Source organism: Mycobacterium paraintracellulare (assembly GCF_000276825.1).
Taxonomy (GTDB): domain Bacteria; phylum Actinomycetota; class Actinomycetes; order Mycobacteriales; family Mycobacteriaceae; genus Mycobacterium; species Mycobacterium intracellulare.
Genome location: NC_016948.1, coordinates 1,707,815 through 1,765,485, shown reverse-complemented (window position 1 = coordinate 1,765,485; position 57,671 = coordinate 1,707,815). Strand labels below are relative to the sequence as shown.

The 57,671-nt window shown below is 64.4% G+C and carries 55 protein-coding genes and 1 pseudogene (2 of these 56 running past the window's edge); 20 read left to right on the top strand and 36 right to left on the bottom strand.

The features are described from left to right. From OCQ_RS08310 to OCQ_RS25620, 8 genes are all read left to right on the top strand, one after another. Nucleotides 1-654 carry the 3' portion of a DUF7065 domain-containing protein gene (locus tag OCQ_RS08310; RefSeq protein WP_041784868.1) on the top strand. The gene continues 264 nt to the left of window position 1, outside the view, so 654 of the gene's 918 nt are visible here — the last part of the coding sequence; the start codon falls outside the window, past its left edge; the stop codon is at nucleotides 652-654. A gap of 52 nt (nucleotides 655-706) precedes the next feature. After that, entirely contained in the window at nucleotides 707-1,324 is a 618-nt protein-coding gene (locus OCQ_RS08305) for a hypothetical protein (RefSeq protein ID WP_014384264.1), read from the top strand. Next, nucleotides 1,321-2,835, top strand: coding sequence for a pyruvate, phosphate dikinase (locus tag OCQ_RS08300; RefSeq protein WP_014384263.1), 1,515 nt, complete (start codon nucleotides 1,321-1,323; stop codon nucleotides 2,833-2,835). Before OCQ_RS08305 ends, OCQ_RS08300 begins: the two co-directional genes overlap by 4 nt. A gap of 113 nt (nucleotides 2,836-2,948) precedes the next feature. Further along, entirely contained in the window at nucleotides 2,949-4,466 is a 1,518-nt protein-coding gene (locus OCQ_RS08295; RefSeq protein ID WP_237718803.1) for a PEP-utilizing enzyme, read from the top strand. Between the two features lie 222 nt (nucleotides 4,467-4,688). Further along, nucleotides 4,689-5,750 (top strand): TIGR03857 family LLM class F420-dependent oxidoreductase, encoded by a 1,062-nt coding sequence (locus OCQ_RS08290; RefSeq protein WP_232065575.1) that lies wholly within the window; start codon nucleotides 4,689-4,691, stop codon nucleotides 5,748-5,750. After that, complete coding sequence (locus OCQ_RS08285) at nucleotides 5,717-7,348, top strand: PEP-utilizing enzyme (protein WP_232065574.1); 1,632 nt, start codon at nucleotides 5,717-5,719, stop codon at nucleotides 7,346-7,348. The genes OCQ_RS08290 and OCQ_RS08285 overlap by 34 nt, the downstream gene beginning before the upstream one ends. Next, nucleotides 7,345-8,376, top strand: coding sequence for a DUF7064 domain-containing protein (locus OCQ_RS08280; RefSeq protein ID WP_014384259.1), 1,032 nt, complete (start codon nucleotides 7,345-7,347; stop codon nucleotides 8,374-8,376). Before OCQ_RS08285 ends, OCQ_RS08280 begins: the two co-directional genes overlap by 4 nt. Continuing rightward, a complete protein-coding gene (locus OCQ_RS25620; protein ID WP_014384258.1) occupies nucleotides 8,373-9,032 on the top strand; it encodes a TetR/AcrR family transcriptional regulator in 660 nt (219 codons plus the stop codon). Before OCQ_RS08280 ends, OCQ_RS25620 begins: the two co-directional genes overlap by 4 nt. Nucleotides 9,033-9,085: 53 nt before the next feature. Here OCQ_RS25620 and OCQ_RS08270 read toward each other — a convergent pair whose 3' ends face one another. From OCQ_RS08270 to OCQ_RS08245, 6 genes are all read right to left on the bottom strand, one after another. Beyond that, nucleotides 9,086-10,270, bottom strand: coding sequence for a DUF1214 domain-containing protein (locus tag OCQ_RS08270; protein ID WP_014384257.1), 1,185 nt, complete (start codon nucleotides 10,268-10,270; stop codon nucleotides 9,086-9,088). Between the two features lie 3 nt (nucleotides 10,271-10,273). Then, a complete protein-coding gene (locus OCQ_RS08265) occupies nucleotides 10,274-11,449 on the bottom strand; it encodes a sulfotransferase family protein (protein ID WP_014384256.1) in 1,176 nt (391 codons plus the stop codon). Next, complete coding sequence (locus tag OCQ_RS08260; protein ID WP_051019716.1) at nucleotides 11,446-11,832, bottom strand: DUF4286 family protein; 387 nt, start codon at nucleotides 11,830-11,832, stop codon at nucleotides 11,446-11,448. The genes OCQ_RS08265 and OCQ_RS08260 overlap by 4 nt, the downstream gene beginning before the upstream one ends. A 32-nt stretch (nucleotides 11,833-11,864) precedes the next feature. Next, entirely contained in the window at nucleotides 11,865-12,995 is a 1,131-nt protein-coding gene (locus OCQ_RS08255) for an LLM class flavin-dependent oxidoreductase (RefSeq protein WP_014384254.1), read from the bottom strand. 43 nt (nucleotides 12,996-13,038) lie between these two features. After that, nucleotides 13,039-13,665 (bottom strand): TetR/AcrR family transcriptional regulator, encoded by a 627-nt coding sequence (locus OCQ_RS08250; RefSeq protein ID WP_080587996.1) that lies wholly within the window; start codon nucleotides 13,663-13,665, stop codon nucleotides 13,039-13,041. Nucleotides 13,666-13,979: 314 nt separating this feature from the next. Then, a complete protein-coding gene (locus OCQ_RS08245) occupies nucleotides 13,980-14,987 on the bottom strand; it encodes a spirocyclase AveC family protein (RefSeq protein WP_014384252.1) in 1,008 nt (335 codons plus the stop codon). A gap of 105 nt (nucleotides 14,988-15,092) precedes the next feature. Here OCQ_RS08245 and OCQ_RS08240 point away from each other — a divergent pair, with 105 nt between their 5' ends. Continuing rightward, a complete protein-coding gene (locus tag OCQ_RS08240) occupies nucleotides 15,093-15,728 on the top strand; it encodes a TetR/AcrR family transcriptional regulator (RefSeq protein WP_232065573.1) in 636 nt (211 codons plus the stop codon). A gap of 45 nt (nucleotides 15,729-15,773) precedes the next feature. Here OCQ_RS08240 and OCQ_RS26725 read toward each other — a convergent pair whose 3' ends face one another. Further along, nucleotides 15,774-15,926, bottom strand: a complete 153-nt coding sequence (locus tag OCQ_RS26725) for a hypothetical protein (protein WP_162130196.1) — start codon at nucleotides 15,924-15,926, stop codon at nucleotides 15,774-15,776. A 163-nt stretch (nucleotides 15,927-16,089) separates the two neighbouring features. Between OCQ_RS26725 and OCQ_RS08235 the strand changes: the two genes are divergently transcribed. From OCQ_RS08235 to OCQ_RS08225, 3 genes are all read left to right on the top strand, one after another. Then, nucleotides 16,090-16,680, top strand: coding sequence for a TetR/AcrR family transcriptional regulator (locus tag OCQ_RS08235; RefSeq protein ID WP_014384249.1), 591 nt, complete (start codon nucleotides 16,090-16,092; stop codon nucleotides 16,678-16,680). 68 nt (nucleotides 16,681-16,748) lie between these two features. Next, nucleotides 16,749-17,900, top strand: coding sequence for an acetyl-CoA C-acetyltransferase (locus OCQ_RS08230; RefSeq protein WP_014384248.1), 1,152 nt, complete (start codon nucleotides 16,749-16,751; stop codon nucleotides 17,898-17,900). A 1-nt stretch (nucleotide 17,901) separates the two neighbouring features. Beyond that, a complete protein-coding gene (locus tag OCQ_RS08225) occupies nucleotides 17,902-19,038 on the top strand; it encodes an acyl-CoA dehydrogenase family protein (protein WP_014384247.1) in 1,137 nt (378 codons plus the stop codon). Between the two features lie 41 nt (nucleotides 19,039-19,079). Here the strand turns inward: OCQ_RS08225 and OCQ_RS08220 are convergent, their stop codons facing one another. The 23 genes from OCQ_RS08220 to fabG form a co-directional block, all read right to left on the bottom strand. Beyond that, entirely contained in the window at nucleotides 19,080-20,216 is a 1,137-nt protein-coding gene (locus OCQ_RS08220) for an acetyl-CoA hydrolase/transferase C-terminal domain-containing protein (RefSeq protein WP_014384246.1), read from the bottom strand. Nucleotides 20,217-20,275: 59 nt separating this feature from the next. After that, nucleotides 20,276-21,880 (bottom strand): FAD-dependent oxidoreductase, encoded by a 1,605-nt coding sequence (locus OCQ_RS08215; protein WP_014384245.1) that lies wholly within the window; start codon nucleotides 21,878-21,880, stop codon nucleotides 20,276-20,278. Nucleotides 21,881-21,940: 60 nt separating this feature from the next. Next, entirely contained in the window at nucleotides 21,941-22,129 is a 189-nt protein-coding gene (locus OCQ_RS08210; RefSeq protein ID WP_014384244.1) for a ferredoxin, read from the bottom strand. After that, nucleotides 22,129-23,457, bottom strand: coding sequence for an aldehyde dehydrogenase family protein (locus OCQ_RS08205; protein ID WP_051019764.1), 1,329 nt, complete (start codon nucleotides 23,455-23,457; stop codon nucleotides 22,129-22,131). Before OCQ_RS08205 ends, OCQ_RS08210 begins: the two co-directional genes overlap by 1 nt. Before the next feature lie 59 nt (nucleotides 23,458-23,516). Continuing rightward, on the bottom strand, nucleotides 23,517-24,308 hold the full coding sequence (locus OCQ_RS08200) for a coniferyl-alcohol dehydrogenase (RefSeq protein ID WP_014384242.1): 792 nt from the start codon (nucleotides 24,306-24,308) through the stop codon (nucleotides 23,517-23,519). A gap of 7 nt (nucleotides 24,309-24,315) precedes the next feature. After that, on the bottom strand, nucleotides 24,316-25,581 hold the full coding sequence (locus OCQ_RS08195; RefSeq protein ID WP_014384241.1) for a cytochrome P450: 1,266 nt from the start codon (nucleotides 25,579-25,581) through the stop codon (nucleotides 24,316-24,318). After that, nucleotides 25,578-27,116, bottom strand: coding sequence for an acyl-CoA synthetase (locus OCQ_RS08190; RefSeq protein ID WP_014384240.1), 1,539 nt, complete (start codon nucleotides 27,114-27,116; stop codon nucleotides 25,578-25,580). Before OCQ_RS08190 ends, OCQ_RS08195 begins: the two co-directional genes overlap by 4 nt. Before the next feature lie 8 nt (nucleotides 27,117-27,124). Then, on the bottom strand, nucleotides 27,125-27,529 hold the full coding sequence (locus OCQ_RS08185) for an SCP2 sterol-binding domain-containing protein (RefSeq protein ID WP_041785461.1): 405 nt from the start codon (nucleotides 27,527-27,529) through the stop codon (nucleotides 27,125-27,127). A 90-nt stretch (nucleotides 27,530-27,619) separates the two neighbouring features. After that, entirely contained in the window at nucleotides 27,620-28,456 is an 837-nt protein-coding gene (locus OCQ_RS08180; RefSeq protein ID WP_014384238.1) for an HpcH/HpaI aldolase/citrate lyase family protein, read from the bottom strand. Next, on the bottom strand, nucleotides 28,446-28,910 hold the full coding sequence (locus OCQ_RS08175) for a MaoC family dehydratase (protein WP_014384237.1): 465 nt from the start codon (nucleotides 28,908-28,910) through the stop codon (nucleotides 28,446-28,448). The genes OCQ_RS08180 and OCQ_RS08175 overlap by 11 nt, the downstream gene beginning before the upstream one ends. Before the next feature lie 80 nt (nucleotides 28,911-28,990). Then, the gene (locus tag OCQ_RS08170) at nucleotides 28,991-30,712 is read right to left on the bottom strand and encodes a class I adenylate-forming enzyme family protein (protein WP_041784863.1); all 1,722 of its coding nucleotides are present in this window, start codon (nucleotides 30,710-30,712) and stop codon (nucleotides 28,991-28,993) included. Further along, entirely contained in the window at nucleotides 30,709-32,313 is a 1,605-nt protein-coding gene (locus OCQ_RS08165; RefSeq protein ID WP_014384235.1) for a class I adenylate-forming enzyme family protein, read from the bottom strand. Before OCQ_RS08165 ends, OCQ_RS08170 begins: the two co-directional genes overlap by 4 nt. A gap of 11 nt (nucleotides 32,314-32,324) precedes the next feature. Beyond that, on the bottom strand, nucleotides 32,325-33,185 hold the full coding sequence (locus OCQ_RS08160; RefSeq protein WP_041784861.1) for an SDR family oxidoreductase: 861 nt from the start codon (nucleotides 33,183-33,185) through the stop codon (nucleotides 32,325-32,327). Between the two features lie 9 nt (nucleotides 33,186-33,194). Beyond that, nucleotides 33,195-34,391, bottom strand: coding sequence for an acetyl-CoA acetyltransferase (locus tag OCQ_RS08155; protein ID WP_041784860.1), 1,197 nt, complete (start codon nucleotides 34,389-34,391; stop codon nucleotides 33,195-33,197). Then, complete coding sequence (locus tag OCQ_RS08150) at nucleotides 34,381-35,700, bottom strand: OB-fold domain-containing protein (protein WP_014384232.1); 1,320 nt, start codon at nucleotides 35,698-35,700, stop codon at nucleotides 34,381-34,383. Before OCQ_RS08150 ends, OCQ_RS08155 begins: the two co-directional genes overlap by 11 nt. Then, entirely contained in the window at nucleotides 35,697-36,905 is a 1,209-nt protein-coding gene (locus OCQ_RS08145) for an acetyl-CoA C-acetyltransferase (RefSeq protein WP_041784859.1), read from the bottom strand. Before OCQ_RS08145 ends, OCQ_RS08150 begins: the two co-directional genes overlap by 4 nt. Beyond that, entirely contained in the window at nucleotides 36,902-37,138 is a 237-nt protein-coding gene (locus OCQ_RS08140; protein ID WP_014384230.1) for a hypothetical protein, read from the bottom strand. Before OCQ_RS08140 ends, OCQ_RS08145 begins: the two co-directional genes overlap by 4 nt. Continuing rightward, nucleotides 37,138-37,677 (bottom strand): aromatic-ring-hydroxylating dioxygenase subunit beta, encoded by a 540-nt coding sequence (locus OCQ_RS08135; protein ID WP_014384229.1) that lies wholly within the window; start codon nucleotides 37,675-37,677, stop codon nucleotides 37,138-37,140. The genes OCQ_RS08140 and OCQ_RS08135 overlap by 1 nt, the downstream gene beginning before the upstream one ends. Then, a complete protein-coding gene (locus OCQ_RS08130; protein ID WP_014384228.1) occupies nucleotides 37,674-38,924 on the bottom strand; it encodes an aromatic ring-hydroxylating oxygenase subunit alpha in 1,251 nt (416 codons plus the stop codon). Before OCQ_RS08130 ends, OCQ_RS08135 begins: the two co-directional genes overlap by 4 nt. Beyond that, on the bottom strand, nucleotides 38,921-39,718 hold the full coding sequence (locus tag OCQ_RS08125) for an enoyl-CoA hydratase/isomerase family protein (RefSeq protein WP_014384227.1): 798 nt from the start codon (nucleotides 39,716-39,718) through the stop codon (nucleotides 38,921-38,923). The genes OCQ_RS08130 and OCQ_RS08125 overlap by 4 nt, the downstream gene beginning before the upstream one ends. Next, a complete protein-coding gene (locus tag OCQ_RS08120) occupies nucleotides 39,715-40,518 on the bottom strand; it encodes an enoyl-CoA hydratase/isomerase family protein (protein ID WP_014384226.1) in 804 nt (267 codons plus the stop codon). The genes OCQ_RS08125 and OCQ_RS08120 overlap by 4 nt, the downstream gene beginning before the upstream one ends. Beyond that, complete coding sequence (locus tag OCQ_RS08115) at nucleotides 40,515-41,285, bottom strand: enoyl-CoA hydratase/isomerase family protein (RefSeq protein ID WP_014384225.1); 771 nt, start codon at nucleotides 41,283-41,285, stop codon at nucleotides 40,515-40,517. Before OCQ_RS08115 ends, OCQ_RS08120 begins: the two co-directional genes overlap by 4 nt. Next, complete coding sequence (fabG, locus tag OCQ_RS08110) at nucleotides 41,282-42,016, bottom strand: 3-oxoacyl-ACP reductase FabG (protein WP_041784858.1); 735 nt, start codon at nucleotides 42,014-42,016, stop codon at nucleotides 41,282-41,284. The genes OCQ_RS08115 and fabG overlap by 4 nt, the downstream gene beginning before the upstream one ends. A gap of 108 nt (nucleotides 42,017-42,124) precedes the next feature. On the opposite strand from fabG, the gene OCQ_RS08105 reads away from it, so the two are divergent. Next, the gene (locus tag OCQ_RS08105; RefSeq protein ID WP_014384223.1) at nucleotides 42,125-42,922 is read left to right on the top strand and encodes an SDR family NAD(P)-dependent oxidoreductase; all 798 of its coding nucleotides are present in this window, start codon (nucleotides 42,125-42,127) and stop codon (nucleotides 42,920-42,922) included. Nucleotides 42,923-42,929: 7 nt separating this feature from the next. Here OCQ_RS08105 and OCQ_RS08100 read toward each other — a convergent pair whose 3' ends face one another. From OCQ_RS08100 to OCQ_RS08085, 4 genes are all read right to left on the bottom strand, one after another. Then, complete coding sequence (locus tag OCQ_RS08100; RefSeq protein WP_041785451.1) at nucleotides 42,930-43,193, bottom strand: cytochrome C oxidase subunit IV family protein; 264 nt, start codon at nucleotides 43,191-43,193, stop codon at nucleotides 42,930-42,932. Nucleotides 43,194-43,206: 13 nt separating this feature from the next. Then, on the bottom strand, nucleotides 43,207-43,806 hold the full coding sequence (locus OCQ_RS08095; protein ID WP_014384221.1) for a cytochrome c oxidase subunit 3: 600 nt from the start codon (nucleotides 43,804-43,806) through the stop codon (nucleotides 43,207-43,209). Next, complete coding sequence (locus OCQ_RS27010) at nucleotides 43,803-44,519, bottom strand: hypothetical protein (RefSeq protein WP_051019714.1); 717 nt, start codon at nucleotides 44,517-44,519, stop codon at nucleotides 43,803-43,805. Before OCQ_RS27010 ends, OCQ_RS08095 begins: the two co-directional genes overlap by 4 nt. A gap of 112 nt (nucleotides 44,520-44,631) precedes the next feature. Continuing rightward, nucleotides 44,632-45,267: a TetR/AcrR family transcriptional regulator gene (locus tag OCQ_RS08085; RefSeq protein WP_041784857.1), complete on the bottom strand. Its 636-nt coding sequence runs from the start codon at nucleotides 45,265-45,267 to the stop codon at nucleotides 44,632-44,634. A 209-nt stretch (nucleotides 45,268-45,476) separates the two neighbouring features. On the opposite strand from OCQ_RS08085, the gene OCQ_RS08080 reads away from it, so the two are divergent. Continuing rightward, nucleotides 45,477-46,526 carry a hypothetical protein gene (locus OCQ_RS08080; RefSeq protein ID WP_041784856.1) on the top strand — a complete coding sequence of 350 codons (1,050 nt, stop codon included), beginning with the start codon at nucleotides 45,477-45,479 and terminating at the stop codon, nucleotides 46,524-46,526. Nucleotides 46,527-46,954: 428 nt separating this feature from the next. Beyond that, entirely contained in the window at nucleotides 46,955-48,112 is a 1,158-nt protein-coding gene (locus OCQ_RS08075; protein WP_041785449.1) for an acyl-CoA dehydrogenase family protein, read from the top strand. Between the two features lie 602 nt (nucleotides 48,113-48,714). Here OCQ_RS08075 and OCQ_RS08070 read toward each other — a convergent pair. After that, nucleotides 48,715-50,163 (bottom strand): hypothetical protein, encoded by a 1,449-nt coding sequence (locus OCQ_RS08070; protein WP_014384216.1) that lies wholly within the window; start codon nucleotides 50,161-50,163, stop codon nucleotides 48,715-48,717. A gap of 709 nt (nucleotides 50,164-50,872) precedes the next feature. Between OCQ_RS08070 and OCQ_RS08065 the strand changes: the two genes are divergently transcribed. Next, on the top strand, nucleotides 50,873-51,166 hold the full coding sequence (locus tag OCQ_RS08065; protein WP_014384214.1) for a hypothetical protein: 294 nt from the start codon (nucleotides 50,873-50,875) through the stop codon (nucleotides 51,164-51,166). A gap of 1,004 nt (nucleotides 51,167-52,170) precedes the next feature. Continuing rightward, nucleotides 52,171-53,292: an ATP-binding protein gene (locus OCQ_RS08055; protein WP_232065572.1), complete on the top strand. Its 1,122-nt coding sequence runs from the start codon at nucleotides 52,171-52,173 to the stop codon at nucleotides 53,290-53,292. A gap of 920 nt (nucleotides 53,293-54,212) precedes the next feature. Here the strand turns inward: OCQ_RS08055 and OCQ_RS08050 are convergent. Beyond that, nucleotides 54,213-54,515 (bottom strand): helix-turn-helix domain-containing protein, encoded by a 303-nt coding sequence (locus tag OCQ_RS08050; protein ID WP_051019710.1) that lies wholly within the window; start codon nucleotides 54,513-54,515, stop codon nucleotides 54,213-54,215. Between the two features lie 120 nt (nucleotides 54,516-54,635). On the opposite strand from OCQ_RS08050, the pseudogene OCQ_RS27320 reads away from it, so the two are divergent. The 3 genes and pseudogenes from OCQ_RS27320 to OCQ_RS08040 all read left to right on the top strand — a co-directional run. Continuing rightward, nucleotides 54,636-55,097 (top strand): annotated as a pseudogene (locus OCQ_RS27320) (TniQ family protein); the annotation flags it as partial. A 156-nt stretch (nucleotides 55,098-55,253) separates the two neighbouring features. Then, on the top strand, nucleotides 55,254-56,585 hold the full coding sequence (locus OCQ_RS25900) for a hypothetical protein (RefSeq protein WP_232065571.1): 1,332 nt from the start codon (nucleotides 55,254-55,256) through the stop codon (nucleotides 56,583-56,585). Nucleotides 56,586-56,933: 348 nt separating this feature from the next. Further along, a protein-coding gene (locus OCQ_RS08040) for an IS3 family transposase (protein ID WP_085978335.1) occupies nucleotides 56,934-57,671 on the top strand; the annotation gives its coding sequence in 2 pieces (ribosomal slippage) (nucleotides 56,934-57,225 and nucleotides 57,225-57,671; 1,161 coding nt in all) (it continues 422 nt past the right edge of the window).

Sequence of the window (57,671 nt, the reverse complement as noted above, 5' to 3'; positions counted from 1 at the left end):
CCAGCGGGCTCATTCGCCAGCCAGTCCATGTCGTTCGGGCTCGACGGCACGATCACCGTCGACACTCGGGACCTGAAGGTCCGGCTCGGCAACGCACCACTGTGGACGCCCGCCGATTTCAGCATCAACGAGCTCATCCCACCCCTTGTGCCGGGCAAGCCGCTGCAGCACTTCCAACAGGCTTGCAGCCTGTCGGGAACCGTCCAAGCCGACGGAGACACGTGGACGGTCGAAGCGACTGGGATGCGGGATCGCACTTGGGGATTCCGTGACGAGGCGGCACAGTGGCTCGAATACGCCGGCCTGGTATGCGTCATCGACGCTGGTTTCGTGTCGGCGATGAAGTTCCTCGGGTCGGACGGCACGCTGCGTTCGGACGGATATTGGGTCGACGACGCGGGGGCGGTCCTGATCACCGACATTAAGTTCCGCCGCAACGCCGCTGCGCAATTCCTGGCAGCCACTCTCGAAATGGCCGACGGCCGAGTCAAGACGATCGAGGCGACGTCGCGGCGCGCGGGGTTCTTCGTTCCGATGGGGCGCGACACCGATGGTCCCGCATTCGGAACGTACGACGACTTCATGACCCTGCAGTGCCGTGAACGGCACGGAGCGGGCTTCGTCGAACAAGGCGTCGTACACCGGGTGTGCTGACCACAGTCGCATTCGGACACCCACACCACACATAAAGGAGGAAGTCACGACGATGGACACCGAACGCATTCGGGCACTCCAAGCGCTCCGATTGAAGGGACGCATCCCGGCCGCGGATCTCCCGGCTGCTGCCGGGCTCGACGGCGACCGAGCGGCCACGATCGTGGCGGACCTGATTGCGAGGGGCGACGCCGAAGAGATACGCGGGCGGCTCAAGTTGTCGGCCAGTGGACGGCAGGCGCTCGCCGACGGTCTTGCCGTCGAGCGGCAGACGATCGACCTGGAACGTGTGCTCGGCCTGTACGAGGAATTCGACGGGCCCAACGACGCACTGAAGGGTCTGATGACCCGCTGGCAACTCAAGGACGAAGACGTGCCCAACGATCACAACGACGCCGAGTACGACGGTGCTGTGATCGACGACCTCATTCGGCTCGACGCCGACTTTCGGCCACTGCTGTCCAAGATGGTCGCTGCCGCCCCGCGGATCGGGCACTACCCGGCCCGGTTCGATGCCGCTCTGACTCGCATTGGTGCAGGTGATCACTCGTGGTTCGCCAAGCCATTGGCCGACAGCTACCACACGGTGTGGTTCGAACTACACGAGGAGCTCATCGGGCTGGCCGGCCTGTCTCGCGCCGAGGAAGCGGCCGCTGGGAGGGCCGAATGACACCGCCCGCCGAGACGGCGACCTCGCGCGTTCAGTTCCTGGTCGAAGGCGGCGAGCTGACGCGAGAAGAGGTGGGAGGCAAGGCCTGGAGCGTGCAGCACATGCTGTCGCTGGGCATCCCGGTGCCACCGGCCTTCGTGCTGACGACCGCCGTTTGCCGCGAGTACCACCACGGCGGCCGGGTTCTTCCCCCCGGCGTGCTCGACGAGGTGAGGGCCGCCATGGAGGAGCTGGAGCGACGCACGGGACGCCGCTTCGCATCGGCCGAGCGGCCGCTGTTGGTGTCGGTGCGATCCGGCGCGGCGACCTCGATGCCGGGCATGATGGACACCATCCTGAACCTCGGGATGACCCTCGCCATCGAGCACGCCCTTGCCGCCGAGACCGGCGACGCCGAGTACGCCGCCGACACCCGGCGCAGATTCGACGAACAGTTCGACAAGGTCGTCGGCGTCCGCCCCCCCGAATCTCCCTGGCAGCAGCTTGAGTTGGCCATCCGTGCGGTTCTCGACTCCTGGCATTCGAAGCGCGCCAAGGCATACCGGCAAACCCGCGGCATCTCCGACGATGGCGGGACCGCGGTCACCATTCAAGCCATGGTGTTCGGCAATCTCGACAATCGTTCGGGAACTGGCGTGTTGTTCACCCGAGACCCGTTGAGCGGCAACCCAGAGCCATACGGCGAGTGGCTCACGCGCGGACAGGGCGAGGACGTCGTGTCCGGTCGTGCCGACGCGCAACACCTCGACGATCTGCTGGCGGCGATGCCTTCCGTGCATCGCGATCTCCTCGCCGCGGCGAGCGTGCTGGAGCGCCACGGACGCGACGTGCAAGATATCGAATTCACGGTCCAGTCGGGAACGTTGTGGCTCCTGCAATCCAGGTCGGCCAAGCGAACCCCGCAGGCAGCGTTGCGTTGTGTCGTGCAACTGGAGCGCGAGGGAGTGATCACCAGCGGCGAGGCTCTCGACCGCGTGACCGAGGATCAGGTGCGTGCCCTCCAGCGCCCCGTGCTGGATCCGGCGAGCATCGCGGCCGCTCCCCCGGTCGCGTCGGGCAAGCCGGCGTCCCCCGGCATCGCGACCGGTGTGGTGGTCATCGACGCGGACGAAGCAGAAAGGCTCGCCGACGACGGTCAGTCGGTCATCCTGGCCCGGCCCACCACCGATCCCGACGACGTCGCCGCCATGTCGGCGTCGGTTGCCGTCTTGACCGAACTGGGCGGCTCGACCTCTCATGCTGCAGTCGTCTGTCGCGAGATGGCAATCCCGTGCGTCGTCGGCTGCGGCATCGACACGGTCACCGCACTCGCAGGGAACGTCGTGACGGTGGACGCCGACACCGGCACCGTGCACGCCGGCGCCCTGCCCGTGCGTCCCGCAGTGGCGACCGACGACTCCGACATGCGCACGCTGGAGGGCTGGTTGCGCGAAGAAGTCGCCGATCGCGATCCGGCGGCCGACGTCATCACCTTGATGCGGCGGCGGCGCGAGCGGACGGAAACGCGATGACCACTGTGGAGTCGATGCTCGACACGTTGGACACTCTGTCGCCTCGGTCCGACCTCACCTGGACCACGGGCAATGTCGCCGAAGCGTTTCCGGGTGTCTTCACGACGTTGGGTTTGAGCTTCGTCTTCGCACCCATGGAGATGGCGTTCCGACGAATGTTCTATGACCTCGGGGTCTACTCCTCCGCCGAACTCCTAGTGCCAGACCGTGTCGAGGATTGCTTCTGGACGGTGTTCGACGGATGGGGAGCCGGCAACATCGACAAGTTTCGCGAGATCGCCAACCGGATGCCGGGAACCACCGCGAGCGCCGTGGAGCAGCAACTGTTCGGCTACGTCCGGCCCGAGACTGTCGATGCCAATACGGTGACGCGGTACCCGTTCATCTTCGCGAAAGCTCCGCGTTGGCTGTGGCGGACTCCCGAGCGGCACGACGCGATGTTCGCCGAGTTGCGGGCATGGCGGCAAAGGAAACTAGCAATCATCGGTGGTATCGACGAGAGTGACTGCCGATCCACGCTGGAAGATGCCCGACGTCGCTTCGAGGACGTCATGAGCATCCACATGGGTGTCGCAATGGTCAGTTCGTCGCTGGCCGAGAAGGTGGCCGACGTTGCCCGGGACGCGGGTCACCCCGGCCTCGAAGCGGCACTGCTGTCCGGCGTCGGCTCCGACGAGAACGAGGTCGCGCACGATCTGTGGGCGCTGGCGCACGAGCGAATCACCCAGCGCGAGTTCATGGATCGGCACGGCTATCACGGTCCGAACGAAGGTCAACTCTCCGGCGTCACCTGGCGTGAGGACCCCGCGCCGATCCTTGCACGCATGGCCGACTATCGCGCCGTGGCCGCCGACAGCCCACGCGCCCCCCGTGCGCGCAGCGCTGCACAGACGGCGCTTCGCGCACAAGCCCTCGACACACTGGTGGGCGAAATGCCCGCTCCCAAGCGCGCCGCCGTACGCACCCTGGTCAGGGTGGCCGCGCGCTATCTCGCCCTTCGGGAGCAGGGCAAGGCCGGATACCTCATCGCCTTTGACGTCGCGAGGGCGGCCTCGCGCAGGATCGGCCAGTTGCTCGCCGACCAGAACGCCCTTGACCATCCCGAAGACGTCTTCCACGTGCGCTATGACGCTCTGATGGGCGGAATCCGCAGTGGCCACAGGGAACTCGTCTCCGAGCGCGCTGCTCAGTACACGCGCCGTCAATCGCTGCGACTGCCGAAGTCGTGGACGGGGACGCCCACACTCGTGTCCATCGCCGACGGTCCCGGGACCCGCTTGGCGACGGGCGAGGCGATCTCCGGGGTCGCCGCCAGCGGCGGTGTGGTCGAGGGCCGCGCTCGCATCGTGCGGGATCCCGACGAGATCGAGCTCGATGACGGCGACGTCCTCGTCTGCGAGACCACCGATCCCGCCTGGGTGCCGCTGTTCCTGGTGGCCGGCGGCGTGGTCACCGACCATGGCGGATTGCTCAGCCATGGGCCCATCGTGGCGCGTGAACTCGGCATTCCCTGTGTATGCGGGACCGAGGACGGGAGTCGGCGCATCGGCGACGGGCAACTCATTCGGGTCGATGGCGACCTTGGCACGGTCACGGTACTCGAGGATCGTCCGTCCATCGTGAACGGCTGACCGCTTCAAGGACAGGACACCCGTCCGTTTCGCCTCGTTGCCGGCGTTCGCCGAAAACCGCCGACGTGTACGAAAACTATTTTGCGTCAACGCATTTCAAATTTTGTCCAGTCGCCGCTCTTGCTTGACGAATTGAAGTACACACCGTATACATAAAGGATGTTCAACGAAAACCACAGTCCGGTAAACGATCTCAGTGCATATCTCATCGCCGGGCGAGTTGTGTCCCAACTACCGGAGAACCCGGTCAACGAGACGGCGGCACGGACCGTCACCCAAGGCATTGACGACGGAGTGGATGCCGAACGTCTCGGCTTTGCCAACGTCTACTTCTCCGAACGGTGGAACCTCAAGGAGGCCGGAGTGGTCCTCGGCGCGATTGGCGCCCGCACCACTCGGGTCGGGTTGGGCACGGGCCTGGTCTCCCCCGCGCGGCGACACTTGCTGCACATGGCGGCGTTCGGCGCGACGATGCATGCCGCGGCGGGGCCCCGGTTCCTGCTGGGATTGGGCCGCGGCGATCACGCCTACCTCCGCCACGAGGGCTTGAAGACGGCAGGCTTCGAGGGGGTCGTCGACTACGTCAAGCTCCTGCGGAGGCTATGGGCCGGGGAGGTCGTCACCTACGACGGGCCGGCGGGCACTTACCGCGACATCAAGCTCGGCGACGTCTACCACGGACCCGCCCCGAAGGTGCTGTACGGGACCTTCGGGCTGCCGAAGGCCGCAAAGGCTGTCGCGGAGGCGTTCGACGGCGTCATCCTGCCGCCAACGATGACTCCGGCCGCCACCGCCGCGTCGGTGGCACGACTGCGACGAGCCTGCCAGGCCGCCGGCCGGGACCCCGCCTCCTTGCGCGTCGTCCAATGCGTAATCACCGCACCGGATCTCGCGGACGACGAGACACGCGCGCTGGCGCACGCCCGCGCCGTCACGTATCTGCAGGCGCCCGAGTACGGCAACGCGCTCGCGAAGGTCAATGGATGGAGTCTCGGACCGGTCGAACGACTTCGGGCCGCACTGGAGGTAGCGCGCAAGTCCAGCGGCGACGAGCTCGTGGACACGGCGTTCCATCGAGTTCAACTGATGGAGGCCGCAGCCTTGATACCCGACGAATGGATGACGGAGTCGTGCGCCCTCGGAAGCGTCGCTCAGTGCGCCGAGAAGCTACGGCAATTCAAGCATGCGGGTGCCGACGAGATCACCACGTACGGAAGCACGCCGGGCCAAAATGCCGGTCTGATCGCCGCGTGGCGCAACGCGAGTCACGAGACCAGCCGATGACCATCGACCTGCACGCGCCCAACCCGATGCACCGTACGTCGGGCCCAAACGACGCCTGGTCGACCATCAATACGCGGGAGAATTATCAAGGCGTCATGAGCCCCCTCGGCGCAACTCTGTGGCTGCCGGTCAGTGATCTGGCGGTCAACGGCACGTTCCACGATCTGGGCGTACTCCGGCGCAGCGAGATCAGGGTGGCCCGGACGGCGGCCGAATCGTCGTCCACCGTCTTCTATGGCCGATATACGGCCAGTATCAACTACTTTCGTCGCGTCAGCGATCTAATTCCCGGTCAATCGGGCACCGCATTCGAAGAGCAGATCTTTGGATCTTCGCGAACCGACGTGGCGGATACCGCCTCCAAGCGGCGGTATCCCGTCGTGGCCGTCAAGGCTCCGCTGGCAGTCGTCTCGCTGCCATCCCGTATCCGGAAGATGTGCGCCGACATGGATGCGTGGTGGCGCCACGCCGTCTCGCCGGCCGGCCTGGCTCGGCCGGTGGACGCTCAATTCGCGGAGGCGTTGCAGAAGCTCGAATACGCGATGCGTGTACACGTCACTGGAACGTTCGTGGCGCAGGGCGTCTTCGACGCGCTCCGGAAGATGGCGGAATCGATCGGACGCCCGGGGTTGCACCTCGAATTGTCGACAGGTTACGGCAAGATGGTCGAAACCGAGTTCGTGGTGGCGCTCAACGACGTCGCCCAGGGCCGCTCAACGATGGAGCACTTTCTCTCCGAGTTCGGGTTTCGGTGCGCCGGGGAGATCGAGGTATCCAATCCGTCGTGGCGCGAGCGCCCCGACCTGATCCAACGCATGGTCGACAAGTACAAGACGGCGCCCGAACGTCAGGACCTGACCGCGGCGGCCGCGGCGCGGACTCGGGCCAGGGAGAAGGCCGAAGGCGACCTCCTGAGCGCGATGCCGCGGTGGAAACGGCCCCTTGGCCGGCTGATGCTGAAGCTAGCCGCCACTTTCATCCCGCTGCGGGAGGAGGGAAAGGCCGCGCTTGCGCAGGCATTCGACGGTGCGCGCGCCGCCTGCGGGGTCCGGGGTCGCGAGTTGGTCGAGGCAGGCGTCCTCGATGAGCCGGACGACGTCTTCTACCTGACCATGGACGAGATTCGCGGCGCGCCACCGCCGAATGCGCGGGAACTAGTGATCGCACGACGACTGCTCCGCGCTGCGTACGAGCGGATCGACGTGCCGGACGCCTGGGTCGGGCCTCCGGTGCCGGTGGAGATCGAACGCAGCGACGAGGGCAGAGTGGATTCGGTAGCTGGGGTCGCGGCCGCCCACGGCGTCACCGAAGGCCTGGCGCGGGTGCTGTCGAGCGCCGACGACCTCGATGACCTGGAACCCGATGAGATCCTCGTGTGCCGAACAACCGACCCGTCGTGGGCGTCGGCGTTTCATCTGGCCGCTGGTGCTGTTATCGACATCGGCTCGACCTCCTCGCACGGTGCCATCGTCGCCAGGGAGATGGGCATGCCGTGCGTCATCGGGACCGGCAATGGAACGCAACTGTTACGGACGGGCGACCTCGTCCGCGTCGATGGCGGTACCGGCATAGTCACCATCCTCAAGGAGGCACCATGAGCAAGAACACGTCGTACTTCATGAATGCTCAGGTAGCCGACTCGTTCGGCACCGCCTACCCCAGCGACGAGAGCATGCATCGCGGCGAGGGCGCCCGGGTAAGCGACCCCGCACTCGTGGAGACGGTATTCAGTGGGTTCAGTATCCCCGAAGCAAACGTTCATTGTCTCAACTACATCTGGCTGCATCCGAATCTGCGGCTGATGAGTGGCGGCGTCTGGGCGTGGAAGGGCATCAAGCGCACTCAGCTCGAGGCCGAACTCTTCGACATGCGCGATTTCGTCCCCGACCGTTCGATCACCGACGACGGCGGCGACCTCCTCGACGTCACCTTGCCCAACGGCTACCGTTACCAGGTGCTCGAACCGCTCGAACGGATTCGGATGAGCTACGCCGATCCGCACCGCGGCAACGCGATGGACGTGACGGCGACAGCGGTGATGCCGCCGGCGATGCTTCCCTCCAACCGGCACTTCGATCAGGTGATGCGGACATCCGGCACGCTGACGCTGCGCGGTCAGGAGCTCCGCGTCGACGGCTATTCGGTGCGAGATCGGTCCTGGGGCGAGGCCCGCACTGAGGACCCGACGGGAATGTCCGGAATTCACTGGTTGATGGCGACGTTCGGCGACGACTACGCCGTGCACGTCACCGGCCTCGAGGACCCGTCGACCGCGCAGTGGCGGGACCGGTTCGGTGAGGATGTGGCGTTGTCGCAAAAGATGAATCGCGGCTGGGTCTGGAAAGACGGGCGATTGCTCACCGTGGCGTCGGTCCGCATCGAGACCGAGTGGAATGTCGCGGGCCGCCGCCAGGCCGGACACCGCGTCGTGGTGCTCGACGAGACGGGGGCCGAACACCGGTTGCACGGCCAGATCAGGGCCGCGGCCAATTGGCACACCTGGTCGAACGTCCACATGAGCATCGGGTTGACTCGCTGGGAATGCGACGGGCGCATCGGGCACGGTGACAGCCAGGTGGCGATGTGGACCGACTTCGTGCGCGCCGCCTTCGGGGACTCCGCTTGAGCGAAACCGCCGATCGTGGCTACCGCAATTTCCTGAGCTTGGACGCCATCATTGCCGAAGCTCGGACGATTGCGGACGCCGAAGGACTCGACGCCGTCTCGATGCGGGTGCTGGCAGACCGACTCGGCTGCACCCCCCGTGCGCTGTACCGGCACGTGTCGGATAAGGAGGAGGTACTCGAACTACTCGCGGACCGCGCCTTGGCCGATCTGCCCGTACCCCCGACTGACGAGGACTGGCAAACGGCGTTCCTGAAGTTCTTCACTGCCATGTACGAATTGTTGGTGGCGTCTCCGGCGGTGACGACGATCGTCGCCCAGCAGGCCGTTGCCGGGCCGCAATTCCGCTTCCACGCAGACCATTTGGTGAGGCGGCTATTGGCCGCGGGCTTCGCACCCGACGTCGCCGTCGAAGCCGTCGTGGCCCTGGCTCAATTCACCCTGGGCGCCGCGCTTCCGGGAACCTCGCAGCGGCTGCACGACATCTATCAGACCCGCACGCTCGACACTGTAGACGGGGATCTTCCTGCGCTGAGCCACGTCCGAGAGCACTTCGCCAAAGTAAACGCGCGTGGAAGATTCCGCACGGCTCTCGGCCGCCTGATCCATGCCTACGACGACGGCGGTTCAAGCGGTTCGAGCGCAGATCGTGGATGACGCCATCGCGAACGAATTCGATGATCGAACCGCCCGGAATCAGGACGCCGACGTCACACCCGGCGCCGCCAAACGCACCGGGCGCGGCGCCGGATCGACTCCTGACGTTCAGCGGCGGACACCGTCTTGGTACTCGCGGGCAGCTCCTCGGCGAGGGACGCCAGCGGCACCGTGCGGATGGTCGGCAACGGCACCGAGTCGGCCTTGTAGTAGCGCGCGGTGATCAATCCGACCGTGTGGCCGCCGGCGTCGAGCCAGTTCGCGTACCCGGGATCCTGGTGCGCGATCACCGCCCGAAACACCCCGTCGTCGTCGAGCACCGCCTGATGCCCGTTCAGCGACGTTTGACGAAGGTTCCAGTCGAGCGCCTCCCAGAAGTGCGACGTGAGCTGATACTGCCAGTAGGCTGCGTTCGGCGGTGTCACCTCGATGATGACGGCCTCGTCGGGCCGGCAACGATAGATTCCCTTGCCGTACACCAGGTCTGCCCAGGCGAATTCGATGCCCACGAACTTCAGCGTGTCCGCCGGAGCGGTGAAGTACTCGTCGACGGCCAGCTTGCAGGCGGCCGGTACATTGCGAATCCAGTCGATCAGCAGTTGTAGCCGATCGGCCGATTCCGCCGAGCGCAGCGGGGGCGGCGGGTAAGCGACCCCGTCCTTCTCGATGACGAGATCGGCGGGCTCCTCGGTGTCCCAGTCGTAGTAGTACTGGCGTAAGATGATCGAGCCGGGGCCCTCGGCGATCCTCACCCAGTTGCCGGGCTGTTCGGTTGCCGAGAGCACGATCTCGATGGTGCCGTCGTCGGCGACGTCGAACTCGCTCTTGCGGTCGACGACCGTCCACTGCGCGAGGTGAGCGGTGTGTCCGCTACGGGTCTCTACGTCGAACAACCGGGCACTGCCACGCGAGCCGTAGATGCGATAGACGCCATCACCGTGTACCGCGGCGGTGTGATAGCAGCAGTCGGTCGCCGGGATCCCGTACTGCATGTAGGGGCTGATGAACTTGATCAGCCACGGGTAGTCGAAGTCCCATCCCTCGACCGTCATCATGATCGCGGACTGCATCAGGCGGGTGAGGTAACGGATTCCCTCAGCGCGCAGGAGCGGGCCGTCGACCTTGTCGTTCTGGTAGACGAAGGTGCTCAGGTTGGCCACCGCCTCCGTGAAGGCCTGCCACAGCTCACCGTGCGCGATCCTCGGGTCGTCGGCGGTGTCGATCTCCGGAATCGTCACTGATTAAACTCCTTTCGCGGCCGGGCGGCCGACTTCGGGGAAGGCATCGAGGTAGTCACCGAAGTGCTCGGCGACAAGTTCCAAGGTGACGGCCCATCGGCTCGGGTCGTAGTCATGGCTTCCAAAGTGCCCCGACGGTCGATGCGCGTCGTACCGTTCGAAGGCAGCGCGAGCTGTCGGCGCAATGGTCAGGCCGGCCCGCGAGTAGATCTCCCCGATGACTCCGTGGATGTCGTCGCGGATGGACTCATAGCCGACGTCGTACAGGTTGAGATCCGGGATCGCGGTGCGTGCGGCCAGGTTGTTTGCCGTGTACCGGCCCCAGAACTCAGCGAAGTCCGGACCAAGGGAGGTCAGGTCGATGTGGTCAGAGTTCATCCCGCGAGCGACTTCGATCAGCGAACAGTACGAGCCGAGGACGGTATGGATGTCGCGGTGGCACTGAACGAACAGGGCCCCGGGAAAAAGTTCGTGCAGCAACGCCACCTGCCCGATGTGCATCGGTGACTTCAACACCCACCGGCGCCCCTGGGCGCCACCGTCCTGCCACTGCAAGTACTGCAGCATCGTGCGCATGTACGAGTACGCGATCGGTTGGCGGCCGGCGATCCACTCGCGGTGATTCGGCAGATGTAGCCGGTGCGAAGCCACGGGGGCATCGAACGTGAGCTCCATCAGCCACAGGTCCTCGTCGGGTTCGCGTGCCTCCATTGGGTGGCGAGCCATGAACTCGGGGACCTGGCGGAGGGCCTGTTCGAATTGCTCGCCGATGGCGATTCGGGTGGAGTCGTTGCCCATCACCGGAGAGGGGTTGAGCAATCGCCACACCTCGAGACGTTGCATCCCGGGGTCGGCGGCGATGGTGCGCTGCAACTTGGACGTGCCCGTGCGGGGCAATCCCAGGATGATGATGGGCGGCTCGAGCGGCTCATCGAGTATCTCCGGGTGCTCCACCAGGTCGCGCTCGAAGCCGAGTCGATTCACCAGAAGACGCAACAGATCTTGCACCTGGGCCGCCACGCCGGCTTCGTTGAGTTGGGCGGTCCGACGCATGTCGGAGACCAAGATGTCGAGGCTGTCGACGAAGTTGGTGTCGCGGCCCCAGTCGTCGAGGCCCGTGAAGGCGGACGCCGCGGCCATCAGGTCATCGCGCTGCAGCGGCGGCAGGGCAGTCGTCATGCGGGAGACGTCTCCGCCTGGGCGGTCCGCGCCAGCCGCTCGGTGAGGGGCAGACACAGCGACGCACCGAGTTTCGTCATGTCGAGATGCGTGGAAATGTCGGCGGTTCCGTCGGCCAAAGCGTTGCGCAGGGTCTCGGCGAATGCTTCGAGGTCTGCTTCGGTCTCGCCCTCGATCTCGTAGATCGCCAGGTACTTCTGCTCGGGTCCTCCTACGCCGGGCAGCGTTTCGACGTCGTGAGCGATGGCATAGCGAGTGGCAGCGATGACACCGGGAATGGTCACCAGATCGCGAATGTGCTTGTTGGAATACCAATCATTGAAGGCCTCGTCGCTCTCCGGCGAGGTTGGTTGGGTAAACGCCAACATGATTGCGTGCGGCACGGTGCTCTCCTAACTTAATCTCCATAGCGGGGTTACTGCGACTTCAGACGACGCGCGACGTCCAGCAGACGTGCGGTCGATGCGGGAAACTCTGCGGGTCCGGTGTGCAACGGCATGATGTCGAGCAGCCCCACGAACGTCGCGCCGGCGGCGATCCATTCCTGGCCGACCTTGGCGGCCTGCTCGGCCGTGCCCCAGGTGGCGGAGCGCTCGCACATCGACTGCGGCACGCGCGCAACGATGTCCTCGGCCTCGCGGGCCGTCATGGTGAACGGCATGTAGTCACGCGAGTAATGCCACGAGGGGGGAAAGGCGCTTTGCAACCCCTCGTGTTCCCATTCGGCTTGATTCATCCGCCCATAGCTGGCCGAATACCACTTGATCTGCGGGCTGTTCTGCGCCGCGTCGATGACGCCGGGGTCCTCGTGCAGTCCGCACGGAAGCCAGACGCCGAATCCGAAGGCATCCGGATCGCGGCCGTAACTCTCGACGCGTTCCCGGATGGACGTCACCCTGGTCGCGAAGACGTCGAGGTTTGGCACGGCGTTCGGAAACGACGCCTCGATGCCGTCGGCGTACTTGGCGCACAGGTCGGTGAACTTGGGGCCGCCGCCCAGGCCCCACATCTCCGGGCGCGAGGGTCGGTAGGTGCCGATGTAGCCGTTGTCGAACGTCCACCGCTTGCCCCGGTAGCTGAACGGACCGTCGGCGTCCAGAAGTTTGCGGGTCAAGACGAGGACGTCCTCCAAGCGCCCCACTGCCTGGCCGACAGGATGTCCGAACGGCGAAAGATGCCGTGCCTCACCGAGTCCGACGGCACAGGTCACCGCGCCCTCGGTGGCCGACGCGAGGGACAGCAGGGTCCGGGTGAGCTCCGCCGGGCGAGTACGCACCGCGTCGGTCGTCATCCGCACGCCGATGGTGGGACTCGCCGCCAACGCGAACGCGCATTCGACGAACGGGTCGTGGGTTGAGTGCGCATCCGGTGCGGGAAGCCCTTCCGGAACGCCGAAACCTTGTGGTGCCCAACCAGTCAACTCATCCCACACCCAGAACTGGTCGACGACCCCGGAGGCGTCGAGTGCGCCCACGAAGTCGCGGATCCCCGCGAGCGGAGCGGTGCGGTGATTGGGAAACGCTACGGCGATCCGCGGAGTCTGCATACGCCGGACGTTAAGGGACCAAGAGTCCCGTGTCAAGGGACTGCTAGTCCCTTGACAGTCGAGCGCCGTACAGAAAGAGTCGGGTGACGTGGTCGACCACGCCGTCCCGATCGGCTAGCGTCGCTTGGCTGAAGATGATTGGGCGGTCGAAGATTACGATGGCCGCGATGCTTCCGAAGAGCAAGCGCATCGTCTGCTCGAGGCCGGTTCGGGGCACCCAGCCGCGGCGCTCGGCCTGAATCGCGGTAGTCCGCATGATCTCGTCGAAGAACCGATCGAAGTGCTCTTCGAGCCGGGTCATCGTCGACGCATCGAGATCCTCACCGGCTACCGCGATTCGGGCGATGGCGTGCCGGTGCTCGACGCAACTGTCGTAGAACAGTTCCACGATCGTGCGGGTGATTTCGTAGTCGCCCCATTCGGGGTTGCTGGTGTCGTAGGCGACACGGTAGTTTTCGAGGAATTCGACGAATGGTTGCAGTACGGCGGCGCCGAACAAGTCGGCCTTATCGTCGAAGTGCCGCCAGATGGCCGATCGTGCAACCCCAGCCTCCTTGGCGATGTCATCGGCTGTGGCGGCGGCAAATCCCTTGGCACTGAAGACTCGCTCAGCTGCCTCGACGAGCAGTTGGCGCACTTCTGCAGTGTTTCGCCGGGAGCGCTCCGCCATGGCGGTTGATCTTAGCGAAGGCTCCGAACCCGATGCGTGGCCGCGCCCGCTGCGGACGAAATATTCGACTTTTACTCTAGACTAAAAAGTGGAACGCGGGCACCGCCTTCGCGATGCCGAGCAGACGTGTCGACGCCGAAGTACATGTAGCACGAAGGGGACAACTCGTGAAGCGTGTCCCGACGGTGGTAACGGCCTGTGCTGCCGTTTTCATCGCTGAGCCGTGCGATGCGTCTGGCGCGTCTTCGCGTTCCCAGGCACGCCATCACGTCGGCCCCGGGCAACGCCCGGGGCCGACGCCAGCGAGGATCGGATCAGCCGGGGAGTAGGTAACTCGGCAGGTTGGCGTGCGAAGTACCGATCAATCCCAACCAGTTGAACGGCAGGTGGTAGACGAAGCACAGCGTCACCATGCAGAATCCCAGCACCGCGAAGTCCCGCACCCACGGCTGCAGGGCCGGCCGCCACCGTTCCACGCCAACTTCGATCGGCGACTGTCCCACCGGCCGCTCGTCGGCCTCCATGCGCGCCCATGTGAACACGCACCCCACGAATGCGACCAGGACCGACTCGTAGATCGGGAACTGATACACCTCGCCTGGCCACAGGGTCAGCGGTTCGTAGGTCTTGGCGAACGCGTAGGCGTGCGTCGTGCGGATCACTGCGTTCTCGACGATGAAGTCGAAGAGGAACTCGAAGACGAATACGCATACGAACACGGTGAACTTGCTGTTCAACCCTGGAAACCTCCGTCGCAAACGATTCGCCTCGTAGCAGGCCACGATTGCGACCCCCGCGCAGAAATAGATGTACATCGGCGGACCCCAGATCAACGACTCCGCATAACGACTTGGGGCGTCAGGATTGTGAAATGGGAGGAACCGCACCCATACGCCGCGATTGACGTTCGCACTGTTCCACGCGAAGAGGTACTCGTGCACGTTGAGGAACGCGTCTGCCACGAAGCAGACGATGCCGCCGAGTACGAACTTGCCGTCCAGGCTCAGCCGTCCCGTCTTTCGTAGCGGTACGACCACGCAGTACCAGACGAAGGCCGCCATCACGGCCAAACTGATCGCCTCGAACACGCGCAACGAGACCATCCGCCATGGCTCCATCACATCGGGACCGATCCTCGGCGCCGGATCGAACTCCTTTCCCGACGCCACCCACCGCATGACCACCTCGACGCAGATGGCGAACCACACCACACCGATCAACGCCAGGAACGTCGCGGGACCCTGGCGCCCTAGCGGCGCCGGTACGTCCTTCGGGCGATCGGCGACCTCGCGCTCCGCCTTGGCGGTCATTGACATCGTCATACTCCTTAATTTACAAATTGGGTGTTTTGTATTTTCTAATGTGAGTTTGACAACGGAGTAGGCGACTTGTCAATGTCCGAGTCGCCACGGCGGTACCCTTCCACCGTGGCGCGATCATCTCGCAACGAGCTCCGGCACCGGATCGTGCTGTCGGCACGGATGCTGTTCCGCACCAAAGGATTGCGCGCCGTCACGATGACCGACGTGGCGGCCGCCGCCGGATGTACCAGGCAGACCGTCTACAAGGTGTTCTTCGATCGGCGCGAATTGGTGCTGGCCTCCTCAATCGAACGCATCATCGAGATCGCCGACGCCGCGGCCCTCGACGACGCCGTGTCGGGAAACCTCTTCGCCGAGTCGTTCGTCGAGCTGTCCGTTCGCGTCATCGAGTCACTTCGCAACGACCGGGAGTTGTCGGACCTTTGGGGGAAGGGCAGCCCCGTAACCGCACACGAGGCACTGTGGGCACCCGAACTGATCGAGCGGGCGTTGAGGTTCTGGCGTCCGTGGCTGGACTTCGGGCGCAGTCACCGGCTGCTCCGCGACGACCTGGCGAACCGTGATCTCGCCGACTGGCTGCACACCGTCTACGCCTCCATCATTCTGCGCCGCAACATCCCTCGGCGTGAGGAGCGCGCGATGATCGAGCGTTTTGTACTGACGTCGCTCACCATGGCGAGTGGTGCCACGGGCCTCGACACAATCGCCGGCAATGCCCAGCATGTTTTCAACGCGAAATAGGAAACGATCCGAAGGCGCTCCGGATGTCAGGGGTCCGCCAAGTATTCACGACAGCAGAATCGAGGACGCCGACCAATACGGCGTCGAGGCCTGCAAGTCGCCGTAGGCCCGCCCGGGCTGGCCGACATCGCGCAAGGGCTTCTGGCCCATCGACGCCCCGTTTACCACGCCGAACCCGCCACCAGCCGCTCCGCGCACGAGCGCCACGCTCGGGGCCGTACACAATGTTCGGTTTTCAAGGGCTTTTTCCGCATATCATCTAACGATGGTTAGAAACACCGGCTCCGGGTCGACCAACGGAGAGGGCAGTGACTCGAAGTCTCAGCGGACGCGTATTCGCATCCTGGACGCCGCAGCACACGTGTTGAGCGTCAAGGGTTTCGCGGGTACTCGATTGACTGACGTCGCGGAATACGCACAGCTGCAGGCGCCTGCGATCTACTACTACTTCCCCTCCCGCGAGGACCTCATCGAAGAGGTGATGTACGCGGGGATCAACGAGATGCGGCTGCATCTGCAGAACATCCTGGATGAGCTGCCCCCCGGGACGCCATCCATGGACAAGATCATGGCCGCGGTGGACGCCCATCTCCGGCACGAGCTCGAGCTCTCCGACTACACCACTGCGTCGATCCGCAATTCGGGGCAGGTGCCCGAACATCTCCGCACACGCCAGAAGAAGGAGGAGTCGGCCTACGGCCGGATCTGGCAGAGATTGTTCAACGATGCGATCGCTGACGGGGAGCTCCGAAGCGACGTCGACCCCCGCATGGCCCGGTTGCTGGTCATGGGTGCACTCAACTGGGCGGCCGAATGGTGGAATTCGAGTCGTGGATCGGTCGACGCCGTCGTGTCCACCGCCCAAATCCTGGTCCGTACGGGACTGGCGCCCGATCGAACGCCCGCTCCGAAGAAGCGAACCCGGAAGCGCACGACGACGCCTTCGGCGTAATCGATACCGGTCCCCACCCGGCCGATTCCGCGTTTCCGGCGGTTTTGATTCTATGTTAAATTAACTGAGTGACTGAGGCATACATCATCGACGCCGCCCGCACTCCGGTCGGCAAGCGCGGCGGCGGGCTGGCGGGCGTGCATCCGGCGGACATGGCCGCCCATGTGATCCGCAGCGTCGTGGCCCGCCACGACATCGACCCTGACGCCATCGATGACGTGATCCTAGGATGCTTGGACAACATCGGATCGCAAGCCGGCGACATCGCGCGGACGGCCGCGCTGGCGGCCGGACTGCCCGAATCCGTGCCCGGTGTGACCATCGACCGGCAGTGCGGATCCGCACAGCAAGCCGTCCACTTCGCCGCCCAAGGCGTCATTAGCGGCACCGTCGACGTGGTGCTGGCCGGTGGCGTGCAGAAGATGAGTCAATACCCGATCCTGTGCGCATTTGGCGCCGGCGAACCCTTCGGCTCCGCCGATCCGTGGACGGGATGCGAGGGCTGGTCTGACCGTTACGGTGATCAGGAGATCTCACAGTTCCGGGGCGCGGAGATGATCGCCTCGCATTGGGGTCTGTCGCGTGAGGACAACGAACGCTTTGCGCTGTCGAGCCACGAGCGCGCGGTGGCCGCCATCCGCGCAGGCTATTTCGAGACTGAGATCCTGCCCTATGCCGGGGTGACGGCGGACGAGGGTCCGCGTCCCGACACGTCCCTGGAGAAGATGGCCAAGTTGCCGACCCTGGTCGAAGGCGGCGTTTTGACCGCAGGCGTGGCTAGCCAGATCTCCGATGCCGCAGCGGTATTGCTGATCGCCTCCGCCGATGCGGTGCAACGCTTCGGTCTGACGCCCAGGGCGCGCGTGCATCACATGTCCGTTCGGGGTGCCGATCCGGTGATGATGCTGACCGCACCGATTCCCGCCACCCAGCACGCCCTCAAGCGCACGGGGCTGTCCCTGGACGACATCGACGTCGTGGAGATCAACGAGGCGTTCGCACCCGTGGTGCTGGCTTGGCAGGCAGAACTCGGTGCCGATCCGGCGAAGGTCAACCCCAACGGCGGCGCCATCGCGCTGGGCCATCCGATCGGTTGCACCGGTGCACGTCTGATGACGTCGATGTTGCACGAACTCGAGCGCACTGGCGGTCGCTACGGCTTGCAAACCATGTGTGAGGGCGGCGGGCAAGCCAACGTGACGATCATCGAGCGGCTCTAGCGTGCAGCGCACTCTGTACACCGAGGATCACGAAGCCTACCGCGACACCGTCCGCGAGTTTCTGAATCGGGAAGTCCTTCCGTTCCACGAAGATTGGGAACGGGAACGCTGGATCGACCGCACGGTGTTCGCGCGGGCTGCGAAGGCCGGCATCTACGCACTGCAGGTCGGCCACGAATACGGCGGCGCGGACGAACCTGACTACCGTTACCGAATGGTGGTCTGCGAGGAGGTGGCCCGCGCCAACACCCTGTCGTTCGGCGTGACGATCAGCCTGCAGGACGACTTGGTGCTGCACTACTTGGTCGACCTCACCAACAACGAGCAGAAGCGGCGTTGGTTACCGGGGTTCGCGGCCGGCGAACTCGTCGGTGCGCTCGCGATGACCGAACCGGGCGCCGGCAGCGATCTTCGGGGGATCCGAACGACCGCACACCGAGATGGCGACGACTGGATCCTTAACGGCCAGAAGACCTTCATTTCCAGCGGCATCATGGCCGACCTAGTCATTGTGGCCGCCCGCACCGGTGAGAAGCTCAGTCTGTTCGTGGTGGAGCGGGACACTCCGGGCTTCGAGCGGGGACGCAAACTCGACAAGATCGGACTGCCCGCACAGGACACTGCAGAACTGTACTTCCGTGACGCCCGCGTGCCGGCTGAGAACGTGCTCGGGGAACTAGGCCAGGGTCTCCGCTACTTGATGAGCCACTTGCCTCGTGAGCGGCTCGGCGTCACTGCAGAGGCGATCGCCACCACGCGCGCGATCTTCGAGTCGACGGCCGAATACTGCCGTCAACGTCAAGCATTCGGTGCTCCGCTCACGGACAAGCAGCACATTAGATTCGAACTCGCCGAGATGCTGACTGAGATCGACGTGGCGCAAACATTCGTCGATCAGTCCGTCATCTCCTACAACGCCGGCGAGCTGACGCCGGTGGATGCCGCCAAGGGCAAATGGTACGTGAGCGAACTCCAGAAGCGTGTCATCGACCGCTGCCTGCAGCTGCACGGCGGATACGGCTATATGACCGAATACCCGGTCGCTAGGGCCTATTTGGACACCCGGGTCAAGACGATCTACGGAGGCACGACCGAAATCATGAAGGAGATCATCGGCCGCGACATCGCGGGAGCCTGACGAATCCTTCGATCTACCGCCGCCTGACCCTCTCCTTCCGGTCAGGCGGCGGTTTCGAAGTGCCGGGTTATGAGTCGCCGCCGCTGATCCCAGTCGGCGCAACGCAGATCGACCGCGCCGTGCTCGGTAACGATCACCTCGACGTCGTAGGCCGGCGTCGACGCCGGCCTAGTGAGCCTCTCTACGAACGTGGATCGGTTTCCGAACCGGGAGGGCACCGCGATGATGGACAATCCGCCTCGGCTGAGTCTTGCGGCGTTGCAGTAGTCGGGGTGGCCTCCGATGCCGCCGACGACGGTGTCTTTCACGCCTTCGACGTTGACCTGACCGTAGGGGTCGATCTCGATTGCCGTATTGACCGCGACGAAGGGGACGCCCCGCGACAGGCGGGTCTTGTCGTGGCTGTGGTCCAACCCTCGCAGGATGGGCTTTCCCTCGGACCATTCGTTGAGCAGACGGCTACCCAAGAGATAGGTGGCGGAGGGCATCCCGGCGAGCAGCCCGCGCCGGTCGAGATCGACCACCGCATCGGTGAGGAGCCCGGTATCGATTTGCAGGGGCGCCTTGGTGCGGCGCAACAACGCGGTGCCCAGTTGTCCCGGCCCGTACTGAAGACGCACGCCCGGCGGCACGAGCTTCAGTACCTCGTCGGCAAGTGCTTCGTGAATCGGTTCGGGCTCGCGAGGGGCGAGCTCCCAGGGGCCTCGAGCTGTGGTTGCGATCACGGTGACCCGCTGCGGGTCGACCGGCGGCTCCGCACTCGCGGCCGGCGCGGCCTCGTCGACCACCACCCACACGGGCACTCCCTCGTCAAGAAGCATCTGTTGCCATGACACCTCAGTGCCGAATTGCAGGGTGCCACCGCGACGCACCATTCTCGTGATGAGCACGTCCGGTCGCGCCGGACCAGCGAGGACGCTTGGCACGGCGGCCAAGGACGTGGGCAACAGGACGGTGTTGCCGTCCTTGGCGACGGCCCTGACGCCCCAGCCCGGCATCAACGCGACGACCCGATGGAACGCGCTGGTGTCGATTCCGTCGAGCGGGGCGGGAGTCCAGCCGAGCAGCAGCGTGACGTCGCCGCGCTCGCGGGCGAACGCGCTGACTGTCGCGGCGACCGACGTCCCGTTGTCGCTCCCCGTCAGCGCCCCGACCCCGTCACCGAAGGCGAGCACCATGCCGGGTCGGGCGACGTGGCGTAGACGGCCGACGAGGTGCTCGTCTAGCTCCGCCGTGCTCACGACCGTGCCACTGCAAGTAGCTCGCCGACTGTGACGAGCTTCGACCGAGGCCTGGATTGCGCTGCGCCGGCGCGGCGTTCGGCATCGTCGATGCGCTGCCATCCACCCCAGTCGACGACGTCTACTTCGCGTTGGCGCAACAGCTCGTCGAGGTCCGCCGTGGACGTGGTCGGCGCCGAGAGCGCGCCTGCACGGAAGTCCTCCAGCATCGCCGCGAGCGTCTGCTCGGAGCAGGCCCGATTGGTTCCGATGACACCCCGGGGGCCGCGTTTGATCCAACCAGCCACGTAGACGCCGGGAACTGGTTGGCCGCCGTCGAGTACCCGGCCCCTGTCATTCGGTACCACCCCCCGGTCGGCGTCGAACGGTAGTCCGGCAATCGCCGTACCGTGATAGCCGATCGACCGCAGCACCAGCGAGGTCGCGATCAGTTCGCCGCGTTCGCCATCGCCACCGCTCGTGGGCTCGACCCGCACGCCGCGCACGCCGCTGGCTCCGACGAGTTCGGTGGGCATCGCACCGAAGCGAAACACCAACCGCTTGTTGCCCGGCCGCGCCTCGCAACGGGATCGGTCGACGACGGCGTCGTACTTCAGGGCTGCCTCGAAGTCGCCGGAGGGTCGGTCGCCCAACGGTCCCTCAACCACGACGTCGACGCCGGGCAACTCGCTCAACGCCAGGAACTCGCCCACCGAGAACGCGGCATCCCCGGCGTAGCGGCGAGCGAGGATCACGACCTCCTTCACGCGGCTATCGGCCAGCGCACGGAGCGCATGATCCGCGATGTCGGTGGCGCCCAACGTCTTCGGATCGGCAAGCAACACTCGTGCGACGTCCAACGCGACGTTCCCGTTGCCGACGATGACGACGCGCGGTGACTGAAGGTCGAATTCGTCGTCGGCGTGGTCGGGGTGCCCGTTGTACCACGCCACGAAATCCGAGGCGGCCCGACTGCAATCGAGTTCCGAACCAGGGATCCCGAGGTCCTTGCTCGTCGACGCACCGACGGCGTAGATGACCGCGTGATGGTGCGCCTGCAATTCGGCGTGGCTGAGGTCCCGCCCTATCGTGACGTTGAAGTAGCACCTGACGGCCGTGCTTTGAAGGGCTGGTACGAACACCGACGTGACGTCCTTGGTGCGGGGGTGATCGGGAGACACACCGGCGCGGATGAGTCCAAACGGGGTCGGCAGTCGGTCGAACAACGAGATCTGCACCCCGTCGATGCGCGCCAATTCGGCGGCGGCGTAGCACGCGGCCGGGCCCGAGCCCACGATGGCCACTCGAAGTGAGTCCGACTCCACGTCTGAAGGCAGGGACTGCGTGTCCTTGGACCGCACCGCGAGAGGGTGTGCGGCGAAGTAATCCGCGTTGATGCCGAGGAACGCCCGCTGGTTCTCGGGCAGATCGTCCTCGTAATAGATTGCCCCAACCGGGCACTCGGCCACACAGGCGCCGCAGTCGACGCACGTGGCCGGGTCGATGTAGAGCATCGTCCGGCGCGAATCCGCCATGTTCGGTGCTGGCCGGATGCAATCCACCGGGCACACCGGCACGCAACTGCCGTCGTCGCAACAGTTTTGGGTGATGACGAACGTCACGAATACTCCTGAGAAGATCGCGCCGGTGAGCCGGCGTGGTGAAGTCGACCGCCGGGTTGGTCAGTCGATCGACAGCGCACCAGTGGGGCAGTCGGAGACCGCCTGTCTGGCCGCTTCGAGGTCGGCGCCCTCGGGGTTGTGCTGAAGGACGCGAGCCTGGCCGTCCTCACCGACCTCGAAGGTGGATGGAGCAGCCATCTCGCACATGCCGATTCCCGAACACCGCGCGGTGTCGACGCGCACGCCCATCAGAACATCCTCCGCATCAGACGAAGCGCAGTGCGCGAATATGGGGGGTAGACGATCGACGGGTCGGGCCGACTCGTCTTGGCCAGCACGGCCCGCCGGTGCGACATCGTCTCAAAGCCCCACCGCCCGTGGTAGTCGCCCATGCCGCTGGCCCCGACGCCCCCGAACGGCAGTTGCGGCACCAGACAATGCATCATCGCGTGATTCACGACGACTCCACCCGACGGGGTTCGGTCGATGATCTGGCGGGCTTGCTCCGCCTTCTTGGAGAATATGTACAACGCAAGCGGTTTCGGCTTCTGGTTGACGTATTGGCACGCTGCGTCGACCGAGTCCACCGTGATGATCGGCAGGATCGGTCCAAAGATCTCTTCCGTCATGACCGGTTCATCCGGTGCGGGATCGACGATGAGGGTCGGTTCGATGCGCATGGTCGCCCGGTCGGAGTTGCCACCGAAAACCACGTCACCTGTGGTATCTGCGATCAACCCGATCAGTCGATCGAACTGACGCTCGTTGACGATGGGAAGGTCGCTCGCACTGCGGAATCGCTCGACCCACAGGCAGATCTCATCGACGAGCTCGTCGGCCACCGTCGGTTCCACGAGGACGTAGTCTGGCGCGATGCACGTCTGCCCCGAGTTGATGAACTTGGTGTAGGCCAATCGGCGTGCCGTCACCGCGACGTCGGCGTCGGCGGTCACGATCGCGGGGCTCTTTCCCCCAAGCTCGAGCGTCACCGGTGTGAGCGTCGGTGCGGCAGCGGCCATGATCTTTCGGCCGACCTCGGTGCCGCCGGTGAAAAACGCATGGTCGAATCCGGCGGAAAGGAGGGTCTGAGTGGTGGCGGCGTCACCTTCCACCACTCGTACGGCGTCTGCGTCGAGGTACCGCGGCACCAGATCGGCGATCAGCGACGAGGTTGCCGGAGCAAGTTCAGAGGGTTTGACAACGACGCAGTTGCCTGCGGCCACCGCTGCCACCACTGGGGCCATGCTCAGGTAGAACGGGTAGTTCCACGGCCCGATCACAAGCACGGTGCCCAACGGGTCGTACTGAACCCATGCGCGAGCGGGGAGCTGGGCCATGGGTACCGAAATCCGTTGGCGGCGCATCCACTTACGCAGATTTTTGCGCGCGAAGGCCGCCTCGGCCTTCGTTGATGCCACGTCGCCCAACCACGCTTCGACCGCAGAACGCCCGAGGTCTTTGGCGAGCGCCGCGGCGATGTCCGCCTCACGCTCCATGCACATCCGCTCGATTCCCTCGAGCTGGAGCCGTCGCCACTCCAGCGGCCGGGTACGTCCGCTCTCGAAGGCACGACGCATGTCCGCGAGAACGTCGGATGCCGTCACCGTGACGTCGTTTACGCGGGTGCTCGTCACGACTAGATCTCCGGCGCCGGAACGACGCCGCTAGCGACGGCACCGCTGATTCCGCCGTCGACGGCCAGCGCCTGTCCGTTCACCCATCGGGCGTCGTCGGACGCCAGGAACGACACCACGGACGCGATGTCTTCGGGCTCGGCGTGCCGTCCGAGGAGATTCTTCAACCCGTCGAGGGTGTCCTTCCCCATCGACTCCTCGAAGTCCGACAGGATCGGCGTGCGCACCGGCCCCGGCAGTACGGCGTTGATCCGAAAGCCCATCTCTCCCAAGGCCAGTCCCATCGAAAGGGTGTAGACGGTCGAAACCTCCTTGGAGAAGTTGTACGCGTTACCCTGCTGCGGGTGGGCCTTGAACCACGCCGCACCCTCTTCGAACGTGTCGGTCGCGAGCACCTCCCGGATCGCATCCAGCCGCAGAGGCCAGCCGAATCCCGCTGTGGAGGAGACGATGACGACCGAACCACCGGGGTTCAGCCGTTCGAAGAACGATTCGGTCAGGTGCCGCACCGCCAGACTGTTAACCGCGAACACCAACTCGGCCGGCGCGGTGCCCGGGATTCCGGCGACGTTGAGCAATCCGTCGAATGAACCGTCCAGTTGCTCAATCGCGGCATCGATGCTCCTTGGGTTGGCCAAGTCGACCTCGATGTGCTGTGTCACCGCCGCCGGAGGGGTGTTGCGGTCCAGGCAGTACACCTCTGCTCCGGCGCCGAGGAGCCGCGCCGCAACGGCGTCGCCGATGCCGGACGCGGCGCCGGTCACGACGTAACGCTTGCCAGTGAAGTCGGCCATGGTTCTCCTAGTCGAGGGTGTAGGGCAGGTGCTTGACGGCGGTGATGAAGTTGCCCGTCAGGTATTCCGGCTCGCCGACACGCAAATGTGGTGCACGCAGTATCAGCTCGCGGAACAACGACTCGAGCTGCATCTTGGCCATAAAGGCGCCCATGCAGTAATGGGGCCCGCCCCCGCCGTATCCGACGTGTTGATTGGGCGATCGGGTGATGTCGAATTCGTAGGGCTTGTCGAAGACCCGCTCGTCGCGGTTGGCCGACGAGTAGACCATCGTCACCCAATCCCCCTTGCGGATGTGTTGGCCGTGCAGCTCGGTATCTTGGGTCGCGGTGCGCCGGAACGTCATCACCGGCGTGGTCCACCGAACGAATTCCTCCATCGCGGGCTTTATGTAACCGTCGAAGTCCTTTTGCAGCAGCGCCTTCTGCTCGGGGAATCGGTCCAGCGCGATAGTGGTGAAGGTCGTCGTCGTCTTGGTCGTGTCGTTGCCAGCCACCGAAAGAAGGACGAAGTACGGACCGAGTTCGTCGTCGGTGAGTTGTCGGCCATCGACCTCGGCTTGTACCAACGAAGTCATCAAGTCGTTCTCCGGCTTTTCACGACGTGCCTGCGCGAGGCCGATGCCCAGGTCGAGCAATCCGACCAGCGAATCGGTCAGCACCTCGCCCGGTTCGCGTCCGGCCGCGACGTCCGGATCGGCCCACGCCACCATGCCCTCAGCCAGGCGCGCCGCTTCGTCACGCTGTTCCTCGGGTAGCCCGAGCATCTCGTAGATGGTCCACATCGGCAGCCGCTTGGCCACCTGCTCGACGAAGTCGCCGTCCGTTGTTTTCAGCAAATCGTCGACGATCGACTTCGCCTGATGCTCGATTTGGTCCTTGATCTTGGCGACCTGGCGCGGCGTGAAGACCGAGCTGACGAGTCTGCGCAGGCTCGAGTGGGCTGCGCCGTCCATGCCGAGGAACGACTGAGTGGCGTCGAGCATCTCCTCGGGCACCGCCTCGAACGTGATCCCCTGTCCCGAGCAGAAAATCTCGGGATTCTTGCTGACGTGACAGACGTCCTCGTGACGCGTCACCACCCAGACGCCGTCGATCTCCGGCTCCATCATGGAACCCTCGATGGGACGGTGCCAGCTCACCGGACGCTCGTCGCGCAGGATCTTGAAGGACTTCTCGCGATCGTCGAAGCTCTGGGCCCAGAAGTCCAGCGACGAGATGCTGACGGGGTCGTAGGGCGGGCGATCGACCTCTCGTGCTGCCTCGGTTGTCATGCGCTTGCCTCCAGATAGCGTTCTCGCAGTGTTCTCTTGACGAGCTTGCCGGTGGCTGACCGCGGCAGCTCGTCGACGAAGTCAACGGACTTCGGAGCCTTGAAGTGCGCCAAACGATCTCGAACGTATGAGATCAGCTCGGCTGACAGTTCGTCGTCGCCGACGACCCCATCGCGTAGCTGCACGACGGCCTTGACTTGCTCCCCCATTTCGGGGTCGGGTACGCCGATCACCGCCACGTCGAAGATCTTCGGATGGAGCGTGAGCACGTTCTCGATCTCCTGGGGGTAGATGTTCACCCCACCGGAAATGATCATGAAGGACTTCCGGTCTGTCAGGTAGAGGTAGCCATCGTTGTCGAGATAGCCGAGATCGCCGACCGTGGACCAATTCTCGTACCGCGGGTGCCGTGAGCTCGCCGTCTTCTCGGGATCGTTGTGATAGACGAACGGCACGGCGTCACGCTCGAAGTAGACGGTGCCCACCTCCCCAGCGGGAAGTTCCCGCCCGTCGTCGTCACACACGTGAACGACGCCCAGGACCGCTCTCCCGACCGAGCCGCGCTTGGTCGGCCACTCCGCCGAGGTCATGATCGTGGTTCCGTGCGCTTCGGTGGCGCTGTAGTACTCGACGAGGATCGGCCCCCACCACGCCAACATCGCATCCTTGACCTCCGGCGGACATGGTGCGCCGGCGTGCACCGCGAGTCGCAGCGACGATATGTCGTATTTTGTTCGGGTCCTTTCGGGAAGCTGAAGCAACCGCACGAACATCGTCGGAACCATCTGGGTGACGGACACGCGGTAGCGCTCAATGGCCGCGAGCGATTCTTCGGCATCGAACTTTTTCATCAACACCACCGTGCCGCCAAGTGCCTGCACCGCAGCGCAATACTTCAGCGGGGCGGCGTGATAGATCGGCGCAGCAGACAGGTACACGTCGCTCTCACTAAGCCCAAAGACCTTGGCCAGCATCGCCGTAAGCGGGTCGCCAGGCTCATCGACCTGAATCGGCAGCAGATGCGGCTTGATGCCCTTGGGCCTGCCCGTGGTCCCCGACGAGTACAGCATGTCGGATCCGCGGGGTTGATCGGTCAGCCGCGGACCCGCCGTGGCCAGCAGGCGCTCGTAAGATTCATATCCCTCCAGTTCCCCTCCGAAGGCGAAGCGCTGCGCGACTTCTGCGATCTCGCTCACCATCTGCTGCGCGAGGTCGCGCACACCCGCCGACGCGAATAGAACCCGTGCACCGCTGTCGCGCACGATGTACGCCGCTTCGCCAACTGCCAGATGGCGATTGATCGCGGTGACGTAAAGCCCTGAACGCAATGCCGCCCAATAGATCTCGAATGCCTCGGCGACGTTGTCGGTGAGCATTGCGACGACGTCGCCTCGGCGCACGCCCAGACCGTGCAGCGCGCTCGCGAGTCGAGCCGACCGCTCGTCGAGATCGCCGTAGGTGAGCGTTACGCCCGTCTCGGCGAGGATCACGGCCGGCCGATCGGGCGCGGTGGCTGCGTGAGTGCCCGGATACATCGCCCCCCCTAGACGAGCAGGTCGTCGCGGCCGTCGTCCTTGAGCCGCTGAAGGTAACCGGGGTACAGCTTCTTTCCAAGCGGCGCCAACTTGAGGAGGCTGGCGACGTTGCCCTCCACCCGGATCTTCTTCTTTGCCATCGCGAGCGGAAGGTTGACCTTGCCCTGCCAGTAGGCGTTGCCGGTTTCGGCCGTCATCGACATGGTTGCCATCGGGGGCGCCCCGCCATCTCGACCCTCACGAACCGACTTGTTCGCCATGTCGATCACTACGAGTGCCTCTGGATCGGTGAAATCGAAGGCCACCACCAAACCGGTGTCCACTAGCCTGGGTCCGATCTCCGGATCGTCGAAGGCCATCTCGAAGATGCCCCCGATGTACTTGGCGACCTCCCCCGAGTTGTTGAACCCCACCATTTACTCCTTAATCTAATTTAGAAAATTAGTGACCATACTCGCTGTCCAGGAAGGACAAGTCAACTGGGCGGCACGGATGTGTTCCGATCACGTGCCAGCCTGCCGCAATGCAAACCCGTCCGCCTTTGCCAACAGGCGGCGTGCGCGTTGGACCACCGGCTTGTCGACCATCTGGCCGTCGAGCATCGTGACTCCGGTGCCCTCGGCAGCTCCAACGATACGACGGGCTCGCGCGACGTCCGCCGCACTCGGCGCGAAGGCACGATTGACGGTCGACACCTGGTCGGGATGTATGCACAGCTTCCCTGCAAACCCGAGTCGAGCTGCGGCCGCAGTGGCGCGCCGCAGGGCGGCAACGTCCAGCACCGTCGTCACCCCGTCGATCGGTGCCGGAGCACCAGCGGAGGCCAAGGCCATCACCAGGGCGCTCCGTGCGAACAGCATCGGTTTCCAGTCCTCCGGATCGACGTCGAGCTCTGCCGCCAGGTCGACGCTGCCGAAGGCGACGCGGGCGACGGCCGGGTGAGTGCTGATGGCACCGGCGGCTAGTACCCCAGCGGCCGTCTCCACGAGAGCGATGACACCGGAACCGGCGGGAAGCTGCCCTGCGAGTTGCGAGATCTGGTCACGGTCGTGCGCCTTGGGCAACATGACTGGGCATCCATGGGGGGCCACCAACGCCACGTCTTCGTCGTACCAGGACGTTTCGAAGCCGTTGATGCGTACCACCGCCGATCGCCCCGATGCGAGCCAGGCGTCGATCTCGGCGCGGGCCGAGGCCTTCTGCGCCGGTGCCACGGCGTCTTCGAGGTCGAGCACGATCAGGTCGGCACCGCTACTAGCTGCCTTCGGGAACCGATCGGGACGATCGCCGGGAACGAACAGCATCGAGCGTGCGGCCGCGAGCGCGCGCTCATTCGACATAGCGGACCACCGACTCAACGACCGCGGCGGGCTTGGCGGCTCCCTCCAACTCGATTGTCGTGATTAGGGTGACTTGCGCGGCACCGTCGAGGCGGTCGACTTTCTCGACTTTCGCGCGAGCACGCAGGACTGAGCCAGTAGGCACCGGCGTGATGAAGCGAACCTTGTTGAAGCCGTAGTTGATGGCCAGCGATACGCCGTCGACGCCATACATATCTTGGTGGAAGCGCGGCAACAGAGACAGCGTCAGCAGTCCGTGCGCGATGGTTTCACCGAATGGGCCGGCGGTCGCGCGAGTCGGATCGACGTGAATCCACTGTGCATCGTCGGTGGCTTCGGCGAACAGGTCGATGCGGGCCTGGGTGATGCTCAACCCTTCGGTGGGGCCCAACTCGGTGCCGACGGCGTCGGCGATCTCGGCGAGACCTGAAAAGCGTCGTACCGTCGGAGCCACCAGCGCAACCTCACTGTCCTGGAATTCGCAACCCGGCCATGGGCGACCGGACCCCACCATATACCAATTTTTATTTCCGGTTAAATTATACCGCTACCTTTGAGCGACTCGATGCTCCCCTGCTCGAGCTCGGCGGCCAGTTTGAACTTCTGCACCTTCCCGGTCGGGGTCGTGGGCAGAGCGGCCGCGTCCCGGAACACGACCCGCTTCGGTACCTTGAACCTGGCGAGTTTGGCGCGGCACCTAGCAAGCACGTCGTCGGCACTCAGTACAGCCCCTTGGGCGGGAACGACCACCACGCAGCCAATCTCCCCCCATCGGCGGTCGCGCAAGCCAATTGCGTAGGCCTGACTGATGTCGTCACAGGCGGTCAACAGGTTCTCGATCTCGCGCGGCATCACCAGTTCGCCGCCGCTCTTGTAGAGCTCCTTGCTGCGGCCTAAGACCGTCAGGTAGCCGTCGGCGCGGACGCACCCGATGTCCCCGGAGTGCACCCACCCGTCGCGCAAGGTCTCGGCAGTTTGCTCCGGTCGGTTCCAGTAACCGAGCATTGTCGCGGGGCCCGCCGAGACGAGCTCGCCCTCGCAGTCCGGCCCGAGCGCGGCGCCGGTGTCCGGCTCGACGGTGCGATAAACGCACAATGCATCGGTTTGGGGCACTCCTGCAGCGCCAGCCAGCTTGGGTCTTCCCACCGTTTGGGCGGTGACGGCGAGATCATCCTCGGGGAGCGTCAGCGTCATGCATCCGCCCGACTCGGTCATTCCATAGCCAGTGATGATTTCGTCGACGGCGAATGCAGCGGCGAGCTCGCTCCACAATTCGAGAGGGCCGGCCGCAGACCCGCACATGATCGCGCGCAACGAGCTCGTGTCGTGGTCCTTCTGGTAACGAACGGGGCTTTCCAGCAACGCGAGCGCCATAGTTGGGACGCACAGGATGTCGTTGGCCCGATGCTTGGCGATCCCGTGAAGATAAGCGTCGGCGTCGAAGGACGTATGAAGGATGACCGCACCACCGACGAACATGGCGGCCAGGAGCCCCTCGACGTAGCCGAACATGTGATAGCACGGCAGGGAGAACAGAATGCGGCGGCCATCCTCGAAGGCTCGGGTCAAGGCCGAGGCGAATGCAGTGCGCAGCACCGCATCGTGGGATAGCACAACCCCTTTCGGGAAGCCCGTACTTCCCGAGGTGTACAAGATGTCCGAGGCGGCGGTCGGCTCTACGGCCGGCAAGGGGGGGCCGATGTCAACCGCGGCAACCTCGTTCGCCGTCCAGACCCCAGGTCGCGCAGCGACGCCGCACGTTGGCACGACGACGACGTGTCGAAGCTCGGGCAGATCGCTACAGGCAATCGGGGTGTGTCCCCAAGACGGGACGACCTCGTCAAGCAATTGTTGGTAGTCGGTTTGCCCGTGCGCGGTCATGGTGATCAGTACCCGGCACCCCGAATCGCTTAGAACGTACCGCAGTTCGTCGCGGCGATAGAGGTAGTTGAACGGCACCGCGATCGCCCCGAGCCGCGCGATGGCGAACTTCAGTGTCACGAACTCGGGATGGTTGGCCATAAGCAGGCCGACACGGTCGCCAGGATGTACTCCCAGCGCCGCCAAGCCGTGCGCGAGGCGCGTGGACTCTGCTACAACGGCGCGGTAAGTCAGGATTCGCTCGTCGGTGATGACCAGCGGTCGTGAATCGTGTTCTGCGGCGCACGAGTCGAGCCAGTCACCCAGCGTACGGGGACGCCAGTGGGGGAAGCGCGACCGGATCGCCGCCCTGCGCTCGTCTATCCCAAGCGTCACAGCTCGGTCAGCTCCCCACGCAGGATCGATTCCCGCAGTACGAATCGCCGAACCTTGCCGGTCGCGGTGCACGGGAAGTCGTCGGCGACGAACCAGCGTTCCGGAATTTTGTGCGGCGACGCATGTGCCCAGAGATGATCGATGAGTTCGTCTTTGAGTTGCCGGCTAGGCTCCCGCGTCCGGATGACCGCTGCGACGATCTCTCCGAGTCGTTCGTCGGGCAAGCCAAGCACTACAGCCTCATCGACGCGATGGTCGCGATCGATAAGTCGTTCGACCTCTGCGGGTGAAACGTTCTCCCCGCCACGGATGACGAGTTCCTTGAGCCGCCCGGTGACTGTGAGGTAGCCGCGCTCGTCGATCATCCCGAGGTCGCCGGTGCGGACGAACCCTTCGTTGTCGAGTGCCGCGGCGGTGGCCTCGGAATCGTGGAGATATTCGAGAAACTGTTGATATCCGCGCGCGCAGATCTCTCCGACGGTGTTGACTTCGGCGACGTGTCCGTCGGCGTCGACGATCTTGCACTCAACTTGGGGCAGTGGGCGACCCACCGTCGTGAGCCGATCATGGCGCGCATCGTGCGGGCGCGTCAGCGTCAACACTGGGGCGAGTTCGGTTTGTCCGAACAGGTTGATCACGGTTCCGCCGAAACACGACTCGGCCGCCAGGATCAGCTCCGGAGCGACGTTCGCGGCTCCGCCGAGCATGAGCCGCAGTGGCGGCGCAACGCTGCGCCGGCTGCGTTGGGCCTTCACCAATGCCGACAAGATCGCGGGCACGTAGAACAACACCTGGATCCGCTCGCGGGCCAACGAATCCAGAACCGGATCGGGACTGAACCGGTCCACCAATACCACCGTGCCGGCGCTCCACAAAGGCCCCAGCGTGGAAACGACGCAGCCAGCGGTGTGGAACATCGGCAGCGGGTTCAAGAAGCGCGTCCCGTGACCGGCGCCGACCGCCTCCATCGTCAACTTGGCGACGTTGACGATCGCCCGGTCGCTCAGGAGTACGCCTTTCGGCCTTCCCGTCGTACCAGAGGTGTACTGCAACATGGCAGGTCGGTCGGCGTCGGGGTGCGCGCGCCGGCACAACAACGAATCATCGACCTCGTCGGCGCACCAGCGTGCTCGTTCCGATAGTGAGATCCGGTGCAGCCCAGGCATGTCTGCGCTGACTTGTCGCGCCACATCGGCCGTCGACCGATCGCGGACCGCGTCCGCGTGCACCAGGGCGGTCGCGCGACAGTGCGTCAGTGCATAGCGCAGTTCTGACTCGCTCGACTTGGGATTGAGTGCCACCAGCACCACGCCTGCCAGTGCGGCACCGTATTGCACCAGCGGCCATTCAGCCACGTTCGGCGCCCAGATCGCCACGTAGTCACCGGGTGCGGTGATCGCCGACAGTGCGGTGGCCACTCGCCGCGATTCCCCGTATAGGTCACCGTAGGTCAGTCTGACGGGATTGCCGTCATGTCCGACACCGACAAGAGCCTCGCGGTCCGGATAGGAGGCGGCGCGAGTGCTGAGCAATTCACCGACCGTGGTATCGACCACCGTCACGCTGGTGTCGGCGGCCACCCGCGCCTGCCGCCGCAGCATCGAGGCCCCGCTCAAACCGGGTTGACGCCCGGCTTCGCGGAGGCCATATCGCTGATTTCGGGCCACTTGCCGGCAATTTCATCCAACGAAGGGGCTTCGGTGAATGTCACTCCATCGTTCTGGAATTGCGCGACACGTTGGACGAGTCCGCCGCCGACGACGAACACCGAGCCGGTATCGGTGTTCGACGCCGACATCAGATGACCGACCGCGGGTGCGACCAGTCGAGGATCGAGCTTGTCGAGCAAATCCTGCGGCGCCACGTCGGCCGTCATTCGAGTGGCGGCCAAGGGAGCGACGGCGTTGGCGGTGATCCCGTACTTGGCGCCCTCAATCGCCAGCGTGTTGATCAGGCCGACCAAGCCTGCCTTGGCTGCACCGTAATTGGCCTGGCCGAAGTTTCCGTAGAGGCCGCTGGTGGATGTGGCCACGACGATGCGTCCAAACTCTTGTCCGCGCATGTGTGGCCATGCCGCCCGGATGACGTTGTATCCGCCGTAGAGGTGCACCTTGACCACGGAGTCCCAGTTCTCTGGGGTCATCTTGTGGAAGGCGCCGTCACGCAGGATTCCCGCGTTGCTGACGATGCCGTGCACGGCTCCGAACTCCGTGAGCGCGGTGTCGATGATCTCGGCTGCGCCCTCATCGATAGCAACCGACGAGTAGTTGGCCACGGCACGACCGCCGGCGGCGCGGATCTCGTCGACGACGTTGTCCGCCATGGACGTTCCCGCTCCGGAGCCGTCTCGGGCGCCACCGAGATCGTTGACGACGACGAGGGCTCCGTTGGCGGCAAGGAACTGGGCGTAGGCCCGTCCGAGCCCGCCACCTGCTCCCGTGACTACGATGACGCGGTCTTCAAGTCCTGGCACGTGTGCTCCTTAATGGATGATGCGGTCGCGGGAGACGACCGAGACGAAGGACACGCATCCTCCTGGCCGTCCTCCGAGGTTGTGGGTCAAGGCGAGATGGGGATCGCTGAGTTGACGGTCCCCGGCTTGTCCGCGGAACTGCAGCCAAGCCTCGTAGAGCATCCGCAGTCCACTCGCTCCGACCGGGTGCCCGAAACTCTTCAGCCCGCCATCGACGTTCACGGGAAGCCGCCCATCGGCGTCGAATTCACCGGCCAGCACGTCTTTCCATCCTTGTCCGCGGTCGGTGAATCCGAGATCCTCCATCAGCACGATCTCGGTCGGTGTAAAGCAGTCGTGCACCTCGGCAAGGGACAGCTGAGAGGCGGGATCGGTGATGCCGGCCTGCGCGTAGGCGTCTTTGGCGGCCTTGACGACTTCGGGGAAGGTGGTGAAGTCGTAGGCAGCGTCGACGTTCCCGCGCCCGGAACCGGCCACCAACGCGAGCGCGTTGACATACATCGGGGTATCGGTGTACTCGTGAGCCCTGTCCGCCGGCACGATCAGCGCGCACGCGGCTCCGTCGGAGACCCCAGAGCAATCGAAGACGCCGAGTCGGCCGGCGACCTTCGCGGCCTTGTCGATAACGTCCTTTTCGACTGGTGACCGAAATTGCGCTTTGGGGTTGCGGACACCGTTCGCATGATTCTTCCAGGCGACGTGGGTCATCGCTGCGCGCATCTCGTCGGGATGGACGCCATGGCGCGCGCAGTAGGCGGGATCGAGCAGAGAGAACGCCGCCGGGGCGGTCATCGACAGCTCCGCGGCGGTGCCGTCCCCCGGCGGATCCTGACGCAGCAAGCCGGAATAGCCTGAGTCCTTGAGCTTTTCGACACCGACAGCCATAGCCACGTCGTAGGCGCCGCAAGCTACCGCGTAACAGGCGTTGCGGAAGGCCTCCGACCCAGTGGCACAGAAGTTTTCGACTCGCGTGACGGGTTTGTCGTCGACGCCGATGGCGCGGCTCAATGTGAGCCCACCCAAGCCGGAGCTCAACGTGCCCAGCCAGTAGGCGTCCACGTCCTCGCGGACGACCCTGGCAGTCTGCAGGCACTCGTGATACGCCTCGAGGATGAGATCGTCGCTTGAGGCCTCCCATCGTTCCCCGAATTTGGAACAGCCCATGCCGACGACCGCCACTTTCCCGGCGATCCCGTTACTGGCCATCGAGCAGCACCGCCTTCCAGAAGTAGTCGTGCACGTCGCCCGCGGTGAACAAGCGGCGAAACGTAAAGCCGACCCGCGCGCCGACGCAGAGGCGCTCCGGTTGCGCGTCGGCGAGTTCCAGCGTGCACCGGCCCCCGCCGTCGATGTCGACGGCCACTTGCACCACAGGTGGTGACGGCGAGTAGGCCAGGTGATCCACCGTGAAGGTGGCGACGGTGCCGCTGAGGCCCGCAGCGGGCGCCGCTTCCATCTCGTCGATGGCGCCACACGATCGGCATGCACGCGCTGGTGGCATGTGCACGAATCCACAATTGGTGCACCGTGATCCGGCGAATCCGAACTTCCAGGCACTGTTGCGTCCCGCGGGCGGCGCGGCGGCGCGTTCCGGCTCGGGCCGACGCGGCGGCTCCAGCTCGAGCAACCCGCGCCACGACAGGTACGTGAGCCGGTCGACGGGCATCCCCGCGGCGAGTCGTTGCTGCAAGGGATGTCGTTGCCGGCGTTCTGCCAGGGCAGGGCAAACGCGCAGCACCAGGGCATCGCACCCATCGGTCGCGGAGAGCACGAGGATGGTGTCGCCCGGTACGGCTGTGTCGAGCACCGCGCAGAGCGCCACCATGGCATCGGCGGCGCCACTGAATCCGATCGGCGATGTGACGACCGATTTTTGGCCCTTGGCCAAGGTGGCGGAGCGCTTGACCACAGCCGGATTCGGACATGCCAACGCGACGTGGTCGACGTCGGCCAGACCCGCGGCATCCAGCGCCTCGGTTGCACACGAGCGAATCAGCGCCGCGTACCGCTCGAAGCCGAACCGCTCCTCCCACTGCTGGCCGAACGAACGGGTCGGCAGCCGCCATCGGTCGAGGAACTCGGACGTGCGGGTCGCCATGGCGATCGGTTGTGCAATGGGTTCGCCGTCGCCGAAGCTCAGCGCCGCGGCTCCGTCGCCGCCGCGCTTTTCGTCAGCCGATCCTGCCCTCCCGATCCGGACGTCCGCCGCCACCACCAGACCGCCGCCCGAGACGGCGGCACGGATGGCGGCGAAGCCGCTGCGCCCGGTACCGCACAGGTCGGCGGCGAAAGCTCCGGGGTCCCATCCGAGGGCGGCGTGGATAGCGCACGCATTGGTCTTGTCGGCGTAGGCCGGCGTGCTGGTTGCGAAGTACAGCGCGCTGGATTCGCCCGACCCGAGGTCGGCAGCCGCGGCGACTGCCATGGTGGTGGAGTCCTCGTCGAAGCCGGCCACCACGCGCTTGCCCACCCGATGGGCGGGAACGTAGGTGGCGTAGCCGAGCAGTGGTTTCACCCGACCCCCCGAAATACCGCCGCCAGCCCCTGCCCGCCACCGACGCACATCGTCTCCAACGCCAAACCGCCACCGCGACGGTGGAGTTCGTGGAGCATGGTGGTCAGTATTCGCACGCCCGTCGCTCCGATGGGATGTCCGAGCGAGATTCCGGATCCGTTGACGTTGAGCCGATCCTCGACGTCGTCGAGTTTGATCCCCCAACCCGACAGCACGGCAAGCACCTGCACCGCGAAGGCTTCGTTGACCTCGATCAAGCTGAGGTCGTCGAACGTCAAACCGGTTCTTCCGAAGAGTTTCTCGACGGCTCCGACTGGGCCGATGCCCATCCGCGACGGCTCGCATCCTATGGCAGCCCACCCCTCGAGGAACCCCAGAGGCTGCAAGCCGAGCGGTTCGAGCATGTCCTCAGCCACCACAAGGCACGCGGCGGCGGCGTCGTTCTGCTGGCTAGAGTTTCCGGCCGTGACCGTGCCGCCCGCGGTGATGGGCTTTAGCCGGCTGAGTGACTCCAGCGTTGACTCGGGGCGCACGCCCTCGTCGCGGTCGAAGATCACCGGATCCGCACGTCGTTGCGGGACTTCGACCGCCACGATCTCGTCGGCGAACAATCCCGCGTCGCGCGCGGCCACGGCCCGCTGGTGACTGCGGACCGCGAAGGCGTCGGCCGCCTCGCGGTCGATGCCATAGTCCGACGCCAGGTTCTCGGCGGTTTCAATCATCCCGCTGATAGCCCCGAATCGCCAAGCGGGCTGCGACATCTCGCGCCCGCGGTCGAGCCGATCGTAGAGCGTCTGATTGCCAGCGCGGCTCCCCCACCGCGCGCTGGTGGTGTAGTGCTCGATGTTGCTCATCGACTCCACGCCACCGGCGAGCACGACGTCGGCCGCGCCGGTCTGCACGGTCATCGCCGCGGTGATCACGGCTTGGAGTCCGCCACCGCATCTTCGGTCGATCTGCAACCCGGGAACGGTGGTCGGCAAACCGGCGTTCAGCGCGACCCAGCGGCCGATGCAAGGGGCTTCGGAGTTGGCGTAGGACTGTGCGAAGACGACGTCCTCGATGAGATCGGCGGGAACGCCGCTGCGTTCGATCACGGCCTTGATTACCGGCACCGCGAGGCCCTCTGCGCGCAGCGGTCGCAGGCTGCCGCCAAAGATGCCGACCGCCGTACGCACCGGCGCCACGATGGCCGCCCGCCTCACGATTCTCCCCTCCACCTGTTGTGGGAGGGGTCCATCAGCGCGGTCAACGTCGGCTCGGGAAGCCATACCAGCGTCTCGAGTTCGAGTGCGTCGAGGTAGCGCACCCGCCCGGTGCGCAGGTCCTCGAGTCGAAGCCGCACCGAGTTCGCCTCGCCGTCGATGGACACCGACACCTCGGCGAACTCGCTTCCGATGGTTGGCGACAGCCCGTCGTCGTCGAACTGGATGCCCATCAGATGAGGAATCCCAGTGTGGGGATGGGCTTGTCGTTGTCGGTCAGCACGACCTTCTTGTAGGCCAATCGCAGTCCCGACTCGGTCCGCCGAACGCGATAGGTAACGCGACCTCCCCACAGGTGATTCGCACGCGCCCGCGACTCGAGGAGCAGGAAGTTCGCGCCGACTTCGAGATCGATGTTCCCGTCGGGTGTTTCGTGACCACCGAGGAATTCGATGTTGGACAGCGAGCGGCGCAAGTTGGAGACCGGGGCGGCGGCGTACCGCCGTCCGGTGCGGGCCTGCTTGAGCCGGGTGCGGATGCGGCTGCGATTGTCGTAGATCACCGACATCTGCCTGCGTGGGTCCGTGTCGGCACCATTGGCGGGCACCCAGTACAGCGCATCGTCGGTCCAGAGTGCTTCCCAAGCGTCGTAGTCGCTCTCGTCGGCGAACCGCGCCTCGCGGAACAGGAACTGCTCGATCTCGAAGCGGTCGTACCCGGCGGGCAGCGGGGACACCGTGGCATCCATGGCATCCGTTGTGTCGGTGGTCATGCGTCCTCCATCAAGGTCCGGTAGTGCGACCAGAATCCGCGTATGCCCGTCTCGTCAGTCGCCCCGCCGATGGTGAAGCCGTTCTCGTCGACGCGCTCCCGGTTCAGGCCGCGCCGCACGTCCAGCCACTCCGGGCTCAGGGCCTCCAACCCGTGCTGATTGCGTTCGTACATCTCGGTGTCGTCGGCCAACAGCATTCCGGCCGGACCGACGGACCCAATGCACTGCGAGACCATCCGCCGGTTGAGTTCGGGCGCCCCCACCAACTGCACGGCAGTCGAGTACTGCACGCACTCGTCGACCGCGACCGGCTGAATGTTGAACACCTGGATCTCGGCGATGAACAGGTTCGGGAAGATCATCACGTGCGGGGCGCCTTCGATGAGGATCCGTTCGGCGTCGGCTCCGTACGTGGCACGCATCGCCGCGACGTAGTTGGGCACCCGTGACTCGGTGGTGCCGAACCAGCGCATCGGTTCGGCGAACTTCCGGAATTCGGGCCGCAGGTCGTTCTCACTGTGCCCGCTCCCGAGATCGCGCGTGACGGCGCTGGAGGAGTCGCCGTAGAGCGGGCCGATGGTGCTGCCGGTGACTCCGAAGATCGAGCCGTGCACGAATTGTGGGTGATATCCGTCGGTCTCGTTCTCGGCCAGCAACTTCCAGTTAGCGCGTGTCTGGTGCTGCAACCAGCCGGCGTTGAGCGCGACCTTGCCCTCCGGAGACAACCGGGTCAGCCGATCGATCTCACCGGCGGCCGCACCGAGGTGCTCGTGCAAATCGGGACCATCCTCGGCGAAACTTCCGAACACGAACCCGCCGTAGGTGTCCACCCGCGGCACCCGCCCGAGCGGCATGTCCAGTCGTCGTTGGCCGTAGCCCTTGAAGAAAGGGAATCCGACGAGTTCGCCGGTGTTGCGGAAGGTCCAGCCGTGATAGGGGCAGCGAAACGTGCCCGAGTTGCCTTTGGCGTCGTCACATACCTGGTTTCCCCGGTGCGAACACCGGTTCAGCAGCAGGTGTAGCTGCCCGTCGCGGTCGCGGGTCATGATGACGTCCTGCAGGCCTAGCTTCTTGCGGACGTAGTCGTTCGGCTGTGCGACCTCGCTCTCGTGACCGACGAAGACCCAAGTGCGATACCAGATCTTGCGCAGTTCCTCGGCAAAGATCTCGCCGTCGGTGTAAAGCGACCCGTGCACTCGATCGCGCTGGATCAGCCGGTCGAGACGGTCGTTGAGTACCGAGGTCATGACGGGACTCCTTGGGGTAGCTCTTCGCAGTCGGCGAATCGCGGAGTGCGCTTCTCCCGGAAGGCGGTAACGCCTTCGGCGAAGTCGTCGGTGCCGAAGAGTTCAGCCTGTTGATTCGCTTCTAGGTCGAGTACGTCGGTCGCGAGCAGTCGCGGCGCCTGGGCGAGCAACTTCTTGATAACCCCGAGTGCTTGGGCTGGTCGATTGGCAAGCGTGTGCGCATCATCCGAGGCCGATCGGAGGCAGTGACCCGGATCGGCCAAATCGTCTACCAAGCCCCCCGCCAGGGCTGTGTCTGCGTCGATTGGCCTGCCCATGAGAAGCATCTGGCGGGTGCGTGCCACGCCAATCCGGGCCGGCAGGGAGGCGTAGGCACCCATGTCCCCCGCAAGTCCTACATTCAGGAACGTGGTCGCAAATCGGGCGTCCTTGGCGGCGACGACGCGGTCGCACGCGGCGGCCAGTGCGAGACCGGCGCCGAACGCGCCACCCTCCACCGCCGCGATGACGGGCTTGGGGGTGTTCCATATGGCTCGTATGACGCGCTGCGCCAACTGAGCTCGCTCCAGCGCCTCGGTGGGCGACATCCGCCGCATCGTGGTGATGTCACCACCTGAACAGAACATCGGGCCGGCTCCGGTGAGCACGATGGCACGCACGGATGCGTCGCGGTCGGAGGCCTCGAGTGCGTCCGCCAAAGCGAGCCGCAGCGGAATGTCGATCGCGTTGCGGCGCTCTGGTCGATTCAGCGTGATGGTGCGGACTGCGCCGAACTGCTCTGTCCGTATCGTCATCGGCCCACAAACCTCGGGGGTCGTCGCTCGATGACGGCGCGGAGGCCTTCTAGGGAATCCGCGGTGCCGGAAAGCTCCGAAACCGTTCGCGCCTCCTCGGCAAGACGCTGCTCCACCGACTGCCCTACCCCACTCCATACCAACCGCTTGGTCGCCGACAAGGCCAGTGGTGGCAAGTCGGCGAGTTGGGCGACGAGCTCATCGGCTCGCGCAGTCAGGGCATCGTCGGGTACTACTTCGGTGATCAGTCCGATCTCGAGTGCCTCGGCGGCGCTCAGCGTGGGATTTGTCAGCAGGATGCGCAACGTTTGGCGAAGGCCGACCAGTTGGGTAAGGGTCACCGAGGAGCCGCCGTCCGGCGCCATCCCTACTCGCACGGCTCCGGAGAAGAACTTCGCAGATTCTCCAGCTACTACGAGGTCGGACGCGCACACCAGGCCCATCCCGCCGCCGCCGGCTGCGAAACCTTGTACGGCGGTCACCACGGGGACCCGCAGCTGTATCAAGGCAGCGGTCGCCAGTTGCAGCCACGCCGTGGCCTCCCGAAGGTAAGCGGGAAGTTCTTCGCCTTTGGACTCGAATGTCTTCACGTCGCCGCCAGCGCAGAAATTGCGGCCTGCGCCGGTCAGCAGCACCACGCGCACAGCAGGATCCGCGTGACATGCCAGAATCGCCTCGTGCAGCGCACGCAGGAGCGGCACGTCGAGTCCATTGGACGCCTCGGGCCGGTTGAGTTGCAGCCGGGCCACGCCGTGGGCGCTCGTCTCCACGGCAACCGGCTCTTCGATCGATTTTGTCATGTGCGCACCTTCGCTCCTGGTCTACTGGCAAACCGGTCTGTGCCGCTACCAGCGGCGATGATGTGTTCGACGACGGCAGTCTGTTCGGCGTCTAATGCCTCGTGCAGCGGCTGACCGAGACCGGAACGCACCAGGCGCTTGATCGTGACGACCGACTCGCGCTGGCGAGTCGCCAGCTTCCTGGCGAAGCGGTCGACCTCTTCGTCGAATTCAGAGGAGGAAAGAGTTCGGTAGGCCAGGCCGAGGGCAACGGCCTCTCGGCCGGAGATCTCGTCGCCGGACAACAGCAGTCCCAAGGCCTGCTGCGTACCTACGATGCGCGGCAGACGTGCGGTACTGCCCCCTCCGGGGATCATGCCGAACTTCACGTGGCTGTCGGCGATGCGGGCGTCGTCGCTCACCAGGACGATGTCAGCCGCCTGCATCAACTCGAACCCGCCAGCAGCGGCCACCCCTCGAACGGCCGCGACGACGGGAGCCTCGACAGCCGCGATGGCGTCACAGGCAGCCCGAAAGGCGCTGAAAAGTCCGCTCAGCCGCGCGGCACCCTCAGCCCGGAGCCGCCCGACCTCATCGAAATCACCACCGGCACAGAAGTTCTCACCAGCCCCTTTGACAACAACCACCCGCACCTCAGGATGGCCGCCCAACTCGGTAATTGCACCCGCGAGCTCGCGCGCCATCGCCGTCGTGATGGCGTTCAGGCGATCCGGCCGGTCGAGGACGACCGTTGCGACACCGGCGTCGACCGCATGCGAGATGGTCACATGTACCTCCCGCCACCGACCTCGAGCACCGCGCCCGTGATGTAGCTCGAGAGGTCCGACCCGAGAAAGACGACCGCGCCGGCGACCTCCTCTGCGCGTCCCGCACGCTTCATCGGAACCGCCGCCTCCCGCTCGGCGAACACCTCTGGGCGCATCGCCTCGGTCATCGGCGTCCGGATCAGCCCAGGCTGAATCGCATTGACTCGCACGTTGTGATGCGCGACTTCCTTCGCGGCCGCCTTCGTCAAGCCGACGATGCCCGCCTTGGCCGCGCTGTAGTTCGTCTGCCCCGGATTACCGGACTTGCCCGACAGCGACGAGATGTTGACGATGCTGCCGGACTTCTGCTCTCGCATCACCGCGCACGCATGCCGAACGCCCAGCCAAGTTCCGCGCAGGCTGACAGTGACGACGGCATCGAAGTCAACCACCGTCATCTTCCGCATAGACGCATCGCGGGTGATGCCCGCGTTGTTGACGAACAGGTCGAGCTTTCCGTGCTCGGCCACCGCTTGATCGACGAGCCGCTGCACGTCCGCGTCGGCCGTCACGTCGCACGCCACCCCGATGCTGTCTAGCTTGTCCGCAGTTGACTTCACAGTGGCCTCGTCGAGATCGGCAAGCACCACGTTTGCACCGTGCACCTTCAATAAGCGGGCGATCTCTGCACCGATGCCGCGCGCGGCACCGGTGACTACAGCGACCCTGTCACTCAGCAGCGGGTCAGCCATGCGCAACGACCGAGGAAGAGGTTTGGCCATAGACAAATTTAATCATAATTTCTAATCTAGGTTAAACCAATTGGATCACTCAACCAACCCCCTGCGAGGAGAATCATCGTGGATCTGGGACTTGCGAACGCTCGCGTCGTTGTCACCGGCGGAGCGTCCAACATCGGCCGGGGTATCGTGCACGCGTTCGCCGCCGAGGGCGCCCGAATCGTGTTGAACGACATCGACGAACCTCAGGCCAAGAAGGTGCGCGACGAGGCACTGGATCGTGGCGCCGCCGCAGTCGAGTTGGCGATCGCCGACCTCACCGAACCAGGTGGCGGCGAGGTCGCGGTCGGCGCGGCCGTCGCTCAATGGGGCGGCATCGACGTTTTGGTGAACAATGCCGGTTGGAGCGTGCCGGCATTCCTCGCCACCGATACCGATCGTGACAAATGGCAGCGCCTCATCGAGATCAATCTGTTCAGCGCGATTGCGGCCACCCAAGCGGCCATTGAGCCGATGAAGGACGCCGGTGGGGGCGCTATCGTGTTCATCGCGAGCGAAGCGGCTTTCGGACAGATCCGCCAGGGTGTCTACGGTGCTTCGAAGGCGGCGATGGTGGCACTCGCTCGCACGACCGCGCGAGAGCACGGCAGGCACGGCGTACGCTCCAACGTCATCTGCCCCGGCCTCGTCATCCCGGACGGCCCTGACGCGGTGGGCGCCACGAGCCTCTGGTCGATCGGACTGGAAAACGTCTTCAATGAGAAGCAGATCGACTACATGCTCAAGGACACCCCGCTGCGGCGACTGACCACCGCGGACGACATCGGCCGGGCCACCGTCTGGTTCTCCTCTGACCTCGCAGCGAGACAAGTTACGGGACAACTCATCTCGATCAGCGGCGGCTACACTATGCCGTGACGCCGGGTCAGATGCCGACCGGCAGTGCGAGAACCGTCAGACCGACGAACACCAATCCGACGTAAGCGTCGAAGACGAATCGCAAGCCACGCGGCGCGATGCGCAGATCCATGAAGTACAGGCCGATGAGCCGTACCTTGATCATGGCCGCAGCGATGATCACCACGGTTGCCGCTGCGGCAAGGCGGTCGGATTGTTCGATGCCGACTGCGAAGGAGCCGAAGGTCAGCACGACGAGTGCCGACCATGCGAGAAATAAGTTCCGATGCATCTTCACGTGAAACTCACTTGAGCAAGTAGAACAGTGCGAACAAGACGACCCACAAGAGGTCGACAAGGTGCCAGTAGACACCCGCAGTCTCGCAGAACCGTCTTTGAGATGGGCCGAGCGTCGGTTTCGACGTCACGACGACGACGCGTGCGAGCACGACGAGCCCGATCAGGACGTGCGCGAGATGGATTCCTGTGAACACGAAATAGTAGGAGAAGTACTCTCCGGCGCCGGCCCGCCTGCCCTCGCTGAACAAGCGAGTCCATTCGATGGCCTTTACGACGACGAATCCGCCGCCACAACACAGTGCTCCCACGAAGTATCGTGCGGAGCCCACGTGAGCGCCGGCCAGCACCCTGGCGACTCCGAGCGCCACCGACAGCGAGCTGGTCAACAGCAAGACGGTGTTCACCGTGCCCAGCGAAGTCAACAAGCCGACATGATCGATGGCGAACGCGTGCGGATTCTGACGACGGGAGTACATGAAGGATCCGAAGAAGAGCGCGAACACCACCATGTCGCCCAGCACCAGAACCCAAATGCCTTCTTCGCCCGGGATGCGCCGTTCGTCGGATCGCGGAGAGTCCGGCTCCGGCCGTCGGGTGATGGTCAAGGCGTGCGCGCGGCGTGCGGGACGGGCGCGCACATGGAGTCGTGTGCGGTGCCGATGGTGGCCAACAGCTGCCAGGTCATGACGAGGAACCAGGCGCCGAAGAACACAGCAACCAACCAGAACGCTAGAAGCCCGTTCCACGCGAAGACGCCGTCCTTGAAGAGCACAACAAGTCCCCCGGCGGCGAAGACGAAACCGCACCATAGATTCCAGTAGGCGAACCAGCGCGGAAAGATCTCCCGCGTCGCCCCAAAGATCGCGAAGGCGATTGCCAGGCATTGAATCGTCGCTGCCGGCCAGTTCATCACGAATGGCAACCAGCCGAGGTCGTTGAGCGCTTGGGTGATCTCGGGGTTGCGCTCCGGGCGGTACGACGCGGCAGCGAAGGCGAAGGTCGGCATCACGATCGCGACAACGGACAATGCGCAGCCGATTAGTTCGAGGTAGGCCAGCACCGAAAGCCGGCCCTCCATCTGCTTGATGCGGATCGCCATGAGGGCACCGAACGGGGCCTGCAACCCAGCGCTGGCCAGCATTAGAACGAGGCCGAGGCGTCTGAGACCTGTTCTCGTGGACCAGAACTCAGCGACCTCAACCGCTGTTCTCAACGGCGGGGCCGGCGGCAGCAGCCCGATCATGATCATCGCCGGGAAGAGCACGAGCACGAAAACGGGCCCACTCCAGGCGAGAGTGCGTTGCAATGCGGGTGTCATGTCGCTCCTTTTCCGCCGAACCGCCGCTACGGCGAGCTCGGGTCTAATATGGATTAGAATCCGTTCGAACGTCAACGCCGGAGGCCATATTCGCGATCGCCCTGAAGGTCCGCTATCCGTAGAGCGTGCCGTGCCACATCGCGACGAGTGGCCCGAGAGCGGCCTCTTCATCCGGCAGAGAAGGCTCCACCGCCAGACCCGCGATGTACAGGACGCGCTCGGTGCCCCAGAACAAGGTCGAGGCCAGCGTTCGGCCCGATTCGTTGGAAGTGATGAGGCCCGCGGCCCGTTCTCGTTCGATCTCCTCGGCTCCCGCGCTTACGAATCGCTCGACAATGCTCAACCACAGCTCGTGAAGGCCGGCGTCCGAGTGCCAGTGATGGGCTGCCGCTTGCAGGATCGGTCGATGCCGGTGCCAGGCTGCCGTTACGGCGCGCAGGCTTCGCTCGAGTGCCTCTTCGGGCGAATCCTCGTCTGACCGAACCAGGAACGGCTGCACGGTGTCGAAGATGTCATCCATCGCCCGTTCCAAGAGGCCGCACAATACCGAGAACTTGGACGAGAAGTAGAAGTAAAAGGTAGCCCGCGAGATTCCGGCCTCGACGAGCACGTCGGCGACGCTTATATCGTTGAACGACTTCTTGTCCAGCAACCGCCTCGTCGCGTCGAACAGACTATCGACGGTGCTCACGCCCGCGGTGTCGACCGATCGGTACCGGCCGGCCGCTCGACGCGAGATCTCGGACATCGCCGCGAGCGTACTACTCGCAACGACGGGGCGGTGCAATTTGCAGTGCTCGTAATTTATTTGGAATTCGAAACTGGTATACACAGTGTATGGACATAGTGTTAGTGTGAGGCAGTCAACAATTAGCCGTGGTATGAGACCGATGCCGCACCGCTCATCGGTTGGTGCCAGTGCCGCGGCCTCGACGTCTCGAGAAGGGTTCCAACGCGATGGATCGAACACTTGCCACCGGATGGTGGCCTTTAGTCAGTGACCACCAAGGGTGGCCACCCAACATGCAACCCGCCCCCGGCGAGTTCACGGCGAGCACCGTATCGGAAGTCATCTTCTTCTTCGTCGCTGGCGCCGCGGTCGTCATCTTCGCCTTGCCGTGGGCCATTCGGGCTGCCCTGGGGAGTCGCAACTTCGTTCCCTTGCTGGTACTCGGCAGTGGCCTGATCTGCAGCCTGCTCGAGCCGATGCTCGACCTCTTGGGCCACCTGCACTGGGCCCATAATCTGGTACCGGCGTTCACCAACTTCGGCATCACCGTGCCAGCTCTCATTCCGCTGTGCTACGTCGCTTTTCTCGGGCTGGAGTCGTACTTCTGCTACTTCGTGATCCGTAACGGTGCCCATCGCAACGTCTTCTTCATGCTCCTCGGGCTCGGCATTGCCACCGACGCCCTCATGGAAAGCATCGGCATCAATCTCGGGGTCTACCTTTACTACGGCGTGCAGCCTTACAAGTTCTTCAACTTCCCGTACTGGTGGGGCTTCATCAACGGCGGCTCGTTCGTCACGGTCGGCGCCATCCTGGCGTTCGCGGTGCCGCGACTCAAGGGAGCCCAGAAGCTGCTGCTGCTCCTCGCGGCACCGTTCGGGATGATGGTGGCCTACTTCGGTGTGGGATCGATCCACATCCTCGTGCTGAACTCCACCATCCCTGTGTGGATGCGTTGGGTTGCCACCACGATCATGATGGTCATGATGGTCGGCTGGATGGTCATCCTGCACCGTCTTGTCGGTCGGCCCGCAGAGCTACCCGCGCCGCGGTGGACAACCTGGCGGGTCTTCGCCTACGGCAAGCTCACGCCCTCACGTGCCACTCGAAAGGCCATGTGGCAACAGATGTGCGACGAAGGCGGAGTCAAGCGCGGCGACGGCATCGCGTCGGATCCCGAGGATCCGACACAGGCGATCGTGGTGGGGCCTCGCGTCGTCCTGGGCAACGCCGCCAGCCAGGCGGCGCGTACGCCGCAAGCCGCGGGTTCGCTCTAACACCGCTGCTCGTCAGCAGCCAACTTCGGCGCCCCTGCTTCGCGGCAGGGGCGCCGAATTGGTCTCGGGCGAGATGCGCCGGTGGCGACCGAGCATCCGTCGTTCCTCGGCCGGTTCCGACCCACGCGCGCAGCACTGTGTCAAAACTTCAGTACTGAATAAGCGGACACGGAGAGGGCCGGGACGGCCGCCAGAAGCGAAGGCGCCTGAGGCGCGTACGGATCATCGCCGCCGCCCGCGAGGTGTTCAGCGATGCCGCGATCCATCAATACTTCGGCGGCAGCGAGGCTTCTATCGGCACTCGGTCCAACGAGCGTCCGGCCGTGGACGCGGCCACTCCGACGAGGAGGTCAGCCTCCTTGGTTGCCGACCTACTTTAATCTATATTAAATTCTATTGCTTCTGACATGCAGGGAAAGGCGCTCGCGATGTACACCGGACTGTCGGACGAAGAGACGATGTTGATCGACACTGTGCGCGAGTTCGTCAACCGAGACGTCAAGCCGACGGTTCGCGAGGTCGAACACGCGAACACCTACCCTGCCGAGTGGATCGATCAGATGAAGCAGATCGGCATCTACGGGCTCGCCGTCCCCGAGGAGTTCGGAGGCTCACCGGTGTCGACCAGGTGCTACGTGCTGGTCACTCAGGAACTCGCCAGAGGTTGGATGAGCCTGGCGGGCGCCATGGGCGGCCACACGGTCGTCGCCAAACTGCTGACCACGTTTGGCACGGATGACCAGAAGGCGCGGTACCTGCCCATCATGGCGTCGGGCGAATTGCGCGCCACAATGGCGCTCACTGAACCGAGCGGTGGATCGGACCTCCAGGGCATCTCGACCGTCGCGGTTCGCGAGGACGAGGACTTGGTGATCAAGGGGTCCAAGACTTGGATATCCAACGCGCGCAAATCCGGACTGATCGCGCTGCTATGCAAGACCGATCCGCATGCCAATCCCAAGCATGCCGGCATCTCGGTCGTGCTGGTCGACAATCCCACTGCCGGCCTCTCGGTGTCTCGCGATCTTCCCAAGCTCGGCTACAAGGGCGTGGAAAGCTGCGAATTGTCGTTCGACGACTGTCGGGTGCCCGCGTCGGCTGTCCTCGGTGGCGAAGCGGGACAGGGATTCTCACAGATGATGCGCGGCCTTGAGATCGGCAGGATCCAGGTAGCGTCACGCGCACTCGGCGTCGCGACGGCGGCGCTCGAAGACGCGGTGTCCTATAGCCAACAACGGGAGAGCTTCGACAAACCCATCTGGAAGCATCAGGCGATCGGCCACTACCTGGCGAACATGGCCACAAAACTGACGGCTGCCCGCCAACTCACGTTGCACGCGGCGGATCGATACGACAGCGGAGATCGCGCCGACATGGAGGCTGGGATGGCCAAACTCTTCGCGTCCGAGGTCGCCATGGAGAACGCTCTGGATGCGGTCCGAATCCACGGAGGGTACGGCTATTCCACCGAATACGACGTCGAACGCTACTTCCGCGACGCGCCGTTGATGATCGTGGGAGAAGGTACCAACGAGATCCAGCGCAACGTAATCGCCTCACAGTTGATCGCCCGTGGTGGGGTGTAGTGAAACCGTTGGCGCAGTAGTACTTAGCTTCTGTCCGTGCCACCCGGCCACGACGGTCACCCCAGGACGCCGCGCGCAACTTTGCGCCTTATCGGAGTAGGGCGTTCTTAGAAGGTCCAGCGATCAACCGCTTGGCGGCCCTCCAGCTACGTCGTACTCAAACCAATGGGTCCTGCGCTCACGTTCCGTCTACAGCAGCCGGACTCGAAGCGATCGGGACGCTCGAGTGGCCACTCGCCGACACCGATGTGGGAGTAGCTGGGGCCTCGGCTAGTGATCCACCTACGACATGTCAATGACGGACAACCGCTGGTATCCAAGAGAAGTAATCGAACCCTCTCTCGTGCTGACGAACCGTCCAACCGAGTTCTCACCGATTAGCCCATGCGCAGTGCCCTCTCGTTGAGGAATCGTGATACTCAGACGGCTCCCCGATAATGACCAACTCCGTCGGGCGACCTTCGCCGCCTCCTCCATCGCCCAACGATGCGCGCGGCTTGGAACGGGGTGATGGTGGGGACGGCGCCGGGTAGGCTTGGCTGCGCATTCTGCTTGACCGCCCCAACCCGCTGATGGGCTTGGGGCGGTTTGCGTTGTGCAGATCAGCCGAACTCAGCCCACCCCAGCATTTCCCGATAGAGAAGCTCGTTTGGCAGCGCGTCTGGCATCGGGCGGGGATCATCCGCCCAGCAACCGAGCACGCGGTGTTTCTGCGTTGTGACCGTTACCAGCACCTTGTTGCGAATGATGAAGTGAGAGAACTCCTCCAGGTAGCACAGCGTCTCTCTGAAGAGGGTTGTCGCCAAGGTGGCGATGTCTGCAGCGTACGTGGGCGGCTGAAATGGGTTGGATGACTGCGCGTTCCACACCCCAAGCCTGTCCAGTTGGACTTGACTGAGCGGTGTGGCGGCGGGGTCGAACTCTGCAAGACCATTGAGGGTGATCGCCACCGTTGTCGACGAGCCGTAGCTGCGAGACAGCCGATGTTGTGTGTCGAGGGGAAGCGCGTGGATTCGGTTGCGCAACTGTCCAATGACCCAGGCGTACGAGCCCAGTGATTCTAGCTGTGCCGTATCTGTCGGCTCGAACTTCGCAATCACCGACCGCAATTCTTCGGTGGATGTGAGGGAGCCGCGCTGGTTGTCGGGATCAAGGGTCGTATCGAACAAGGTCCGGGTGACGCGGGCATACCTGTCCATCGCGGCGCACAGGTACAGCAGCATTCGGTCGAATGCTTCACCAGCCGTCTCTGACATGTCGGATCGCTGCATGTCGTTCGATGCGGCGGTGCTCAACGTTGCGAGTAGGTGGTCCACAGCCCGCGCGGCGCGGCCGAGGCGCAGTGCAATCGCTGACATGGACTGAACGAGGTTGAGGTCGAGACCGGCTGTGGCCATCAGCCGGATCGAGGTGAGGTGCGGAACGGATGCGTCGATGCCCGCCTGGTACAGGTCTGCGACCGAGGTCGCGTTGTAGGTTTGGACGTACTCGCCCCCGCCAAGCAACCGTCCTTTGGCCACGGTCAGAACGGGATTGCCCGTCATGCGAAGGTAGTGCCCGAACAGCGGGACCAACTGGCTCGGCGTCACGCTCACGATCAGATCGTTGTCAGCGACATCGTCGCGCCCCGCCGTGGGCGCAGTGGTCACGATGACATCAGCCCCAATTGCTGCGGACGCACATGCGAGAGCGGCAGCACGGTGACGGTCAGCCAGCGTGATCCCCGAGTCGTCCGTGTACGAAGCAAGCGCCGCTTCGTCAAGCATCGCGTAAACACTGAAAAAGTGCCCACTGGCTGCCAGCCTTCTGTCGCCGTCCTCGTAACCGGACACTCCGACAGTCGAGGAATCCATGAACTTCGGAGCGTCTGCGACGGTCGTGAACGTGAACTGGTACCACCGGCGACATTCGAGAACCTGCATCCAACGTTGAGGCTCTGATTCGTCGTTTTGGACGAAAAGGAGGGGTTCGACTTCCTCGTCATGGGCGAGAACTCGCATTAGCTCCGGCGTGGGCTCCGCGAGGGTCTGCACATCGATGGCAACACGCATCTTTCGCGTGTTCGGTCGGAGCGGGAATAGTGGTCCGGCTTCACGTTGTGTGCTGTTCCGGTCACCGGGTGGTCGCACGTACCGCATGAACCTGTGTCGAGGCGAGTCATCGGGCACATCGAGAGTCACGACTCAGTGATAACAGGTGACCCTGACACTAGCGTGCGACCAAAGCCTGCGAGCCGTCGGCCCGCAGCGAGCGGCTGCACAACCTTCTGACGGATCGCGGGGCGCACCCGGGATGTTGTGCCCGGCTGCGAGAGAAGTCCGGCCTCGACGACGGCGGCCGCGCCCTCGTCCCTGCGGTGCTCCGCGGCATAGCGACGGGTCGTCCTGACGGACTGTTCGACGGTTACCGAGCACAACGAGCACGAGGGCGCACCGCTCCTGGCCGAAGGTGCCTGCGCAGCCTTCCGAAAGCCTTGGGGCCCGCGAACCCCGGCTGACCGAGCAGGATGCGCTCGATGTGCTCGGGACGATTTAGAGGATCCACCGCAGGCTCTACGCTGTGCGCCGAGTGACGTGACCTGATCCGCCGCCACTGCGAGCGAACAGCGGCGCGCCCTCCGCCAAACCCCGGTCTACGCCTCATCGGCGATGTGGTGACCAATCGGTCCGGCTCGGATTTTGCCGACATTGTCGTGAAGCCACCGCGCATCGCGATAGTCAGCAGATTCGGTTTATCGCAGTACGCCACTACCCTGATGGGGTGACTGGTAATGCCGATCAGTGGGCCGACGACGGCGACGACGGCGACTTCCGGTTGGCACTACCGGGCGTTCGTGAATCGCTCATCGGAGCAGAAGCCGACTCCCGCGCGGGCCGCGCATTCAGCGAGGATCACATCCGCGCTCACTACGGCTTGCTGCCGCGAGACGCAGACCAGGACGAGTTGCGCCTGCGATGCACGGCGCACGGCAACTGGATGTCCGATCATCCCGATGCCGTGGCGGCCGCGGAAGAGTGGGCTGACGGAAACCTCAACGAACTGGATCACACCTGAAGCAACGATGCCAGCCGGCCCTCCTCCCGCGAGGCCAGAATGAAAACAAAGAAGAATCTCGCGGATTACTTCACGTTCTTGCTGTTCTGTTGGCAGCGGCCGTACTTGCCGCGTGCTCATCGACCCATCCAACCAAGCACACAGGGTCGGGGTCATCAGCCCCGTCCGGCGCGACAATGATTTCAGAAGGGCCCATGGAATCCACACCCATTGCGCCGTCACCGAAGATCCCGAAAAGCTAACAAGAGGCCGAGGACTCAGTGCTTCGGTACCTGCAGGAAAACAGTCGACGGGTTGCCACGGGGCACCGTCCTAGACACGAGCGACACCATCGGCGGCAGCAACGTCGGCTGCGATGACAACTACACCGGCCCCGGCCCCGGCCCCGGCCTCACCGAATTTTCGTTGTTCGCCAAAGTGATCGGGCCCGCCGGCGTGAAGGGGCAGATCTCATCGCACACGCCGGAGAGCTTTGGCGAAGCTGGGGCATCACGGTGATCGAGCGCGACGGCTTCGAAAAACCCAACCATTCGGTTACTTCCCAGACGGATACCACATACAAATCAAGGCGGCATATCCTCCCGACTATCCACCGACCATTGTCGCAACATCGCCGTGCTTCCCCGGCGACCTACGTCGAGATGGCCTACCGGTTCCCAAGGTGATCCAGCAAGGATTGCCGGGCAGCTAGTTGTTACCGGTCGCCGCCGGAAAACGGTCGGCGACCCTATTGCGCCCGCTATTTCCACGCGGGCCAAAGGTGTCAGCGATGGCCGGTCCTGCCGGTGCTGTCGGTAGGTGCGGGCATACTGCTGAGCATGTCCAAGGTTGAGCCACCAGCCCTAGCCGCGGTGTTGGCCGGTGAGGATTCGTCGGTTCGGCGGGCAGTGCAGTTAGTCGGCCAAATCTTGACGGGGTCGGTAACCACGCAAGTCACCCTCGCGGGGTTTCTGCATGCGATGTTGGGCCGATCGGGGTCGGATCTGGTATGTGAGTCACGGCGGTTGTCCTCGATCGGACACGTCGCGGCCGGATTGGCGCTGGCCGCGTTGATCGACCGCTTCGATCCTCCGATCGGGCCCAGCGACGACGATGAGCCACCGACCTGGGCGCACATCGAGATTGGCGACAAACACCTTGCGCCGCCTGCGCGGCTGTCGGCGTTCTTCACAGCCGGCCAGCTCGCCCCCGCGCCCGTCGTGGTCCGGCTAAGTTCGTCGACGCTGTATTCCGATACGCCACGGCTGCAGGTCTACACCACCCCTGCTGATCGCGGTCATGCCGTCGCCGTGATCGAGGCGATCATGAACGACGCCGATGGCGCCAAAAATCTCTACCGTGGTCGAGCGTTGACGGCATCCGAGAACAACGGCCTGGTTCTTGAGGTCACGGAAATCCCGGCCCTTAGCCGCACGAATGTGATTGTGCCCGAGTCGGTATGGGAAGAGATCGACCTCAATATTGCCGCGTTGACCACCCACCGGCAGTTGATGACCCAGTTGGGGCTGGGAGTACGCCGAGGAATCTTGCTCGCCGGGCCGCCGGGCGTCGGCAAGACCGCGATCTCGCAAACCATCGCCGCGGAACTCGTCGGGCCGTTCACCGTGATCAATGTCGATGCCCGCGCCGGCAAATCAGTGCTGTCCGCCGTGTACAAAGAGGCCCGTGCACTAGGGCCCACCGTGATCGTGCTTGAGGACATCGACCTCATCGTCGGCAATCGCCGCCACCACGGCGAGGTTCGTCCTCTCTCGGAGTTCTTGGCTGTCATGGACACAGACCCCTCAGCGCCGATCTTGACGTTGGCTTCCACAAACGACGTCGCGGCTTTGGACGCGGCGGCGATCCGGACCGCACGCTTCGACTCGATCATCGAGATCGGCTATCCCACACGCGAGGCGGCAGCACGGATCCTGACCACCTATCTGCGGGGCATTCCCGGAGCCGAATCCGTCGATTCCAGTCACGTCGCCTGCCACTTCAATACCGAAACCAATGGCGCCGACATCCGCGAAATCGTTCGGCGTACCGTTCTAGCCACCGGGACGGTCACCGATACCGCGCTCCTGGCCACCATCCAGTCAGGCCGCTTCAAACCCGAACTACCCCAAGGCACCTACCTGTGATCGACAGCGCAGTCCTAGGCTCAGCCAGTGACTGGTCGGCGCTACGGACCCGCAGAAGCGCACGGATCAGTGCGGCAGCGGCCTGACGATCTGGTCGATTGGGAAACCACGGCTGAGCTCCTGCGCGGTCAAGTGCTTGTTAGCCGATGCGACACACCGCAAACCGCAAGTTGGTTTCGCGTCGAGATTCGCGGTCAAGACGACCCCCTTTAGCCTCGATTCTGAAGTCATACGACAGAATCCAATGCTCGGCATCGACACTGGGTTCGTCATGGTGTCACCTTGATTTCTCGTCAACCGGTGATCGAGATCGGTCCGCGCTAAGATCGACTCCGGCCGACCGTGGAATCACACCCTCAAATCGGAGCTCGGAAGCCCTTCAATGTCGGAGTGTTTGGTCGCTGTGTCTGCTTCATCGACGATCATTCGGGTGGACGGGGAACCAAGCGGCGCTGCACGCAGTACGATCGCCCGGTATTCGGTGAATGTGATTGCCCCACTGCTCAATTAGGCGAGAAAATTCACGCCCCAGGATCGGAGTCCAGCCCTCCAGTGCGCTGTAGGCAATGGTGCCGCGTAGCGCGCCTCGCTGCTCGGGTTAGCGGTGTCGAGCCACCTCCTGCCGACCATGTGGGGCCACGCCCAACCTCCGTCACGGTTACACGCGCCCCCGGGCACACCAGGGTGGCCGACGTTGCGGGGCGGACCTGGCCGGCGGCACTGCGAGGCGTCTGATCGGCGGTGAACCGCCCCATGCGCGGCCGGATCGTCACCCGTTGTCCGACTCTTTTGGTCAGCCAGCAGACCAGGCCCGTCTGACGCAGTGTAGCACTAGTAGTGCAAGGGCCGGTTCGCACTGCTTCAGACCCCGCGCATCCGGCCGTCGCTCGACGCCCGCGTGCGGCGACTGGAATGCAGCATCATTTGGTAGGCCGCTTGGAGCGTCTCTTGCGCACTGGCGTCCGTTCGGGCACGGCAAGCAGATCAGCGACTGTCACATCGAGGGCCTCCGCGAGGTCAAAGAGCCGCTCGTAGAGCAGACCACGCCGGCCGAACTCGACATCGATCAGCACATTGCGCGTCACACCCGAGTGCAGCGCGAGGATTTCCTGCGTCATGCCGCGTTGAACGCGGAGTTCGCGAATGTTGCGCCCGACTATTCCTCGCCACCGTTCCCATTGGGCAACCCGCTCGGGGTTGTTTTGGCTCGGGCGCGTGGGCACGCTCTCAGGTAAACGGCGAGCGCAACCGATGTCTGCCCTACTAGTAGTACATTGCTCGGAGTCGGCCTTCTTCCTCACTCGTCGACCGGAAGGCAGGTCGACGTTGCCTGGTGATATGGGATGAGGGTCGGCGGGCCCTACGGGTCTTCCGGCGGCGTGCATTGGTCCTCGATCGATCCTGTATTGCTGTGCTCAAGCGAAGGTGCGCCGGCCACAATATGCCGGAGCCTGCCGATCCGACTGCCGCCATCTGATGGCGAGGCACTTGATTCTTATCTCGAAGCGCTTGCGTACCGGTCGCACACGCCATGGGGCGACCTTCTCCGTGCTGTCGGTCTCGACAACCCGTCGATGGGATCAAGAACCGGGATCTATGGCTGGTTGCTTGGGCTCACCGGATCGCAGTCATCGGCACTGAGCCAAAGCACCGGTGTTGATACCAGCAGGCTTGCGTCGATGACGGTTGCGGGACTGATTCGCTCACCGAACGCTGCTAGAAGGCCGGCTGCGGCGGTGCCGATTTTGCGGGCGCCCGAAAGGTCGCGCTATTGCCCAATGTGCCTGGCCGAAAATGGCGGTCGGTGGCAGTTGTGGTGGCGGCTGCGCTGGGCCATTGCGTGCCCCGTACACCACTGCCTGCTTGTCGACTGCTGCCCTGAGTGTGGGCGCTGGCAGAGGGTCGGACCGATAGCTTCGGGCACGCTTATGGCGCCGGGGTTTTGTTCGCAACAAACGCCAGTGGCGCATGGTCGCAAGGCGTTTCGATGCGGCGCGGCGCTGTCGGGGTCAGCCGTGCAACGTTTCCCCGTTGATCACCTGGTGCTCATAGCGCAGCGACGCATCCTGAAGTGCCTTGACCAACAAGGGGTGTCCGATGGCATTTACATTGGCGGCCCTGTTGACGTATCTCAGTTTTTCGCCGATGTCGCCGCGATTGGAAATCGCGTGCTGAGGTTTTCATCTGGCGACATTGTTAAGAAGCGCACGCCGAGCGACCTCGTGGACCTTTACGCGCAACTGGTTTCCGGTGACGCTGGCCAAGCGGTGGTGGCCAATCCCGCGGTGACGGCAGGTGGTGCTGCGTTGGCGCTGGTTGCCGCGCTCGCCGTTCTGGGTAGCCCTGACGTACGACACGCTGAGGTACGGATGCGCTGGATCGTAGCGACTCCGGGTGCACGCGCCACGTCGGTGACTGCGACTCATTTCGGCAGAGGCAAAATCGTCAGCGGCCCGTTGCGCGCTGTCCAGTTGTCAGCACTTGAAACCTACCTGGGCCCTAGCGATCAACTTCGCTACCGAAGCGGCACCCACTCCCCCAGTGACCCGGCCGTGTTAGCGGAACGGCAGCGACACATTCCGGCGTTGCTATGGCACTCGGTTGCAATGCGTTTCCCCCCGGTAGGTCTAGCGGCCGAGCAGCTGGCCGCGACGCTGGCCTGCGCCGTCCTGGTGGTCGGCACGCGAATTACCCTCGGCGAAGCGGCCCGGCGTTTCGGGTCGATCACGACGGCGCCGGCCGTAGCGCGTGTTCTTCAACGGTTAAGCACTGCCAAGGACTGGGGAGGATTGCGAGCGGCGTTGATCCGCGTCGCGGACGACCTTGATGCAGGCGCTTGCCCCATCGACTACGAACGGCGGCGTGCACTTCCCTTCTATCAGCTGATGGATGGTGATAAGTGGTACGAAATATGCTGTGAGACAATGGTCGAGGCCAGCCCGGCAATGCGGGTCGAATTGGTCCGGTGTTGGATGTATGAGCGGATGACCGGCTCCCCTGCGCATCGATGTCCCACGGCCGACCGTAAGCGTGAGTTCCACCGCCAGCTGTCCAAACTCACTCAGTCGATGACGCCGGACCTCTCGGTGCTTCTCGACCGTTCTGCCACAGAGTTTTTGGAGAAACACGGATGCGGTGGGGAGCCGCTACTGTGGCACCCCACGGTAAGCTCCTGCCCAGTTGAATCGCATCCTCGAACTTTGGGTGCTGACATTGAATCTGGAATGGGCTGCTGCCGCGATGCGATGCGGCCGCCAACGGCTGCTCGCTTGCTCGGAGGGCAGACTCCGTGATGTTGGCAAAGGCCCTGTCGTCGTTTGCCCTTCGGAAACGGCGATGGCCGAACGCGGTGTACAGCGTGCAGGGGTGTCAATGCCTTGGCCGGCCGGCGGGGTCATTTAACCGTGTCGATGCGTGCTTCGATCTGATGCACCAGGTCAGCCACTGTATGACCAAGAGCTGTCGGCCGCCATGGTCTTAGACGCGAACCACTCCTAACGAGCAGTTCCTCGCCGAAATTGCTCTCTAATCGGATGATCTGCCCTCTTAGCACCGAAGCGCCGCAGCCGCATTCGGGTCTGCCCCCGGTTTGGTTGACTCCTGACCTGTGAGGATTCGTCCTTGCTGGAAGGATCAACCTCGTGCCGAGACCGTTTCCCGCCGAGTTCCGAGCCGATGTCATCGCTGTGGCCCGCAAGGGTGAGGCGCCGTTGCGCCAGATCGCGAAGGACTTCGGGATTTCGGAGGCCTGCCTGCATCGCTGGCTTAAGATCGCCGACCGCGAGGACGGTGCCAACCGGCTGTCGCCTGCGGCGGTCTCTGAGGATGTGTCGGCGCAGCTGCGCGAGGCGCATAAGCGGATCAAGCTCCTCGAGCAGGAGGCTGAAGTGATGCGTCGCGCGGTCGGCTACTTGTCCCGGGATGCCAACCCAAAATGATGTACCCGCTGGTCCTCGACCTTGCCGATGACGGCGTGCCCGTCACGGTGACCTGCCGGGTCCTGGGATTTTCCACCCAGGCGTTCTACAAATGGCGCAAAGCACCTCTATCGCAGCGAGATTGGGATGATGCGCACCTGATCAACGCCGCCCGCGACATCCATGCCGACGACCCCGCATTCGGCTACCGATTCATCGCCGACGAACTTCCCGGACGCGGTATCTTCGCCAGCGAGAACCGTGTCGCACGGTTGTGTTCCCAGGAGCGCATCTGGTCGGTCTTCGCCAAGAAGCGAGGACTGAACCGCAGATCCGGGCCGCCAGTTCACGACGACCTCGTGCAGCGTCAGTTCAGCGCCCAGGCCGCCAACCAGGTCTGGCTGGCCGACATCACCGAACACCGCACCGATGAAGGCAAGCTCTACCTCTGCGCGATCAAAG

What these genes read in the sequence shown, in the direction of transcription:
- OCQ_RS08070 (WP_014384216.1), bottom strand. Translation starts at nt 50,163, where the DNA reads ATGCGTGTTGCCATCGATGTGCAGACCCTCGCGGAGCCCACGCCGGAG.
- OCQ_RS08190 (WP_014384240.1), bottom strand. Translation starts at nt 27,116, where the DNA reads ATGTATCCGGGCACTCACGCAGCCACCGCGCCCGATCGGCCGGCCGTG.
- OCQ_RS08220 (WP_014384246.1), bottom strand. Translation starts at nt 20,216, where the DNA reads ATGGTGCTCGCCTTCGGTGACGGGGTCGGGGCGCTGACGGGGAGCGAC.
- OCQ_RS08255 (WP_014384254.1), bottom strand. Translation starts at nt 12,995, where the DNA reads ATGCAGACTCCGCGGATCGCCGTAGCGTTTCCCAATCACCGCACCGCT.
- OCQ_RS08195 (WP_014384241.1), bottom strand. Translation starts at nt 25,581, where the DNA reads ATGACAACCGAGGCAGCACGAGAGGTCGATCGCCCGCCCTACGACCCC.
- OCQ_RS08130 (WP_014384228.1), bottom strand. Translation starts at nt 38,924, where the DNA reads ATGACCTCGGTACTCAACGACCGTCTCGACCGGCTGATCCAGCGCGAT.
- OCQ_RS08180 (WP_014384238.1), bottom strand. Translation starts at nt 28,456, where the DNA reads ATGTCGAATGAGCGCGCGCTCGCGGCCGCACGCTCGATGCTGTTCGTT.
- OCQ_RS08210 (WP_014384244.1), bottom strand. Translation starts at nt 22,129, where the DNA reads ATGGGCGTGCGCGTCGACACCGCGCGGTGTTCGGGAATCGGCATGTGC.
- OCQ_RS08300 (WP_014384263.1), top strand. Translation starts at nt 1,321, where the DNA reads ATGACACCGCCCGCCGAGACGGCGACCTCGCGCGTTCAGTTCCTGGTC.
- OCQ_RS08120 (WP_014384226.1), bottom strand. Translation starts at nt 40,518, where the DNA reads ATGACAAAATCGATCGAAGAGCCGGTTGCCGTGGAGACGAGCGCCCAC.
- OCQ_RS08140 (WP_014384230.1), bottom strand. Translation starts at nt 37,138, where the DNA reads ATGGGCATCCAGTTCGACGACGACGGGCTGTCGCCAACCATCGGAAGC.
- OCQ_RS08205 (WP_051019764.1), bottom strand. Translation starts at nt 23,457, where the DNA reads ATGCGTCGTGCCTTCGAGAGCGGACGTACCCGGCCGCTGGAGTGGCGA.
- OCQ_RS08265 (WP_014384256.1), bottom strand. Translation starts at nt 11,449, where the DNA reads ATGACGACTGCCCTGCCGCCGCTGCAGCGCGATGACCTGATGGCCGCG.
- OCQ_RS08085 (WP_041784857.1), bottom strand. Translation starts at nt 45,267, where the DNA reads ATGTCCGAGATCTCGCGTCGAGCGGCCGGCCGGTACCGATCGGTCGAC.
- fabG (WP_041784858.1), bottom strand. Translation starts at nt 42,016, where the DNA reads ATGGCTGACCCGCTGCTGAGTGACAGGGTCGCTGTAGTCACCGGTGCC.
- OCQ_RS08245 (WP_014384252.1), bottom strand. Translation starts at nt 14,987, where the DNA reads ATGACGATGTCAATGACCGCCAAGGCGGAGCGCGAGGTCGCCGATCGC.
- OCQ_RS08075 (WP_041785449.1), top strand. Translation starts at nt 46,955, where the DNA reads ATGTACACCGGACTGTCGGACGAAGAGACGATGTTGATCGACACTGTG.
- OCQ_RS08305 (WP_014384264.1), top strand. Translation starts at nt 707, where the DNA reads ATGGACACCGAACGCATTCGGGCACTCCAAGCGCTCCGATTGAAGGGA.
- OCQ_RS08080 (WP_041784856.1), top strand. Translation starts at nt 45,477, where the DNA reads ATGGATCGAACACTTGCCACCGGATGGTGGCCTTTAGTCAGTGACCAC.
- OCQ_RS08135 (WP_014384229.1), bottom strand. Translation starts at nt 37,677, where the DNA reads ATGACCACCGACACAACGGATGCCATGGATGCCACGGTGTCCCCGCTG.
- OCQ_RS08250 (WP_080587996.1), bottom strand. Translation starts at nt 13,665, where the DNA reads ATGGCGGAGCGCTCCCGGCGAAACACTGCAGAAGTGCGCCAACTGCTC.
- OCQ_RS08200 (WP_014384242.1), bottom strand. Translation starts at nt 24,308, where the DNA reads ATGGCCGACTTCACTGGCAAGCGTTACGTCGTGACCGGCGCCGCGTCC.
- OCQ_RS08165 (WP_014384235.1), bottom strand. Translation starts at nt 32,313, where the DNA reads ATGCTGCGGCGGCAGGCGCGGGTGGCCGCCGACACCAGCGTGACGGTG.
- OCQ_RS08155 (WP_041784860.1), bottom strand. Translation starts at nt 34,391, where the DNA reads ATGGCCAGTAACGGGATCGCCGGGAAAGTGGCGGTCGTCGGCATGGGC.
- OCQ_RS27010 (WP_051019714.1), bottom strand. Translation starts at nt 44,519, where the DNA reads ATGACACCCGCATTGCAACGCACTCTCGCCTGGAGTGGGCCCGTTTTC.
- OCQ_RS08280 (WP_014384259.1), top strand. Translation starts at nt 7,345, where the DNA reads ATGAGCAAGAACACGTCGTACTTCATGAATGCTCAGGTAGCCGACTCG.
- OCQ_RS08100 (WP_041785451.1), bottom strand. Translation starts at nt 43,193, where the DNA reads ATGCATCGGAACTTATTTCTCGCATGGTCGGCACTCGTCGTGCTGACC.
- OCQ_RS08125 (WP_014384227.1), bottom strand. Translation starts at nt 39,718, where the DNA reads ATGACGATACGGACAGAGCAGTTCGGCGCAGTCCGCACCATCACGCTG.